This window comes from Hylemonella sp. GW821-FHT12C09, from assembly GCF_058807395.1.
This window is the reverse complement of record NZ_JBXAQQ010000011.1, coordinates 108713-155257: the sequence shown is the minus strand read 5'-3', so window position 1 is coordinate 155257 and position 46545 is coordinate 108713. Positions and strand designations below refer to the sequence as shown.

Sequence of the window (46545 nt, the reverse complement as noted above, 5' to 3'; positions counted from 1 at the left end):
AGAAGGCCTGCGCTTCGCCATCCGCGAAGGCGGCAAGACCGTGGGCGCCGGTGTGGTCGCCAAGATCCTGGCCTAATTGCAAGGAACGAACATGGCTACCAAGCAAAAAATCCGTATCCGCCTCAAGGCGTTCGACTACAAGCTGATCGACCAGTCGGCTGCCGAGATCGTGGACACTGCCAAGCGCACCGGCGCCATCGTCAAGGGCCCCGTGCCCCTGCCGACGCGCATGAAGCGTTTCGACATTCTGCGTTCGCCGCACGTCAACAAGACCAGCCGCGACCAGTTTGAAATCCGCACCCACCAGCGCCTGATGGACATCGTGGACCCGACTGACAAGACGGTCGACGCCCTGATGAAGCTCGACCTGCCGGCTGGTGTGGACGTCGAGATCAAGCTGCAGTAAGGAAAGTTCGGGGTTCCAGGCCGAAAGGCGGGCGCCCCAAAATCGACGGAAATGGCCTGATTTGCCAGAAATGGCAGATCAGGCTATACTGTCAGGCTCTGTCGAATTTCGACCGAGTTTTATTAACCCTCTTTCACATTCCAACGTCCACGACCAATTGAAGTCGTGGCGGTGAAAGCAAAGGAGAAAAAATGAGTCTGAGCAATCGATTGGGGTTGCTGGGGCGCAAGGTGGGCATGATGCGTCTGTTCACTGATGACGGCGATGCAGTGCCCGTCACGGTGGTGGATGTGTCCAACAACCGAGTGACCCAGATCAAAACCCAGGACAACGACGGCTATGTCGCCCTCCAGGTGACCTTTGGCTCGCGCAAAGCGTCGCGCGTGACCAAGCCGGAAGCTGGCCACCTTGCCAAGGCAGGGGTTGAGGCTGGTGAAATCATCCAGGAATTCCGTGTTGAGGCCGATGCCGCCGCCAAGTACCAGGCTGGTGCTGCTGTGGCTGTGACCGATGTGTTCGCCGTGGGCCAGAAGGTCGACGTGCAGGGCACCTCGATCGGCAAGGGCTTTGCCGGCACGATCAAGCGCCACAACTTCAAGTCGCAGCGCGCGTCGCACGGTAACAGCCGTTCGCACAACGTTCCGGGCTCCATCTCCATGGCGCAGGATCCGGGCCGCGTGTTCCCGGGCAAGCGCATGACGGGCCACATGGGCGACCAGACCAAGACGATCCAGAACCTGGACGTCATCCGTATTGATGAAGCACGTCAACTGCTGCTGATCAAGGGCGCGATCCCTGGTTCCGCCGGTGGTTTCGTGACGGTGCGCCACGCCGTGAAGGCCAAGGCCAAGACAGCGAAAGGGGCGAACTGATGCAGATCGAACTCCTGAACGACCAGGGCCAGGCCGCTTCCAAGATGGAAGCCCCGGACACCGTTTTTGGTCGTGAATACAACGAAGCGCTGGTGCACCAGATCGTGGTGGCCTTCCAGGCCAACGCCCGCCAGGGCACCCGTGCCCAGAAGGACCGCGAACAGGTCAAGCACTCGACTAAGAAGCCGTTCAAGCAGAAGGGTACTGGCCGCGCTCGTGCTGGTATGACCTCCTCCCCGCTGTGGCGCGGGGGCGGTCGCATCTTCCCGAACATGCCGGACGAGAACTTCACCCAGAAGATCAACAAGAAGATGTACCGCGCCGGTATGGCTTCGATCTTCTCGCAGCTGGCCCGCGAAGGTCGCCTGGCCGTGGTCGAGTCCCTCAAGGTGGATTCGCCCAAGACCAAGCAGCTCGCTGCCAAGTTCAAGGCCATGAACCTGGACTCCGTGCTGGTGATCGCCGACCAGGTCGACGAAAACCTGTACCTGGCTTCGCGCAACCTGACCAATGTGCTGGTGGTCGAGCCGCGTTACGCTGACCCGCTGTCGCTGGTGCACTACCGCAAGGTGCTGGTCACCAAGGCTGCCATGGACCAACTCAAGGAGATGTTCGCATGAGCACCGCCAAGTTTGAAGAAGGTCGTCTGATGCAGGTGCTCGTCGCTCCCATCGTGTCCGAAAAGGCCACCATGGTTGCCGAGAAGAGCAATGCAGTGACGTTCAAGGTGCTGCAGGACGCGACCAAGCCTGAAATCAAGGCCGCCGTGGAACTGATGTTCAAGGTTGAGGTCAAGGGCGTGTCTGTGGTGAATACCAAGGGCAAGACCAAGCGCTATGGCAAGTCCGTCGGTCGTCGCGACAACGTTCGCAAGGCCTACGTGACGCTGCAGCCGGGTCAAGAGCTGAACCTGTCCGGGGAGGCTGCGTAATCATGGCTGTCATCAAAATGAAACCGACTTCGCCGGGCCGTCGTGGCGTGGTGAAGATCTCGCGTGACCACCTGTACAAGGGTGAGGCCTACGCGCCTCTGCTCGAACCCCAGTTCCAGCAGGCCGGCCGCAACAACAACGGCCACATCACCACCCGTCACAAGGGCGGCGGTCACAAGCACCACTACCGCGTGGTCGACTTCAAGCGCAACAAGGACGGCATTCCGGCCAAGGTCGAGCGCATTGAATACGATCCGAACCGCTCGGCTCACATCGCTCTGGTGTGCTATGCCGACGGTGAGCGTCGCTACATCATCGCGCCGCGCGGCCTGGAAGTGGGCGCCACCATCCTGAACGGTTCTGAAGCGCCGATCCGTGTGGGCAACACCCTGCCGATCCGCAACATCCCGGTGGGCTCCATCATCCACTGCATCGAGCTGCAAGTCGGCAAGGGTGCCCAAGTGGTGCGTTCCGCTGGTGCGTCGGCCACGCTGTTGGCGCGCGAAGGTACCTACGCCCAGGTCCGTATGCGTTCGGGCGAAGTGCGCAAGATTCACATCGAGTGCCGCGCCACCATTGGCCAGGTCGCCAACGAAGAACACAGCCTGCGCCAGCTCGGCAAGGCCGGTGTGAAGCGCTGGATGGGTATTCGCCCGACCGTTCGAGGCGTGGTCATGAACCCGGTCGACCACCCGCATGGTGGTGGTGAAGGCAAGACTGGCGAAGGCCGTCATCCGGTCGATCCGTGGGGCAATCTGACCAAGGGTTACCGTACCCGTAACAACAAGCGCACGCAGGTCATGATCGTGTCGCGTCGCAAGAAGTAAGGGGAACGCACAATGACACGCTCTCTGAAAAAAGGTCCCTTCGTGGACCATCACCTGGTGGCCAAGGTCGACAAGGCCGTTGCCACCAAGGACAAGAAGCCGATCAAGACCTGGTCGCGTCGCTCCATGATCCTGCCCGAGTTCATCGGTCTGACGATCGCCGTGCACAACGGCAAGCAGCACGTACCTGTCTATATCACTGACCAAATGGTGGGCCACAAGCTGGGTGAGTTCGCACTGACCCGCACCTTCAAGGGCCACCCTGCGGACAAAAAAGTCCAGAAGAAATAAGGGAATTGAACATGGAAACACGTGCAACCCTTCGTGGTGTCCGCCTGTCGGTGGACAAGGGCCGTCTGGTCGCGGATCTGATCCGTGGCAAGAAGGTCGACCAAGCCCTGAACATCCTGCAGTTCACGCAGAAAAAAGCTGCCGTGATCATCAAGAAGGTTCTGGAGTCCGCCATTGCCAACGCCGAGCACAACGATGGCGCCGATATCGATGAACTGAAGGTCAAGACCATCTACGTCGAACAAGGCACCACGCTCAAGCGTTTTACCGCCCGCGCCAAGGGCCGTGGCAACCGTATCAGCAAGCCCACGTGCCATGTGTACGTGACGGTCGGCAACTAAAGAGGTCAGAAGGATATGGGACAAAAAATCAACCCGACCGGCTTCCGCCTCGCCGTCAGCCGTAACTGGGCCTCGCGCTGGTACGCCAGCAACCGTGACTTCGCCGGCATGCTGGCTGAAGACATCAAGGTGCGCGAGTACCTGAAGGCCAAGCTGAAGAACGCCTCCGTTTCGCGCGTGCTGATCGAGCGCCCCGCCAAGAACGCCCGCATCACGATCTTCTCGGCTCGTCCGGGCGTCGTGATCGGCAAGAAGGGCGAGGACATCGAGAACCTCAAGCGCGATCTGGGCAAGCAGCTGGGCGTGCCGGTGGCCGTGAACATCGAGGAAGTGCGCAAGCCCGAAATCGATGCCAAGCTGATCGCCGACAGCATCACCCAGCAGCTCGAAAAGCGGATCATGTTCCGCCGCGCCATGAAGCGCGCCATGCAGAACGCCATGCGTCTGGGTGCCCTGGGCATCAAGATCATGTCGGCTGGCCGTCTGAACGGCATCGAGATCGCCCGTACCGAGTGGTATCGCGAAGGCCGTGTGCCGCTGCACACCCTGCGCGCCGACATCGACTACGGTACCTCGGAAGCCAAGACCACCTACGGCGTCATCGGCGTCAAGGTCTGGGTCTACAAGGGCGACACCCTGGGCCGCAACGATCTGCCCGCAGCCGTCGAGCCGCGTGCCGAAGAAGAGCGTCGTCCGCGTGGCCCCCGTCGCGATGGCCGTCCTGCCGGTGACCGTCCCGCGGCCCCCCGCGGTGCCCGTCGCCCGGCTGGTTCAGCCGCCGCGCCTGCCGATGGCAGCGACAAACCCGCAGAGGCCACCGCTGGTGCCGATGCCCCGAAAACCGCCGTTAAGCGCGTCCGCAAAGTCGCCGCGCCAGCTGCAGCAGCTGACGGCGCCAAAGGAGAATAAACATGCTGCAACCTGCACGTAGAAAATACCGCAAGGAGCAAAAAGGCCGTAACACCGGTATTGCCACCCGTGGCAGTTCGGTTGCCTTTGGCGACTTCGGTCTGAAATGTACCGACCGCGGCCGCCTGACGGCTCGCCAGATCGAGGCGGCACGTCGTGCCATCTCCCGTCACGTCAAGCGTGGCGGCCGCATCTGGATCCGCGTGTTCCCCGACAAGCCGATTTCCCAGAAGCCCGCTGAAGTGCGTATGGGTAACGGCAAGGGCAACCCGGAGTACTACGTGGCTGAAATCCAGCCCGGCAAGATCGTGTTCGAGATCGTCGGTGTGCCCGAAGAGCTGGCCCGTGAAGCGTTCAAGCTGGCTGCCGCCAAGCTGCCGCTGCGCACCACCTTCGTCAGCCGCATGATCGGCCAGTAATCAGGAGAATGAAGAAATGAAAGCTGCTGAACTGCGCCAGAAAGACGTTGCCGGCCTGCAAGCTGAGGTCAAGGAGCTGCAAAAGGCTCACTTTGGCCTGCGCATGCAAAAAGCCACGCAACAATTGAACAACACGGCCACGCTGGGCAACACCCGCCGTGACATCGCCCGTGCCAAGACCATTCTTGCTGAAAAGCAAGCCGCCAAATAAGGAGCACTGAATGACGGAAGCTAAAAAATCCCTCAAGCGCACCTTGGTTGGCAAGGTGGTCAGCGACAAGCGAACCAAGACCGTGACCGTGCTGGTCGAGCGTCGTGTGATGCACGAGCTCTACGGCAAGATCGTCGCCAAGTCGAGCAAGTACCACGCCCATGACGAAAAGGGCGAGTACAAGCTGGGCGACGTGATCGAAATCACCGAGAGCAAGCCGATTTCCAAGACCAAGAACTGGGTTGCCACCCGTCTGGTCGAAAAGGCTGCTGCGGTCTAAGTTCATTGCAGCACAGGCTGCAGGACAGACAAAAACGGCTCACAATGCGTGAGCCGTTTTTTTTGGCCAACCCCAACTGCAAATTCGAGGAGCACAACATGATCAAAGTCGGTGATACCCTGCCTGGCGCCACGCTGATGGAATATTCCGAAGTCGAAGGCAATGGCTGCAGCATCGGCCCCAATGCGGTGGATGTGAACAAGGCTGTGGCGGGCAAGACGATCGCCATCTTCGGTCTGCCGGGTGCCTACACCCCGACCTGCTCGGCCAAGCACGTGCCGGGTTATGTCGAGAAGTTCAACGAATTCAAGGCGGCCGGCGTCGACGAAATCTGGTGCGTGAGTGTGAACGATGCTTTTGTCATGGGCGCCTGGGCGCGTGACCAGAAGACGGGCAGCAAGGTCCGCATGCTGGCTGACGGCAGCGCCGACTTCGCCAAGGCGACCGGGCTCACGCTCGATCTGACGGCCCGTGGCATGGGTCTGCGCAGCAACCGTTATTCGATGCTGGTCAAGGACGGCAAGGTCAAGACCCTGAACATCGAGGCGCCGGGCAAGTTCGAAGTCAGTGACGCCGGCACCCTGCTGGGCCAAGCCAAGGCCTGAGTCGCTTCGAAGCTACAGAAAAAGCCACCGCCGCAGCGGTGGCTTTTTCTTGGACGAGCTACAGGCGGGTGTCCCCAAGCGTGGCCATCAGGTAGTGGGCGCCGGCGATGGGATTGTGGTAGTAAGGGGGCACTTCCACAAATCCCAAGTCCTCGTAGAGTGTGCGGGCGGCCTCCATCTCGTTGAGGGTGTCGAGCAGAACGTGGTCGTAGGCGTAGAGATGGGCTGCGTCCAGGATGGCCTGGGCAAGCCGGCGGCCCAGGCCGAGCCCGCGAAAGGCAGGGCGCACATACAGGCGTTTCATCTCGCAGGCGTTGGGATAGTCCGCGCTGTCCAGGGGGCGCAGGGCACAGCAGCCGGCGCTCTGGCCATCTATGCGGGCCAATAGCAGGGCGCCGCGTGGGGTGGCATAGTCGCCGGGCAGGGTGGTGAGCTCCTGCTCAAAACCCTGGAAACACAGGTCGATGTTGAGACTGGCGGCGTACTCGCGGAAAATCTCGCGTACGGCGTCAAACTCGGCAGGCGATTGTGGCGTCAGGATTTCAACGACAGGCTGGTTCACGGCAAGGATGCATCAGAAAATGAGAATCGAGTTTAGCGTGAGGCAAAGACGGAATTCATGGGTGGGCGCCGGCCTGTGGCTGGGGGCGCTTCTGGCCGCAGGGCTGCTTGCTGGTTGCCAGACGGTGCAGACCACCGGGGCGGGGCAGGTCGGTGTCACGCGCAACCAGTACATGGGGGTCAGTGCCGCGGAGGTGGATGCGGCTTCGGCGCAGTCCTATCGCAAGATGCTGCAGGAGGCCGAGCGCAAGAAGGAACTCAACGTCGATGCGGCCATGCTGGCGCGGGTGCAGGGTATTGCCAAGAGGCTGGTTGCCCAGACCGGGCATTTCCGCCCCGACGCGCAGGGCTGGCGCTGGGAAACGAATGTCTTCCACAGCGACCAGGTCAATGCGTTCTGCATGGCGGGCGGCAAGATCGGCATCTACAGCGGCCTGATCGAGAAACTCAAGATCACTGACGACGAACTGGCTGCCGTGATGGGCCATGAAATCGCGCACGCCCTGCGCGAGCATGTACGCGAACAGGTTTCGATGCAGCAGGCCGCCCGCGTGCCGGGGCTGGTGCTGGCCATCGTGACGGGCAGCCAGGTGCTGGCCGATCTGGGCAATATGGTGACCGATGTCAGTCTGACCCTGCCTCGCAGTCGCGAGGCCGAGACCGAGGCGGATCAGATCGGTGTCGAGCTGGCGGCGCGCGCAGGTTACGACCCGCGTGCGGCGATCAGCCTGTGGCAGAAGATGAACCAGCTGGGCGGTGGGCGCCCCCCCGAGTTTCTCAGCACGCACCCGTCACCGGACTCGCGTCAGCAGGACCTCGCACGACTCAGTGTCGTCGTGATGCCCCTGTACGAGCAAAGCAGGAAACGCTGAGACAGGCTCAGGGCGCTGCGAGCCACAAGAGCAGCGTGACGCCGGCGGCGCTCAGCAGCAGCAGCCCCGCGGCCAGGAGGCGACTGCGCGCGTCATCGCGGGAGGCAGGGGCTGGTTGCGCCAACTCCTTGTCACCGGTGAGCATGGGTCGCACCAGGTTCTGCCGCTTGCGCCAGAGGTAATAGAGGATGGCCAGGATGTGCAGTATCACGAGCACGATCAGCACGCGCTTGCCGACCTCGCGGTGGTACCAGGAGGCCAGGCTCACGAAGTCGCTGGAGGCCAGACGGGTCAACGGTCCGCTGGCGGCAATCTCATCATCACTGAACAGGCCGCTGCCGATCTGTGCCAGCAGAAAAAACAGCAAGGCGAATACTGAGAGCGCCCCGGCAGGGCTGTGCCCAACGGCATGCGAAGGGTCACCCTGGCCGCGCAGGTAACGCCACAGGCTTGCCGGAGAATAGATAAAAGCCGTGAAGCGTGACCAGCGTCCGCCGAACAGACCCCAGGCCAGGCGGAAAAGCAACAAGGTCAACACGGCATATCCCAGGCGGAAATGCCATTCCATGCAGCCGAGCTGGGCCGTGGTCACGAGGGCAACGACGCCGAGCGCCAGCAGCCAGTGGAAGAGGCGGGTGGGAAGGTCCCAGATTCTGACGAGATGCGGCATGGCGAGCCCTAGGATAGGATGCGTGAGGGAAAGGCGTTGCTCAGTATTTTCCCTGAGTTAAGGGAAATCGTGCGAACTTTGATTCCGGCAGCGGCTCCCAACAGCGGGAACCTTCCCGTTTACCAGCAAAGGAAGAACATGAAAACAGTGAGTATCCTTGTCGCCGCAGCCGCGGCCATCGGCTTCAGTGGTGTGGCATCGGCCCAATTCGCCAAGCCGGAAGATGCCATCAAATATCGCAAGAACGCCCTGTTTGTGATGCAGCAGCACTACGCGCGCGTGGGTGCCATGGCCAGCGGACGCGTGCCTTTCGACGCCAAGGCTGCGGCCGACAACGCGGCCATCGCCGACAGCATGGCCAAGCTGCCCTGGGCAGCCTTTGGTGACGGCACGGACAAGGGCGACACCAAGGCCTTGCCGGAGATCTGGACGGAGCAGGCCAAGTTCAAGGCGGCTGCCGACAAGATGCAGAGCGAAATGAGCAAGCTCGCAGCCGCTGCCAAGACCGGCAACCTGGACAGCATCAAGACGGCTTTCCAGGCAACGTCGGGCACCTGCAAGGCATGCCACGACGATTTCCGGGGCAAGTGAACTGAGGTCTGGCCCTTCGCCGCTGGAGGGCTGGTCATGAAATGGAAAGGGGCAGCCTGCGCTGCCCCTTGTCCTTGGAGGGAACGCTCAGGCCTGAACCAGCAGTTCCTCGATGAGTCGGTGCAACTCGGCGAAATCGGGCTCGCCAACATAACGCTTGACGATCTGGCCGCGCTTGTCGACCAGGTAGGTGGTCGGGGTCAGACGCACCTCACCCCAGGCCGTGGCCACGCTGCCCGTGTTGTCGATGGCCACCTTGAACGGCAGCTTGCGGGTCTGGCTGAAATTGACGACATAGCTGGGCGGGTCATAACTCATGGCCACCGCCACGGTATCGAAGCCGCGCTCGCGGTACTTGTCGTAGGTCGCCATCAGTCTGGGCATCTCTGCCACACAGGTGGTGCAGCTGGTTGCCCAGAAGTTCACCAGGACGACGCGGCCGCGAAAATCGGCGGTGGTCTGTTTCGAGCCGTCCAGCAGCACGAAGGTGGATTCCGGAGCCGGGCCGAAGCCGTGCGCACGCAACAGCAGCCAGCCGGCGATGGCAACGGCGGCAACTGCGGCAAGATAGAGGGCGCGTTTCATAGACGGGGAATAGGACATGGACAGGCGGAAGTTTAATTCGATTGGATGGCCAGTGCTGCTGGGAGTTCCCTTGCTGCATGTGGGGCCGGCCCGGGCGCTCACCCTGGATGAGTTGAGCCAGGGGGAGGCGGTGCGTGCCCTCAAGGCCGCTCTGGAGCGCGGCGCACGCAGTGCCATCGGCCAGCTGGGGCAGCTCAATGGCTTTCTTGGCAACGAGAAAGTCAGGATCCCCCTGCCCCGCCAGCTGCAGGATGCCGAGCAGATGCTGCGCACCTTCGGTCAAGGCGGCCGTCTGGACGAGCTGGTGACGACAATGAACCGCGCAGCAGAGGCGGCGGTGCCCATGGCGCAGGAGCTGATGCTGGGTGCCGTGCGCGGCATGACGGTCGCCGATGGCAAGAAGATCCTGGGTGGGCACGAGACCTCGGTGACCACCTTCTTTGCCGACAAGACCCGGCTGCCGCTAGGACAGAAATTTCTGCCCATGGTGACGCGCAGCACCGAAAAAGTCGGCCTGGCCGGCCAGTACAACCACATCGCCGGCAAGGCGGCCGATTTCGGCCTGCTGCGCCGGGAGGATGCGAGCATCGAACAATATGTGACCACCAAGGCCCTGGACGGTCTGTACTACGTGATCGGTGAGGAGGAGCGCAAGATCCGCAGAGATCCGGTGGCGACGGGCAGCGCACTGCTCGGCAAGGTCTTTGGCGCACTCAAGTAGTGCGCCGGGGATGTCCAAGCCGCCACGGCGGGGATAATTTGCGGATGTATCGTCAATACCTGCTTCTGGGCCTGGCCCTTGTACTGGCTGCCTGCAGCCCTTCCCTCAATTGGCGCGAAGTCCGGCCCGGTGGCGAGCTCAAGGCCTTGCTGCCTTGCAAGCCGGACCAGGGCAGCCGGCGGCAGAGTCTGGCGGGTCGGGAGATCGAGGTGCAGATGTTGGGTTGCGAAGCCGCCGGAACCCTGTACGCCGTATCCGTGGCCGAACTCGGGGATGCCAGGCATGCGCTGGCCGTGCAGGTCCAATGGCAGGCCAGTCTGCTGGGGAATATGCAGGCCACCGCTTCGACCAGCAGTGCCTGGAGCCTCAAGGGGGCGAATGCCATGCTGGAGCCCGTACGCCTGAAGGCCCGGGGTCTGCGACCCGACGGCCAGCCGGTGGCGGCCGATGCGGTGTGGTTTGCCCACGGCACACGCCTGTACCACGCGGTCATCTATGCCGAGCGCATCGCCACCGAGATGAGCGAACCCTTCTTCAGCGGCCTGGAGCTGCCATGAGCGCCGCCCGGCTGCCCGAAGGCGCTCGCACCGCAATGCGCAGCATGGAGGTAAACCTGTGAGTACCTTGAACCGCCGTGGGGCGGTACTGGTTTTCCTGGCTTTTGCCTTTGCCTATTTTTTCTCGGCCTTGATCCGCGCGATCACCGCCACGCTCTCCCCGCAACTGACCCAGGAATTCAGTCTGCATGCGCGCGATCTGGGCCTGCTGGCGGGAGGTTACTTTCTCGGTTTTGCTGCCATGCAGTTGCCACTGGGGCGCTGGCTGGACCGACAGGGGCCGAAGACCGTCATCCTCGGCTTTCTGGCCGTGGCCGTCATGGGCTGTCTGGCCTTCTCGCAGGCGACGAGCTTCTCGGGCCTCCTGGTTGCGCGCGTACTGTGCGGCGTCGGTCTGGCTGCCTGCCTGATGGCGCCGTTGACGGGTTTTCGGCGCTGGCTGGACCCGGCCAGCCAGCTGCGTGCCAATTCCTGGATGCTGATGACAGGCTCCATGGGCATGGTGGCATCCACGCTGCCGGTGCAATGGTTGCTGCCGAGCTACGGCTGGCGTCCCCTGTTCTGGGGTCTGGCGGGTTTGTTGTTGTTGTCCATGGCCTTGATTGCCTGGCAGGTACCGCGCTGGCAAAAGACGGCGCCTCCCTCCGTGGCAGATGCAGCGGCGGGCAGCTATGCAGAAGTCTGGCGGCATGCCTATTTCCGTCGCCTGACACCGCTGGGCTTCTTCAACTACGGTGGGATGGTGGCCATCCAGACCTTGTGGGCCGTACCTTGGATGACCCGTGTCGCTGGCTACACGCCGGTGCAGGCGGCCACCGGCCTGTTCTGGATCAATGTGGCCATGCTGACCACCTTCTGGTCCTGGGGCCTGTTGATTCCGCGACTGACGCGGCGTGGTGTGCGCACCAACCAGCTGATCGCCTGGGGCACCCCGCTGAGTCTGTTGCTGCTGGCGGCCATCGTGCTGGCTGGCGAATCCGGGGCGCCTCATGCCGGTTTGTTGTGGGCGCTGTTCTGCGTCAGTTCCACCTTCCTCTCGCTGGCGCAGCCGGCCGTGGGCATGGCCTTCCCCTCAGAACTCGCAGGACGGGCTCTTTCGGCCTACAACCTGGTCATTTTTGCCGGGGTGTTCGTGGTGCAGTGGGGCATCGGCCTGCTGATCGATGCCTTTGTCGCGGGGGGCTGGGCCCAGGCGCAGGCCTTCCAGGGTGCGTTGGGTGTGTTTCTGCTGTTGAACCTGCTGTCCTATCTCTATTTCCTGGCGGCGAAAAAGACATAATCAGGTCAGCATGAACAACGGCATCGTCATCATCGCCCATGCGCCGCTGGCCAGTGCACTGCGCCAGTGCGTGGCCCATGTCTTTCCTGAGCGCCTGGGCGGCGTGGTCGCTGTGGACGTGCAGCCTGATGCGCCGATCGCGCAGAGCGTGGCGCAGGCACGGCAGGCCCTTGGCCCGCTGGGGCAGGCTCCGCTGTTGCTGCTGACCGACGTGCTGGGCGCCACGCCCTGCAATGTGGCAGGGCAGCTGCAGGAAGGACGTCAGGCGCGCCTGCTGGCAGGGGTGAACCTGCCCATGCTGTTGCGCGCCGTGACTTACCAGCACGAGCCGCTGGACGAGCTGCTGGCCCGTGCCCTGCAAGGTGGCACGCAGGGTGTGCTGCAGGTGACGGCGGTGTGACGATTTGAACGGACAAAAGATAGGGACCAAGGAATGATCAAGGCCAGTGTCACCATCAGCAACAAGCTCGGGCTGCATGCCCGGGCCTCGGCCAAGCTCACCAAGATGGCGGGCAGCTTCCCTTGCGAAGTCTGGCTGTCCCGCGGTGAGCGGCGCGTGAACGCCAAGAGCATCATGGGTGTGATGATGCTCGCCGCCGGCCTGGGCAGCGCGGTCGAGATCGAGGCCCAGGGCGATCGCGCCCAGGAGGCCGTGGATGCGTTGCTGCTGCTGATCAACGACAAGTTCGGCGAGGGCGAATGATCATGCGCCGCCGTCAGGCCGATGTACCAGGAGACGAGGCATGACCTTCTCCATCCACGGCTTGGCGGTCGCGCGCGGCATTGCCATCGGGCGTGCCGTGCTGGTCGCCAGCAGCCGAGTCGACGTGGCGCACTACTTCATCGAGCCCGCGCAGGTGGAGCGCGAGATCGAGCGTGTGAAGCGTGGGCGCGATGCGGTGGTGGACGAGCTCCATCGCCTGCAGCACACCATCACACAGCTCGGACCCAAGGATGCGCCGCACGAGTTGCGAGCCCTGCTCGACGTGCACCTCATGCTGCTACAGGACGAGGAGATGGTGGGCGGCGTCAAGCACTGGATCCGCGATCGGCTCTACAACGCCGAGTGGGCGCTGACCACCCAGCTGGAGATGGTGGCGCGTCAGTTCGACGAAATGGAGGACGAGTACCTGCGCGAGCGCAAGGCCGACCTGGAGCAGATCACCGAAAAGGTCTTGCGTGCCATGCAGGGCCAGACCACCTCCGGCCTGCCTGCCGGCATCGCCGCGGCCCGCAAGGCGCCATCGGCTGAATTGCAGCTGGAAGATACGGACACGCCGCTGGTGCTGATCGCGCACGAGATTTCGCCATCGGACATGTTGCAGTTCAAGCAAGGCCTGTTCGCGGGTTTTGTCACCGACGTCGGGGGCAAGACCTCGCACACCGCCATCGTGGCGCGCAGCATGGACATCCCGGCCGTGGTGGGCGCACGCACCGCCAGCCAGCTGGTGCGCCAGGACGACTGGGTCATCATCGACGGCGATGCCGGCGTGGTGATCGTCGACCCTTCTCCCATCATCCTGGCCGAGTACCAGTACAAGCAGCGCCAACGCGAGCTGGAGCGCAGCCGGCTGGGACGCCTGCTGAACACGCCCGCCGTCACGCTGGATGGCGAGAAGGTCGAACTGCTGGCCAATATCGAGATGCCGGAGGATGCGCCGGTGGCCATGAAGGCTGGCGCCGTGGGCGTGGGCCTGTTCCGCAGCGAATTTCTCTTCATGGGGCGGCTCGGTCACCTGCCGGACGAGGAGGAGCAGTACCAGGCCTACCGTCGGGCGGTCGAGGGCATGCAGGGGCTGCCGGTCACGATCCGGACCGTGGACATCGGCGCTGACAAGCCGATGGACAGCAATGTCGTCGAAGGCAGCCACCTCAACCCCGCCCTGGGCCTGCGTGCCATACGCTGGAGCCTGGCCGATCCATCCATGTTCCTGACCCAGCTGCGCGCCATCCTGCGAGCCGCTGCACACGGGCCGGTCAAGATGCTGATCCCCATGCTGGCGCATCTGAGCGAGATCCGTCAGACCGTGGCCCTGGTCGAGCAGGCGCGCGCCGAGCTGCAGCGCGAAGGGCGGGGGTTCGGGGTGGTGTCGCTGGGCGCCATGATCGAGATCCCGGCGGCGGCGTTGATGCTCAAGACCTTTCTCAAGCACTTCGACTACCTGTCACTGGGCACCAATGACCTGATCCAGTACACCCTGGCGATCGACCGCGCTGACGAGTCCGTGGCCCATCTGTATGACCCGCTGCACCCGGCCGTGCTGCGTCTGGTGGCGGACACGATTTCCGAATGCCGCGCGCAGGGCAAGGGGGTCAGTGTCTGCGGCGAGATGGCCGGCGACATCGCCATGACCCGGTTGTTGCTGGGCCTGGGCCTGCGCAGTTTTTCCATGCACCCGGCCCAGATCCTGGCGGTCAAGCAGGAGGTGCTGAGGGCCGATACGACGCGCCTGCAGCCCTGGGCGCAGACAGTGCTGAACGCCGACGAACCGTCGGCGGCCATGGGCAACTGATCGAGCGGGCGGCCGCCTCAGCGCGCCAGGCTGGCAGCGTGGGCCTGCTGGTCCGCGTGATAGCTGGAGCGCACCATGGCGCCCACCGCGGCGTGCGTGAATCCCATCTTGTAGGCTTCTTCCTCGAACATCTTGAAGGTATCGGGGTGCACGTAGCGCTTGACCGGCAGATGCGAGGTGGACGGGGCCAGGTACTGGCCGATGGTCAGCATCTCGATGTCGTGGGCGCGCATGTCGCGCATGACCTCGAGGATTTCCTCGTCGGTCTCGCCCAGGCCCACCATCAGGCCGCTCTTGGTCGGCACATCGGGGAACAGGGCCTTGAACTTCTTGAGCAGGTTCAGCGAGAACTGGTAGTCGCTGCCGGGGCGGGCCTGCTTGTAGAGGCGCGGCACGGTTTCCATGTTGTGGTTCATCACGTCAGGCGGGGCAGCCTTGAGGATGTCCAGTGCACGGTCGTCGCGCCCGCGGAAGTCGGGCACCAGCACCTCGATCTGCGTGTGGGGTGACAGCTCCCGGGTCTTGCGGATGCAGTCGACGAAGTGGCCGGCGCCACCATCGCGCAGGTCGTCGCGGTCCACGCTGGTGATCACCACGTACTTCAGCTTGAGCGCGGCGATGGTCTTGGCCAGGTTTTCGGGCTCATGCACGTCCAGCGGATCGGGGCGGCCGTGGCCGACGTCGCAGAAGGGGCAGCGGCGTGTGCACTTGTCGCCCATGATCATGAAGGTCGCCGTGCCCTTGCCGAAGCATTCCCCGATATTGGGGCAGCTGGCCTCCTCGCAGACCGTCACCAGCTTGTTGGCGCGCAGGATGTCCTTGATCTCGTAGAAGCGTGTGCTTGGCGAACCGGCCTTGACGCGGATCCAGTCGGGCTTCTTGAGCATTTCACCGGCTTCCACCTTGACCGGGATGCGCGAGAGCTTGGCGGCGGCCTTCTGCTTGGCGGCGGGGTCGTAGGTTTCGACGCTTTGTGCTTCACGCACAGTGTTGGATTCGCGAGTGCTCATGCAGGGGGGCCTTCAGGGCTTCAGGTGGGTCAGGAGCTTGTGGCTCAGTACGCTGGCAACGTCCGCCCAGTCGGCGGATACCCCGATTGTAGAAAGATCGATGCTTTGCAGCCCGGCATAGCCACAGGGATTGATACGTGAGTAGGGTTCGAGGTCCATGGCCACATTCAGCGCCAGGCCGTGGTAGGTGCAGTTGCGGCTGACCTTGATGCCCAGCGCGGCGATCTTGCCCAGCCCCGTGAAGTCGGGCGCACCCGAGGCGGCGCCCTTCTGAGGGCGTTGTTTCAGCAGGGTGTGCGAGCTCGGGTTGTCCAGCCGCACGTAGATGCCGGGCGCCCCGGCCACGCGATGGCCCGTCACGCCGTAATGTGCCAGGGTGCGGATCACGGCCTCTTCGAGCCGGTAGACGTATTCCTTGACAAAATACCCGGCCCGCTTGAGGTCGATGAGCGGATAGGCCACGACCTGACCGGGGCCATGGTAGGTCACCTGGCCGCCGCGATTGGTGGCGACCACCGGGGTGTTGCCCGGCACCAGCACATGACCGGCCTGGCCGGCCAGGCCCTGCGTGAAGACCGGCGGGTGTTCGCAGATCCACAGCGCGTCGGGCGTGTCGGCCGCGCGGACGGCAGTGAAATCCTGCATGGCAGCATAGGTCGGCGCATAGTCCACCCAGCCCAGCAGGCGCAGATCCATCAGAGGACCACTTTCACCATGGGGTGTGTGGACAGCGTGCGATAGAGCTCGTCGAGCTGTTCGCGGCTGGTGGCCGTGATGGTGATGGTCACGCCCAGGTAGTTGCCGCCCTTGCTTTCGCGCAGCTCCACGGTGGCGGCGTCGAAGCCGGGGTCAAACTCGCGGGCCACCATGGTCACGGCGTGCACAAAACCCTCGGCCTTGGCCCCCATCACCTTGATGGGAAAACGGCAGGGGTATTCGATCAGGCTGTCGGTGCGCGAGGGGCTGGAGGGGGGTGTGCTCATGCGGGGCGGCGCAGGCGAGCCTGCAGTTTGGCGGCCTGGTAGCCGGCGTAGAGTTGGGCGTAGACGGGGCCGGGGAGGCCGTCACCCACGGGCTGGCCGTCGATGCGGGTCACGGGCAGCACTTCCTTGGTGGCCGAGCTCAGCAGGACTTCGTCGGCCGCCAACACGTCCTCGCGGGAGATGCCGCGGAGTTCGAAGGAAATGCCATGGGTGCTGCAGATTTCTTCCAGCAGGCCGTAGCGTATGCCTTCGAGCACCAGGTTGTCGCGGGGCGGGCCCATCAGTACGCCATCCTTGACGATCCAGACATTGCTGGACGCGCCCTCGCTGAGCTGGCCTTCGCGAAACATGATGGTCTCGGTGGTGCCGGCGTCCACGCTGATCTGGCGCGCCAGCACCGCGCCCAGCAGGCTGGTGCTCTTGATATGCGCCTTCTCCCAGCGGAAATCCTTGGCTGTCACGCAACTCACGCCAGCCTGGCGCAGGCTCTCGGCGGGGCGTTTCATGGTGTTGGTCATGACAAACACCGTGGGGGTGAGACCCGGCAGCATGGCGTGGTCGCGCATGGCCACCCCGCGCGTGACTTGCATATAGACCATCTGTTCGATCTTTTCCGGGTCCTCGCCCGTGCTGCGCGCGAAGTCGGCGACCAGTCGCTCGGCGATCGCCCGCCATTGGCTGGGTGTGTGCGGGTTGGGGATGCGCAGTTCGGCCAGGCTGCGGTCCAGGCGGGCCATGTGCTGCTCGAATCGGAACAGGCAGCGGCCATAAACCGGGACCACCTCATAGACGCCATCGCCAAAAATGAAGCCGCGGTCCATGACGCTGACTTTTGCGTCCGGTAGCAGTGTGTACTCACCATTGAGATAGCAGGGCAGGGCGGGCAGAGCGGCAGATGACATGGTCAAATTATGGCAGCAAGGGGGGTGGCAATGAGGTGGCTGCGCTGGCGCGGGCCGAGCGGTGAAGCCATATGGGGACGCTTTTTTAATGTTCTAGTCAGGTACTGGTCAAATGGCTCGGGTTTCTACGTATAATCTAAGGCTTTGTGGCGTTGCCAAAGCTGGATCCGGGTGTGATTTGACATGTCTAAATTGGCATCAGGACCGCGGGGTGGCGCACAAGACGAGGCTACGGAGTCGGATTTCACGCCGCTGAGCGCCCAAGAGGCGCAGGCGCTGCGGGAGCGCAACCCATCGGTTTCTCCCTGGTGGGTGGTGATGGCTCAGGTGGTGGTCGGGGCGGTGGCGGCTTTGCTGGCCTGGCTCCTGACCGGTTCGCCTTCGGTGGCCTGGTCTCTTGCATATGGTGCGTTGGCGGTGGCCCTGCCGGCCGCCTTGTTCGCGCGGGGCCTGGGTGGTCGCCTGGCGTCGGTGAATCCGATGACGGCGGCCGTCGGCTTCCTGGTATGGCAGATGGTTAAGTTGGCCTTGACGATGGCAATGTTGTTTGCCGCGCCCAGGCTGGTGGTGGCGCTGAGTTGGCCGGCCCTGCTGGTGGGCCTGGTGCTGGCGTTGAAGGTGTATTGGGTGGCGTTGAGATTCGCGCCACGGAACATGAAACTTTGAGACGAGTAAACAGATGAGTGCTGAAACCGGACTGACCGCAGGCGAGTACATCGTTCACCACCTGCATCATCTGCAAAACCAGGCGCCCAAGTCGGTTGCCGACTTCTCGGTTTTCAACTTCGATTCCCTGTTCTTCTCGATTTCCCTCGGGGTGTTGGGCTGCTGGCTGCTCTGGCTGGCTGCGCGCAAGGCCACGTCGGGTGTGCCGGGTCGTTTCCAGGCCGCGGTGGAGATCCTGGTCGAGATGGTCGATGCGCAGGCCAAGGGCATCGTGCACAACGCCGAAAGCCGCAAGTTCGTGGCTCCTCTGGCGCTGACCGTGTTCGTCTGGATCTTCCTGATGAATGCGATGGACCTGCTGCCGGTCGACCTGATCCCGGCCCTGTGGCACAGTGCTGGCCCGGCGGTGGGCATGAAGGATTACATGCGTGTGGTGCCTACAGCCGATCTGTCGGTCACCATGGGCCTCTCCCTGGCCGTGCTGCTGATCTGCATTTACTACAACATCAAGATCAAGGGCGCAGGCGGCTGGATCCATGAGCTGTTCACCGCCCCCTTTGGTGCCCACCCGCTGCTGTGGCCCTTCAACTTCATGATGCAGATCATCGAGTTCATCGCCAAGACCGTTTCACACGGCATGCGACTGTTCGGCAATATGTATGCCGGCGAACTGATCTTCATGCTGATCGCCCTGATGGGCGGTGCCTGGTCGATGTCGGCCACCGGCATCGGCCTGGCCATCGGTCACGTCATCGCGGGCACAGCCTGGGCGATCTTCCACATCCTGATCATCACGTTGCAGGCCTTTGTGTTCATGATGCTGACCTTGGTCTACCTCGGTCAGGCGCATGACGCGCATTGAGTCCCGCTATTCCCTTTTTCCTTTCTCTTTTTAACCAAGTCCTTTAGGAGTCATCATGGAAGTTATCAGCTTTGTCGCTCTGGCCGCTGGCCTGATCATCGGTCTGGGTGCTGTCGGCGCTTGTATCGGCATCGGCATCATGGGCAGCAAGTATCTTGAGTCCGCTGCACGTCAGCCCGAACTGATGGGCGAACTGCAGACCAAGATGTTCCTGCTGGCCGGTCTGATCGACGCCGCTTTCATTATCGGTACCGGTATTGCGCTGTGGTTTGCCACTGCCAACCCCTTCCTGGCCCAAATCGCCAACCTGCCGAAGTAAGCTCCGCCGGACACAAAACATTCCCCGGCGTGCGTGGGCACGTCAGGGTGAAGGATGAAACATGAGCATTACCGGTACCCTCATCATTCAGATGATCGTGTTCCTGATCCTGGTCGGGTTCACGATGAAGTTTGTGTGGCCTCCGATTGCCAAGGCGCTGGATGAGCGCGCGCTGAAGATCGCCGACGGCCTCGCTGCTGCCGACAAGGCCAAGTCCGAACTTTCCGCCGCCAACAAGCGCGTGGAAGACGAGCTGGCGAAGTCGCGCAATGAGACGGCCGCCCGCCTGGCTGATGCCGAGCGTCGCGCGCAGACCATCATCGAGGAAGCCAAGGCCAGGGCGACGGAAGAGGGCAACAAGATTGTTGCCGCTGCCAAGTCCGACGCCGAGCAGCAGACGGTCAAGGCACGTGAGGCCCTGCGTGAGCAGGTGGCCGCACTGGCCGTCAAGGGCGCCGAGCAGATTCTGCGCAAGGAAGTCAACGCCAGCGTCCATGCGGACCTGCTGGGTCGTTTGAAGACTGAGCTGTAAGAGGATCCCATGGCTGAACTCGCCACCATTGCCCGTCCCTACGCTGAAGCGCTTTTCAAGGCGACCGCGGCCGATCTGGCCGGTGCGGCCGTCTGGGTCGAGGAGCTGGCTGTGATTGCGGGCAATCCGCAGCTGCAGCAGTTTGCCGAAAACCCGAATGCGACGGCACAGCAGGTATTCGACGTGATCGCCGGGGTGGCCAAGGCTCCCCTGAACGATGCCGCCAAGAACTTCCTGCGCACCGTCATCGACAACGGTCGTCTGAGCGTGCTGCCGGAAATCGCGGCCCAGTTTCGCACCCTGAAGAACGCCCAGAGCGGCTCTTCTGATGCCGTCGTGTACAGCGCCTTTGCCATCGATGGCGCGGCGCTGGCCGACGTCAAGGCGACGCTGGAAAAGCGCTTCGGTCGCAAGTTGAATGTGTCCGTCGAATTGCAGCCCGAGCTGATCGGTGGCATCCGCGTGGTGGTCGGTGACGAGGTGCTCGACACCTCCGTCAAGGCCCGTCTGGAACAAATGAAAGTGGCTCTCACTGCCTGAGGCGTCCCGCCCGAGCTGTCAGCCCAACCCAAGGAAAGAAGGAAAGAGTCATGCAACTCAATCCCGCAGAAATCTCTGAACTGATCAAGAGCCGGATTCAAGGCCTGTCCGCCAGCGCCGACATCCGTAACCAGGGTACCGTGGTGTCCGTGACCGACGGCATCTGCCGTATCCACGGCCTGTCGGATGTGATGCAGGGCGAAATGCTCGAATTCCCGGCTGGCAAGGATGGCCAGCCCACCTACGGCCTGGCCCTGAACCTCGAGCGCGACTCCGTCGGCTCCGTGATTCTGGGCGAGTACGAGCACATCTCCGAAGGCGACACCGTCAAGTGCACGGGCCGTATTCTGGAAGTGCCGGTCGGTCCCGAGCTGATCGGTCGCGTGGTCAACGCGCTGGGTCAGCCGATCGACGGCAAGGGTCCGATCAACGCCAAGATGACCGACGTGATCGAGAAGGTCGCCCCGGGCGTGATCGCGCGCCAGTCGGTAGACCAGCCCATGCAGTCCGGCCTGAAGTCGATCGACGCGATGGTGCCGGTCGGCCGCGGCCAGCGCGAGCTGATCATCGGCGACCGCCAGACCGGCAAGACCGCCGTGGCCATCGACGCCATCATCAACCAGAAGGGTCAGAACATGACCTGCGTTTATGTCGCGATTGGCCAGAAGGCCTCCAGCGTCAAGAACGTGGTGCGTGCCCTGGAGCAGGCCGGCGCGATGGAATACACCATCGTCGTGGCTGCCACCGCTTCCGAATCCGCTGCCATGCAGTATGTGTCGGCCTACTCGGGCTGCACCATGGGCGAGTATTTCCGCGACCGCGGCGAGGACGCCCTGATCGTCTATGACGACCTGTCCAAGCAGGCCGTGGCCTACCGCCAGGTTTCGCTGCTGCTGCGTCGTCCCCCGGGCCGCGAAGCCTACCCCGGCGACGTGTTCTATCTGCACAGCCGTCTGCTGGAGCGTGCCGCTCGCGTGAACGCCGACTACGTCGAAGCCTTCACCAAGGGCGCCGTCAAGGGCAAGACCGGTTCGCTGACCGCACTGCCGATCATCGAAACGCAAGCCGGTGACGTGTCCGCCTTCGTGCCGACCAACGTGATCTCGATCACCGATGGCCAGATCTTCCTGGAAACCAGCCTGTTCAACGCCGGCATCCGCCCTGCCATCAACGCCGGTATCTCGGTGTCGCGCGTCGGTGGCGCTGCCCAGACCAAGCTGATCAAGAACCTGTCCGGTGGTATCCGTACCGACCTGGCCCAGTACCGTGAGCTGGCTGCCTTCGCGCAGTTTGCTTCCGATCTGGACGAGGCCACCCGCAAGCAGCTGGACCGCGGTGCCCGCGTGACCGAGCTGCTCAAGCAGGCGCAGTACAGCCCGCTGTCCATCAGCCTGATGGCCGCTTCGCTGTTCGCGGTGAACAAGGGTTTCCTGGACGACATCGACGTCAAGAAGGTGCTGCCCTTCGAGCACGGCCTGCACGCCTACCTCAAGGACAAGCATGCTGCGCTGCTGGCCAAGCTGGAAGCTGCCAAGGCCATGGACAAGGATGCCGAAGCCGAGTTGAGCGCTGCAATTGCCGCGTTCAAGAAGACCTTCGCCTGATTCCGACCTGACGATCCAAGGAGCCACTCATGGCAGCAGGTAAGGAAATACGCGGCAAGATCAAATCGGTGGAAAACACCAAGAAGATCACCAAGGCCATGGAAATGGTGGCCGCATCCAAAATGCGCAAGGCGCAGCAGCGGATGCGCGCGGCCCGTCCCTACAGCGAAAAGGTGCGCAACATTGCCGCCAACCTCGGCAAGGCCAACCCGGAGTACACGCATCCGTTCATGCGAGTGAACGATGCCAAGACGGCCGGCATGATCGTCGTGACCACGGACAAGGGTCTGTGCGGCGGCCTCAACACCAACGTGCTGCGTGGCGTGACCAACAAGTTGCGCGAGTTGCAGGGCGAAGGTGTCGGCATGCAGGCGGTGGCCATTGGCAACAAGGGCCTGGGTTTCCTCAACCGCATCGGGGCCAAGGTGGTCTCGCAGTCGACCCAGCTCGGCGATACGCCGCATCTGGAAAAGCTGATCGGCCCAGTCAAGGTGCTGCTCGACGCCTACGCGCGTGGCGAACTGAATTCGGTGTACCTGTGCTACACCAAGTTCATCAACACCATGAAGCAGGAGCCGGTGGTCACGCAGTTGCTGCCCTTGTCGGCGGCCAAGATGGAAGCCGAGGCGCAAGCCAGCGGCCCCCAGCATGGCTGGGACTACATCTACGAGCCCGATGCCCAGGCCGTCATCGACGAACTGCTGTTGCGCTACGTCGAGGCGCTGGTTTACCAGGCCGTGGCCGAGAACATGGCTTCGGAGCAGTCGGCCCGGATGGTGGCCATGAAGGCTGCCACTGACAACGCAGGCAGCGTGATCGGTGAACTCAAGCTGGTCTACAACAAGACGCGTCAGGCAGCGATCACGAAAGAGCTGTCGGAAATCGTGGCGGGTGCGGCTGCTGTTTAAAACAGCACTCCGGTCTGACCTTTGGTACGTTAAAGATTCAAATTTTTGGAGCGAAAAATGGCTCAAGCAAACTCGCAAGTGCAGGGAAAAATTGTTCAGTGTATTGGCGCCGTGGTGGACGTCGAGTTCCCGCGCGACAAGATGCCTGGCATCTATGACGCCCTGAAAATGGACGGCTCGTCCCTGACGCTCGAAGTGCAGCAGCAGCTTGGCGACGGCATCGTGCGTACCATTGCCCTGGGTTCGTCCGACGGCCTTCGCCGCGGCATGATCGTGCAGAACACCGAGCAGCCCATCATGGTGCCGGTGGGCAAGGCCACGCTGGGCCGCATCATGGACGTGCTGGGCGCGCCGATCGACGAGCGTGGTCCGGTGAATGCCGAGAAGACCATGTCGATCCACCGCAAGGCTCCCGCTTACGACGAGCTGAGCCCCTCGCAGGAATTGCTGGAAACCGGCATCAAGGTGATTGACCTGGTGTGCCCCTTCGCCAAGGGCGGCAAGGTGGGCCTGTTCGGCGGCGCCGGCGTGGGCAAGACCGTGAACATGATGGAGCTGATCAACAACATCGCCAAGGCGCACTCGGGCCTGTCCGTGTTTGCCGGCGTGGGCGAGCGTACCCGTGAGGGCAACGACTTCTATCACGAGATGGCCGACTCCGGCGTCGTGAAGCTCGACAACCTGGCCGAATCCAAAGTGGCCATGGTCTATGGCCAGATGAACGAGCCCCCGGGCAACCGTCTGCGCGTGGCCCTGACCGGCCTGACCATCGCCGAGTCCTTCCGGGACGAAGGCCGCGACGTGCTGTTCTTCGTGGACAACATCTACCGCTACACCCTGGCCGGTACCGAAGTGTCCGCGCTGCTGGGCCGCATGCCTTCCGCCGTGGGCTACCAGCCGACGCTGGCCGAGGAAATGGGCCGCCTGCAAGAGCGGATCACGTCGACCAAGGTCGGCTCGATCACCTCGATCCAGGCCGTGTACGTGCCGGCCGACGACTTGACCGACCCGTCCCCCGCCACCACCTTCGCCCACCTGGACTCCACCGTGGTGCTGAGCCGTGACATCGCGTCGCTGGGTATCTATCCCGCCGTGGACCCGCTGGACTCCACCAGCCGCCAGCTGTCGCCCGACGTCGTGGGTGAAGACCACTACAACACGGCTCGCGCCGTGCAGGGCACGCTGCAGCGCTACAAGGAACTGCGCGACATCATCGCGATTCTGGGTATGGACGAGTTGGCGCCGGAAGACAAGCTGACCGTGGCCCGCGCCCGCAAGATCCAGCGTTTCCTGTCGCAGCCTTTCCACGTGGCCGAGGTGTTCACGGGTTCCCCGGGCAAGTACGTGCCCCTGGCCGAGACCATCCGCGGCTTCAAGATGATCGTCAATGGCGAGTGCGACCACCTGCCCGAGCAGGCCTTTTACATGGTCGGCACCATCGACGACGCCTTCGAAAAAGCCAAGAAGATCTAATCCCGCGGGCCCACCGGAGTCACCATGAACACGATCCACGTCGATGTGGTCAGTGCCGAAGATGCCATCTTCTCGGGCGAGGCGCGTTTTGTCGCGCTGCCTGGCGAAGCCGGCGAACTCGGCATCTACCCGCGTCACACCCCGCTGATCACCCGCATCAAGCCGGGCTCGGTGCGCATCGAAATGGCTGACGGCAAGGAAGAGTTCGTCTTCGTCGCCGGCGGCATCCTCGAGGTGCAGCCTGACTGCGTCACCGTCCTGTCCGACACCGCCGTACGTGGCAAGGACCTGGACGAAGAGAAGGCCAACGAAGCCAAGCTGGCTGCCGAAGAAGCGATCAAGAACGCCAAGAGCGAGATCGATATCGCGCGTGCCACCTCCGAGCTGGCCATTGCCGTGGCCGAGATGGCGGCGGCTCGCAAGTTCCTGCAGAAGAAGTAAATCCAGTTCAGCTGCGGTCCACGTGACCGCACTGCACCAAAGGCCCTGACTTGTGAACGCAGGGCCTTTGTCTTTGGGGCGGGCGCCAGCGATAAATGCACCGACGGCGGGCGGGATGGGCGCACTGGAGGAAAATCAGGCGATCGGACATATCTGGCATGAACTACACCTCACCTCGCTGGCTGCCCGGCGGGCATCTGCAGACCATCTGGGCCGCGCTGTATGCACGCCGTGTGCAGGGACCGCAACCGCAGTTCCGGCGCGAGCGCTGGGACACCCCGGATGGCGATTTCATCGATGTCGACTGGCTGCAGGGCCCGGCAGGGAATACCTTGCTCGTGCTCTTCCATGGGCTGGAGGGCTCTTCGCAAAGCCAGTACGCACAGGCTTTCGCCGGCTTTGCGCGAGCGCGTGGCCTGTCCTATGCCGTGCCGCATTTCCGGGGTTGCAGCGGGGAACTCAACCGCGCGCCGCGCGCCTACCACTCGGGCGATTGGCAGGAGATCGACTGGATCCTGAGGCAACTGCGCAGCTGCCATGCCGGCCCCATCGTCGCCCTGGGCATCTCGCTGGGTGGCAATGCCCTGATGCGTTGGGCCGGCGAACTGGGCGAGGCAGCTGCTACGGTTGTCAGCGCCGTGGCCAGTGTGTGCTCGCCGCTGGACCTGGCTGCTGGCGGCCATGCGATCGGGCGCGGTTTCAACCGGCAGGTTTACACGCGCATGTTCCTGCGCACCATGAAACCCAAGGCCCTGGCCAAGTGGCATCAACACCCGGGCCTGTTCGATCGCGACGCCTTGCTGCGCGCGCGTGATCTCTACACCTTCGACAACCTCTTCACCGCGCCATTGCACGGCTTCAAGGGCACCGAGGACTACTGGGCAAGGGCCTCGGCCAAACCGCATCTGCATCGCATCCGCATTCCGGCGTTGGCCCTCAATGCGCGCAACGACCCCTTTGTGCCGGCCCGCAGCTTGCCGCATTCCGGCGAAGTGGGGAACTGGGTGACGCTGTGGCAGCCCGAGCACGGCGGGCACGTGGGGTTCCCCGACGGGCGCTGGCCGGGCCATGTGCACACCATGCCGGAAGCCGTGGGCGCGTGGTTGTTGCAGGTCGCAGGCGTGCAGGAGCCGCAACGTGGATGACATCGTAAGGCTGGCCATGGCCAAGTGGCCCAACGTGCCCGACTGCTATGGCTGGCTCGGGCTGGATGCGCGCGGCAACTGGTACATGCGCGACGACCGCGCCCAGGCGGCGGGTGCCTTCGACAGCGGCGTACCGGGGTCCAAGGGCTCCTTGTTAAAACACGAGAAGCTGATCGATTTCATCCAGCGCAACTATGCCGCCGATGCCCAGGGCCGCTGGTTCTTCCAGAACGGGCCGCAGCGTGTCTACGTGGAGCTGGACGTTACACCCTGGATCTGGCGTATCGACGACGATGGCACGGTGCGCGCGCACAGTGGTGAGCTGGTCACCGTGCAGCGCTGCCTGCTGGACGAGCTGGGACGCGTCTATCTGCAGGCCGAACGCGGCCTGGGCCTGGTGCACACGCAGGATGTCGCACGCGTGGCAGAGCGGGTGGAAGCCGGGTACTGGGCACCCGAACAGGAGCCCGCGGCCAGCCTGCCCGGACGGTATGGCTATGTGCGCAGTCCACAGCGCGACAGGCCGGCACAGGGTGAAAGCCCATAATTCCTCCGACAGGGGTGCGCGGACGCATGCCGACGCAGACGAGGAGACAGCATGGGTGTGAAGGACTTGTTCCGGCTCGATGGCCGCGTGGCGCTGATCACCGGCGGTTCGCGCGGCCTGGGCCTGCAGATGGCCGAGGCACTGGGCGAGATGGGCTGCCGCCTGGCGCTGACGGCGCGCAAGGCCGATGAGCTGGAGGCCGCACGACTGCATTTGCAGGCCCAGGGCCTGGAGGTGCTGTGTATTGCTGGCGACCTGCAGCAGACGGAAGGCATCCCGGCCATGGTGCAGCAGGTGATGGCCCGCTACGGCCAGATCGACATCCTGGTCAACAATGCGGGCGCCACCTGGGGTGCCCCGGCCGAGGATTATCCGGATGCCGCCTGGCACAAGGTGATGAACCTCAACATCAATGCGCCATTCTTTCTGTCGCGTGAGGTGGGCCGGTGCAGCATGATCCCGCGCCAGCAAGGCAAGATCATCAACATTGCTTCGGTGGCGGGTCTCAAAGGCACGGCCCCGGGCGTGCACACCATCGCCTACAACACCTCGAAGGCCGCGTTGATCAACTTCACGCGCACCCTGGCGGCCGAATGGGGGCGTTACAACATCAACGTCAACGCCCTTTGCCCGGGTTTTTTCCCCTCGAAGTTGTCCGCCGGCCTGCTGGAGCAGGTGCAGGACGCCGTGATCGCGCGCGCACCGCTGCACCGCATCGGTGGCGAGGAAGACCTCAAGGGCTCGGTGGTGTTCCTGGCCAGCGCAGCCTCACGCCATATCACCGGCCAGTACCTGGCGGTGGATGGCGGCAGCAGCATCGTCTGAAAGGCAGGTCCCATGTCCTCTGGCCACAACATCCGCCATTTCCCGCATTGGCCGCCAGGGCTGCCGCGCCAGCTGACGCTGCCGCAGACCAGCCTCTGGTACAACGTCGAGGTCGCGGCGACACGTTATCCCGATAAGCCGTTCATCGTCTATTACGACACGCCGCTGAGCTACGCCAGGTTCCGCGACGAGTGTGAACGCGTTGCCGGCTGGCTCCAGCAGGCGTGTGGCGTCAAGGCCGGTGACCGTGTGCTGCTCTACATGCAGAACAGCCCGCAGTGGGTGGTCGCCTACTACGGCATCCTGCGCGCCAACGCGGTGGTGGTCCCGATCAACCCCATGAACCGCACCGAAGAGCTTCGCCATTACGTGAGCGACAGTGGCGCGAGCACGGCCCTGGTGGCGCAGGACTTGTACCCCCAGATCGCACCGCTGCAGGGCGGAGCCGCCGGGTCGGGCCTGCAGCACCTGGGGGTGGCGGCCTACAGCGACTACCTGCGCGAGCCCACAGATCTGGCTGTGCCGCCTTTCGTGGCCGCACCGCGAGAGCAGATCACCGCGCCGGGGGTCACGCTCTGGGCCGATCTGCTGCGACAAGACCATCGGCCCGGCCCGCACACCGCCGGTCCGGACGACCTGTGCGTGATGCCCTACACCTCGGGTACCACGGGCCAGCCCAAGGGCTGCATGCACACCCATCGCAGCACCATGAGCACACTGGTGGGGGGCGTGCAGTGGTTCAACCGGACGCAGGACGCGGTGTATCTGTCCGTGCTGCCTTTTTTCCACGTGACGGGCATGTCGGGCAGCATGAACGGGCCGATCTTTGCAGGCGCGACCATCGTGCTGCTCACGCGCTGGGACCGTGACGTTGCAGCACAGTGCATCCAGCGCCATCGCATCGGCATTTGGCAGGCCATCTCGACCATGGTGGTGGATTTCCTCTCGAACCCGCGACTGGGTGACTACGACCTCTCCAGCTTGCAGGGTGTGCGCGGCGGCGGCGCGGCCATGCCGGAGGCGATCGCCAAGAAGCTCAAGGACCTGACGGGGCTGGACTACGTGGAGGGCTACGGCATGTCCGAGACGCTGGCCGCCACGCACATCAACCCGCCGCACCGCCCCAAGCCCCAATGTCTGGGTATCCCGGTCTTCGATGTCGACGCGCGCGTGCTGGATCCGCAGACGCTGCAGGAAGTGGCAGCGGGTGAGACCGGCGAGATCGTGGTGCATGCGCCCCAGGTCATGCAGGGTTACTGGCGCCAGCCTGAAGCGACGGCGCAGGCTTTCCTGGAGATCGAGGGCAAGCGTTTCCTGCGCACGGGCGACCTGGCCTATGTGGACCAGGATGGCTATTTCTTCATGGTGGATCGGCTCAAGCGCATGATCAATGCCTCGGGCTACAAGGTCTGGCCGGCCGAGGTCGAGGCCCTCATGTACAAGCACCCGGCCATCCACGAGGCGTGTGTGATCGGCGCCCACGACGCCAAGCGGGGCGAGACCGTCAAGGCCCTGGTGGTGCTCAAGGAAGAGACACGTGGCAAGGTGAGCGAGCAGGACATCATCCACTGGTCGCACGAGCACATGGCAGCCTACAAGAGTCCGCGCATCGTGGAGTTCGTGAGCACCTTGCCCAAGTCGGGGACCGGCAAGATCCTGTGGCGCGAGCTGCAGGAGCAGGAGCTGGCTCGCAAATGAACGTCGATCTGGAACAGGCGCTGGCCGCCCCCTTCGGCACGATTACCGGGTTGATCCACCTCCATGCGCAACAGGCGCCGCTGCGCCGTGCGCTGGCGCAAGACGGTCAGGTCCTGACCTATGCCGAACTCGACGCGCACATGGACCGCGTTGCCGCGGCGCTGCAGCGCGATGGCGTCCTGCCCGGCGAGGCCATCGCCATCTGTGCCGCTACCTCCATCGCTTATGCGGTGTCCTACCTGGGCGCATTGCGTGCCGGTGTGGTCGTGGCACCGCTGGCGCCGGGCGCCACCGCTGAAAGCCTGGCCGACATGCTGCACGACGCCGGGGCACGGCTGCTGTTCACCGACTGCAGCGTGGCCGAGGTCCTGGGCAGCCGGGCTGCCACCGTGCCGCGCATCGCGCTGGACGAGTCGGCGGCGGGCCGACCCTGGACGCAGTGGTTGGCCCCGCAGGAGACCAAGCCTCAGCATGCGCAGGTCGATGCCCAGTGGCCTTTCAACATCATCTATTCCTCGGGTACCACGGGTCAGCCCAAGGGCATCGTGCAGCCGCATGGCATGCGCTGGGCGCATGTGCAGCGAGGGGCCACGTATGGTTATGGCGCCGACACGGTGACCCTGCTGTCCACCCCCTTGTATTCCAACACCACACTGGTGGTGTTCTTCCCCACGCTGGCCTACGGTGGCACCGTGCTGCTGATGGGCAAGTTCGATGCGCTCGCGTACCTCGCCCTGGCGTCGAAAGAGCGCGTCACGCACACCATGCTGGTGCCGGTGCAGTACCAGCGCCTGATGGCGCGAGCGGATTTCGGGGACTACGACCTTTCCAGTTTCCGCATTAAGTTCTCCACCAGTGCACCGTTTTCAGCGGTGCTCAAGGCCGATGTGCTCCAGCGCTGGCCCGGTGGGCTGGTGGAGTTCTACGGCATGACCGAAGGGGGCGGCACTTGCATCCTGGAGGCGCATCTGCATCCGGACAAGCTGCATACGGTGGGTCGGCCGGCGCAGGGGCACGACATCCGCCTGATCGACGAAGACGGCCGCGAAGTCCCCCCAGGAGCGGCGGGTGAAGTGGTGGGCCACTCGCCCGGCATGATGAAAGGCTATCACCAGCGCCCCGAGCAGACGCGCGAGGCCGAGTGGTTCGATCCGCAGGGCAAACGGTTCATCCGTACGGGTGACATCGGCCGATTTGACGCCGACGGTTTCCTGACCCTGTTCGATCGACGCAAGGACATGATCATTTCGGGCGGCTTCAATATCTACCCCAGCGACCTGGAGGCTGTGCTGCGTGGCCATCCGGCCGTGCACGATGTCGCTGTGGTGGGTGTGCCCTCAGAGCAATGGGGCGAGACACCGGTGGCCTTCGTCGTGCGCCAGCCGGGTCAGGAGCCGGCGGCCGATGCCCTGCGGCTGTGGGCCAACGAACGCGTGGGCAAGACCCAGCGCCTGGCCGACCTGCGTTACCTTGACGAACTGCCTCGCAGCGCCATCGGCAAGGTGCTCAAGCGCGAGCTTCGTGATCTGTACCGCGCCTGAAGTGGTCGCACGCCATGAAAAAAGCCGGTCATGGACCGGCTCTTTTTTTCATGGCTCGGGAAAGCCTTACTTGGCGGCTTCCGGTGCCTTCGGTTCGGCGAACTTGGCGCCACCCGCATTGGCCATGTAAGCCACCGCACGGGCGATCTCGACGTCGGAGTGGTCGCCACCACCTTGCGGTGCCATGGCACCCTTGCCCTTGAGCGCGGAGTTCACCAGGCTGTCCAGGCCGGTCTTGATGCGTGCGCCCCAGGCGCCCTTGTCGCCAAACTTGGGCGCACCCGCCGCGCCGGTGCCGTGGCAGGCCACGCACTGGGCCTGGTAGACGGCTTCGCCGCCCTTGAGCTGGCGGTTGGCATCGCGAATCTCGACGGTGCCGACTTTCTGCACGCGCTCGGACACTGACTTTTCCATATTGCTCGCACCGGCGGCGGGCTTCTTGTCGGAGGTGACGAAGAACACCAGGCCGATGATGATGAACACGGGCAACACGAAAGAGAAAATGGAAACCCACATCATCTGCTGGGGCGTCTTGATCGGGCCGGTATGGTCTTCGTGCTGCTGCTCGCTCATGGTGTCCTCGGTAATTCTGATGGTTTGATCTAAATCAGCCATTGATTATAACGGTCGCCCGGACCGAAACCGCCTACAATCCCAGGCTCCAGCGTACGCGGCTGTAGCTCAGTGGATAGAGTATTGGCCTCCGAAGCCAAGGGTCGTGGGTTCGATCCCCGCCAGCCGCACCAATCATCTGAAAAACTCGCGTATCTCCTTGATCCGTAAGAGTTTTCTGTCAAGCCAAGCACGGGCATGCTCCTGTCCCGAGCGCATTCCTCGACACCGGGTCAGATCGCCTGCCTTCTGAAGCCGGACTCAGTCCAATTGCCGCTGCACATGCAGCAGCAGGCCCGCGCAGGCGTCCTCCACCAGGTCCAGCACCTGCTCAAAGCCCTGTTCGCCACCGTAGTAGGGGTCGGGCACGCCTTCTGCCGTGCGCTGCAGGCAGAAGTCCGTGAAGCGGCGGAGCTTGTGCCATTGGCCGGGTGGGCAGAGTTCGCGCGCGTGTTCGTGGTTGTCCTGGTCCATGACCAGCACGAGGTCGTAGCGTTCGAAATCCCGTGGCAGCAGCTGGCGCGCGCGCAGATCTGAAAGGTCGTAGCCGCGTTGGGCGGCATGCTGCTGCGAGCGTTCGTCGGGCGGGCGACCGGCATGGTAGCCGTGCGTGCCGGCCGAATCGACCTGCACCCGGGGTGCGAGGCCGTGTTCGAGCAGTTGGTGGCGGAACACGCCATGCGCGGTCGGGCTGCGGCAGATATTGCCCATGCAGACGAAGAGGACGGCGTAGTCCTTCACGTGCCCTCGTCCTTTTTCAGCTGCAGTGCCGCCTCGTAAAGGGCGTTGCGTGACGTGCCCGTGATCTCGGCTGCCAGGCGAACGGCCGTCTTGAGCGGCAGTTCGGCCAGCAGCAGGGTGAGCACGCGCAGGTCGGGGCCGCTCTCGCTGGTCTGCGCCTGCAAGGGGTGCAGCACGAGCACGAATTCACCGCGTTCACGCTTTTCGTCCGCGGCCAGCCAGGCGCCCAGTTCCGCCGCCGGCAGGGTGACCAGCTGCTCGAATTGCTTGGTCAGTTCCCGTGCAACGGTCAGGGGGCGGGAGCCCAGCAGGGCCAGCGCGGTTGCCAGCGCCCCGACGCGATGCGGCGCTTCCAGCAGCACGATCGCCCGCGCTTCACTGGCCAGGGCCTGCAAGGCGGCCGTGCGCTCGCCGGCCTTGGGGGGCAGGAACCCGGCGAACACGAAGGCACCGGCCTCGTCAACCACGCCCGCCACACTGAGCGCGGCGGTGATGCTGCTGGCACCGGGCAGGGGGACGATGGGCAGGCCTGCGGCGCGCACCGCGGCCACCAGGCGCGCGCCGGGGTCGCTGATGGCGGGGGTGCCGGCATCGCTGACATAGGCCAGGCGCTGGCCAGCCTGCAGACGCGCGACGACCTGCTGCGCGGCCTCGGCCTCGTTGTGCTGGTGCAGGGCGATCAGGGCGGCCGAGGGGCGGTCGATGCCATAGGCGCGCAGCAGGCTCTGGGTATGGCGCGTGTCCTCGCAGGCCAGGGCGTCGACCAGCTGCAACACGTGCAGGGCGCGTAGCGAGATGTCGGCCAGGTTGCCGATCGGGGTGGCCACCACATACAGCGCTCCCTGCGGATAATGCTGGGCAGCGGCCGCGTCATGCGCGGCGGACAGGGCGGAGGCGTAAGTAGCGTTCAATGGTGTTCCCCAAGTGGCCGGCGGCAGCTGGCAAACCCAGCACCCGGCAGGCCGGTGAGGCTGCCGAGGCGCAGGCCCTGCAGCATCTGCAGGCGGCCGGTCTGCGGCTGCTTGAGCGCAATTATCGGACGCCCGGGCGCGGTGGCGGCGAGATCGACCTGATCATGCGTGCGGCCGATGGCACCCTGGTCTTCGTGGAGGTGCGCCAGCGCGCCGGTGCCGGGCATGGCGGGGCGGCGGCCAGCGTGGGTGCCACCAAGCAGCGGCGCATCGTGCTAGCCGCGCGCCATTACCTGCTGCGCTGGCAGGTGCCGCCACCTTGCCGCTTCGATGTGGTCGCGCTCGACGGCGCCGGCCTGCAGTGGCTCCAGGCCGCCTTCGACGCGGCCTGAACGGTCAGCGCCATCCCGGGCGCCCCAGAGGGACAAAGGCGGCGGCTGGCGGTTATCATAGGGCCATGCTTGAGCAACGCATTGAACAACACTTCATCGACAGCGCCGACCTGAAGTACCAGGCGGCCCAGGTCCTGAGCAAACCCATCGCGGCCGCGGTGCAGGCCATCCTGGCCTGCGTCACCAATGGCGGCAAGGTGCTGGTTTGCGGCAACGGCGGCTCCGCTGCCGACGCCCAGCATTTCGCCGCCGAATTCATCGGCCGTTTCGAGCGCGAGCGCCCCGAACTCGCCGCCATTGCGCTGACCACCGACAGCTCCATCCTGACGGCCATTGCCAACGATTACGACTTCAATGTGATCTTCTCGCGCCAGGTGCGCGCCCTGGGCCAGCCCGGCGACGTGCTGCTGGCGATTTCGACCAGCGGCAACTCGGCCAATGTGCTGGCCGCCATTGATGCCGCGCACGAGCGCGAGATGGTGGTGGTGGGCCTGAGCGGACGCAACGGCGGCAAGATGACCGGTGCCCTGCGCGAAACCGATGTCCACATCTGCGTGCCGCACGAGCGTACCGCACGCATCCAGGAAGTGCATCTTCTGACGCTGCATTGCATCTGCGATGCGGTCGATCACCAACTGCTCGGGGAACAGGAAAACAATCCATGACAAAGCTGCCAGTCCGACGACTCTGCGTGATCCTGCTGATGTCCGTGCTGGCAGGGGCCGGCCTGAGCGCCTGTGCGCCCCTGCTGGTGGGCGGCGCCGTCGTCACGGGCATGTCGGCCTCTGACCGCCGTACCGCTGGAGCACAGCTCGAGGACGAGCGCATCGAGTCACGTGGTGCAGCCCGCCTGCGCGAACACCTGGGCGAGCGCGTGCACATCAACATCACCAGCTACAACCGCCAGGTGTTGCTCAGCGGCGAAGTGCCCAACGAGCAGGACAAGCAGCTTGCCGAGCAGGTGGTCTCCCGCATCGAGAACGTGCGCGCCATCGTCAACGAGCTGACCGTGCTGGGCCACTCCACGCTGACGCAGCGCTCTTCGGATGCGCTGGTCACGGGGCGGGTCAAGTCCAACCTGATCGACGCCAGGGACATCAGCGCCAGCGCCTTCAAGGTGGTGACCGAGCGCGGCGTGGTCTTTCTGATGGGACGCGTGACCGCACGCGAGGCCGATCGGGCCACCGATCTGGCGCGTCGCAGCAGTGGCGTGCAGAAGGTTGTGCGCCTGTTCGAGATCATCACCGAGGAAGACCTGCTGGAGATGCAGTCCCAGCCCGGCAGTTCTTCGGGCGGCCCATCACCCTCATCGGCCAGCGGCCGGGCCATGTAGTTCCGGCTGGCTGGCCTGCTCAGGGCTGGCGGTCTTTATTTGCGCAGGCGGCGAACCAGGCTGGAGGTGTCCCAGCGGCCCCCGCCCATTTCCTGCACATCACCATAGAACTGGTCCACCAGCGCGGTCACCGGCATGCGCGCGCCATTGCGCCGCGCTTCGTCGAGCACCAGTCCCAGGTCCTTGCGCATCCAGTCCACGGCAAAACCGAAGTCGAACTGGTCGGCCACCATGGTCTTGCCGCGATTGTCCATCTGCCAGCTCTGGGCTGCGCCCTTGCCGATCACCTCCAGCACCAGGTTCATGTCCAGCCCGGCCTGCTGGCCGAAGGCCACGGCTTCGGCCAGGCCCTGGATCACGCCGACGCAGCAGACCTGGTTGGCCATCTTGGCCAGTTGGCCGGCTCCGCTGTCGCCGATGCGTGTGAAAGCACGCGAGTAGGCCATGGCGGGCGGCTTCACGGTGTCGAAAGCGGCCGGATCACCCCCGCACATGACCGTGAGCATGCCGTTCTGGGCGCCAGCCTGCCCCCCGGATACCGGCGCGTCGACGAATTGCAGCTTGCGCTCACGCGCGGCTGCATACAGCTCGCGCGCCACTTCGGCCGAGGCCGTGGTGTGGTCGGCAAACACAGCGCCGGTCTTCATGCCGGCGAAGGCGCCATCCGGCCCCAGCACCACGCTGCGCAGGTCTTCGTCGTTGCCGACGCAGGCATAAACGATGTCAGCCCCGGTCGCCGCTTCACGTGGCGTGGCTACCGCTGCACCCCCGAACTCCTGCGCCCAGGCCTGGGCCTTGGCGGCGGTGCGGTTGTAGACCGTGACCGCATGTCCGGCGCGCGCCAGATGTCCGGCCATGGGGTAGCCCATCACGCCCAGGCCGAGGAAGGCGACCTTGCGGGAGGGGGTGGGGTCGTAGGTTTTGGGGTTGAGGCTGGGCATGGCTGGCTCCTGAAACAGGGCGTGGTCTGACGCTTGAGGCATCAGACCACGCGGCGGGCTGACGCAGCCCTTAAACGATGGCGAAGTTTTCCGTACCTGCTGCCAGATCCTGCGACTTGCCCCGCTGGCTGTTGAGCTTGATCTGCAGGCGCAGGTCATTGAGCGAGTCGGCGTTGCGCAGCGCGTCTTCGTAGGTGATCTGATTGCTTTCGTAGAGGTCGAACAGGGCCTGGTCGAAAGTCTGCATGCCGATGTTACGGCTCTTCTTCATGATCTCCTTGACCTCGGAGACCTCGCCCTTGAAGATCAGATCGGAGATCAGCGGCGAGTTGAGCATGACCTCTACGGCCGCGATACGCCCCTTGCTGTCCTGCTTGGGGATCAGGCGCTGCGAGACCAGGGCGCGCAGGTTGAGCGACAGGTCCATCAGCAGCTGGGGGCGGCGCTCTTCGGGGAAGAAGTTGATGATGCGGTCCAGGGCCTGGTTGGCGCTGTTGGCGTGCAAGGTGGCCAGGCAGAGGTGACCGGTTTCGGCGAAGGCCACGGCGTGTTCCATGGTCTCGCGGTCACGGATCTCGCCCATCAGGATCACGTCGGGCGCCTGGCGCAGCGTGTTCTTGAGCGCGATTTCCCAGCTGTCGGTGTCCAGGCCCACTTCACGCTGTGTGACCACGCAGTTCTTGTGCGGGTGCACGAACTCCACCGGGTCCTCCACGGTGATGATGTGACCTTGCGAGTTTTCATTGCGCCAGTCCACCATGGCTGCCAGCGTGGTGGACTTGCCCGAGCCGGTGGCGCCCACCATGATGCACAGGCCGCGCTTGGCCATGGTCACTTCCTTGAGGATTTGCGGCACACCCAGGGTGTCGATGGTGGGCAGCACGGCGGGGATGACCCGCAGCACCAGGCCGACCTTGCCCTGCTGGATGAAGGCATTGGCGCGGAAGCGTCCGACGTTGGGCGGCGAGATCGCGAAATTGCATTCCTTGGTGCGCTCGAACTCCGCGACCTGCTTGTCATTCATGACAGAACGCGCCAGGGCCATGGTGTGGGCCGCGCTCAGGGGCTGGGGCGAGACCTTGGTGATCTTTCCGTCCACCTTGATGGCGGGCGGAAAGTCGGCGGTGATGAACAGGTCGCTGCCGTTGCGGCTGATCATCAGCCGCAGCAGGTCGTTGATGAATTTGGTTGCCTGGTCGCGCTCCATGAGAGCACCTCCTTCCTGGTGCGTCCTGCCTCAGCGGCGGGACGCGTGGTTTGCTCGTCCTCCCTCGGCTTCAGCCGGGGAAGTTTTCCGGGATCTTGGCCTTGCCGCGGGCTTCGGCGGCGCTGATGACGTTGCGCTTGACCAGCTCGGTCAGGTTCTGGTCGAGCGTCTGCATGCCCACGCTGTTGCCGGTCTGGATGCTGGAGTACATCTGGGCCACCTTGGCTTCGCGGATCAGGTTGCGGATGGCCGGCGTGCCCAGCATGATCTCGTGCGCCGCCACGCGGCCCTGGCCGTCCTTGGTCTTGCACAGGGTCTGCGAGATCACGGCCTGCAGCGATTCGGACAGCATGGCGCGGATCATCTCCTTTTCCTCGGCCGGGAACACGTCGATGATCCGGTCGATGGTCTTGGCCGCGCTGGACGTGTGCAGGGTGCCGAAGACCAGGTGGCCCGTTTCGGCCGCCGTCATGGCCAGGCGGATGGTTTCCAGGTCACGCATTTCGCCCACCAGGATGGCGTCCGGGTCTTCGCGCAGCGCGGACTTGAGGGCCGCGGCAAAACTCAGGGTGTGCGGACCCACCTCGCGCTGGTTGATCAGGCACTTCTTGGACTCGTGCACGAATTCGATCGGGTCTTCCACCGTCAGGATGTGGCCGAACTCGGTCTCGTTCAGGTAGTTGACCATGGCGGCCAGGGTGGTGGACTTGCCCGAGCCCGTGGGGCCGGTCACCAGTACCATGCCGCGCGGCTTGAGCGCCAGGTCGCCGAAGATCTTGGGCGCGTTGAGCTGCTCCAGCGTCAGGATCTTGCTCGGGATGGTCCGGAACACGGCGCCGGCGCCGCGGTTGTGGTTGAAGGCATTGACACGAAAGCGCGCCAGGCCATCGATCTCGAAGGAGAAGTCGATTTCCAGGAACTCTTCGTAGTTCTTGCGCTGGGTGTCGTTCATGATGTCGTACACCATGGCGTGCACTTCCTTGTGCGACAGGGCATCGACGTTGATGCGTCGCACATCGCCGTGCACGCGGATCATCGGCGGCAGGCCGGCGGAGAGGTGCAGGTCGGAAGCCTTGTTCTTGACGCTGAATGCCAGCAGTTGAGTAATGTCCACGTGTCCCTCGATCGATGTATGCGTACTTTGCTAAGCTTGCCGGTCAATTATGACCGTGATTGCCACCCAGCTCCAAGCCGTTCATGCCCGCATGGCCGCCGCATGTCATGCGGCCGGACGTGACCCGGCCAGCGTGCTGTTGCTGGCGGTTTCAAAAACCTTCGGCCCCGATGTGGTGCGCGCAGCACACGCGGCCGGGCAGACGGCCTTTGGGGAGAACTACATCCAGGAGGCCGTGGACAAGATGGCCGTGCTGGAGGGGCTGCCCCTGCAGTGGCACTGCATCGGCCCGATCCAGAGCAACAAGACGCGCCTGGTGGCCGAGCACTTTGCCTGGGCGCAGACCGTGGATCGTCTCAAGATCGCGCAGCGACTCAGCGAACAGCGTCCGGCCCACCTGCCTCCCCTGCAGATCTGCCTCCAGGTCAATGTGGACGGCGGGGCGACCAAGTCGGGTGTGGCACCTGCGGACCTGCCGCTGCTGGCCCATGCGGTGGCGGCGCTGCCCCGGCTGCACTTGCGCGGCCTGATGTGCATCCCCGATCCCCAGCCGGACTTCGAAGGCATGAAGACCGTGTTCCTGCGGGCCAGGGAGCTGTATGAGCAGTTGCGTGCCCAAGGGCTGGCGCTGGACACCCTGTCCATGGGCATGAGTGCCGACCTCGAGGCGGCCATCCATGCCGGCAGCACGCTGGTACGCGTGGGCACGGCCATCTTTGGTGGCCGCAGCTACGTCGCCCAGGCCTAGTACTGCGCCCCAGAAGTATCGAAACATGAAAGCGCGCCTTCGCGCGCATGGCCGCGTTGCAAATCCTCGCCATAGCGAAGGCTAGGGCTGTGGTTTGCGCCTTGCCCTGCGCACGAATTCATCGCTTTCATCATGTTCCTCTACCTCTGGGGTGCAGTACTAGTCGATGGTCGCGTTCAGGCGCGGCATCAGCTCTTCAGCCATGAACTGCATCGAACGCTGGGCCAGGGCCGCGTCCTCGAGGTGCTCGCACACATAGGCTTCGCTCTGACCCAGAGCGGTCGGCCAGCGGCATGGCCTCGCGGTCCTCGCGCAGGGTCGCGCGGATGGCGCGCCCCGGGGGGCGGGCATCATGAACATGCCGAGTTTCAAGGGGTTCCTCTCGATGGGGATCGGTAGACGGCATCGGCCGGCGCAGGGCTTAGCCCCACGCCCTGCTGGAATTGGCCGTTGCAGAACAGCAGCGGTGCGGTGGCGCTGTGGGCGTAATGCTCCACCTCCCCCAGGAAGAGGACGTGGTCGCCCACCGGCTGGTCGCCGACGATGCGGCACTCGATGCTGGCCGCGCAGCCCACCAGCACCGGCTGCTCGTGCCGGCCCGCGCTACAGTCCACGCCGGCAAACTTGTCGGGGGCCGGGCGTGCGAAGCGCTGCGCCAGCTCCAGCTGTTCCAGCGCCAGCACATTGACCACGAAGCGCCCGGCGGCGCGAAACCCGGCCAGGCTGGGCGAGTGCAGGGCCAGGCTCCAGAGCACGATGGGGGGAGCCAGGGAGACCGTGTTGAAGGAATTGGCCGTCACGCCCAGGCGCTGCCCTTCGGGGGTGCGCGCGGTGATCACGGTCACGCCGGTGCCAAAGCGCCCGAAGGCGCGGCGCAGGTCCAGGGTGTCGGGGGCGGGAGAGGCCGGGGGCTGGTAACTTGCCATGCCCTATTTTTGGTGATCAATTGATCAACATCAATCCCGGGTTTACCCGTGGCCGGGACCTGAGCCTGGGTTCAGGGCTGGGCGAGGAAGTCGAGCACGTGGCGGCTGAAGCCGTCGGGATTTTCAAGGTGCAGGATGTGCGGCCCGGCCAGCGCGGCATAACGTGCCCCGGGCGTGAGCCGGGCGTAGCCCTCGATCTGGGATGCGGCCACGGCTTGGTCGTCCCGGCCTGCGATGAAGAGCGTGGGCACCTGCAACTGGCCCAGGCGGTCCTGCAGGTGCAGGCCGGCCAGCGCCCGGGCGCTGGCGGCGTAGCCGAGCGGCGGGCAGGCCAGCAACTGCTGGCGCACCTCCTCGACGACGGCCGGTTGTCGGGCCAGGAAGGCGGGGGTGAACCAGCGCTCCAGGGTGGGCGCGACCACCGGTGCCATGCCCTGCTGCTCGACCAGGGTGGCGCGTTGTTGCCACATGCCGGTCGCAGCGGCATCCATCTCCAGGCGGGAGCAGGCCACGACCAGCGATTCCACGCGCTTGGGCGCGCGCAAAGCGAGCGCCACGCCGATGCAGCCACCCAGCGAGAGGCCTAGAACATGGCTGCGCGCGATGCCCAGCGCCTCCCAGAGCTGCTGCACCTGGGCGGCGAGATCGTCCATCGTGTCGTGTGCGCCGGCTGCGCCGCCGTGGGCATGGGTATTGACGGCCAGCACGCGGAAGTCGCGGGACAGGGCCGGCAGCAGCGCATCCCAGATCCGCAGGTTGGCGCCGATGGGATGGCTCAGGGTCAGCCAGGGGGCATCGGCCGGGCCGTGCAGGGTGTGTTCGAGGACGGTGCTCATGGCGGCGCACTGCTGAGTTGGTTGCGGGGGTGAGCATTAGATCATTAAGATCGGGACCATGACAAGACGAACTTCGACACCCGTTCAGCTGGCAACGGCCGGCCCGCGCCGGCGCCCGGCGGGCGAGGCGCGCGAAAAGGCCATCGTCGAGGCCGCGGTGCAGTTCTTCGCCGAGGTCGGCTTCGACGGCGACACGCGTGAGCTGGCGCGGCGCGTGGGGGTGACGCAGTCGCTGATCTTCAAGTACTTCCCCAGCAAGGCAGCACTGATCGAGCGGGTCTACCAGGAGGTCTATGTGGGGCGCTGGAACCCCTACTGGGAGGTCATCATCGCCGACCGGCGCGTGCCGCTGGAAGAGCGCCTGACGCGCCTGTACAGCGACTACGCGAAAACCGCCCTGACCTGGGACTGGGTCCGCCTGTTCATGTTCTCCGGACTCAAGGGCGAGGCCATCAACCAGCGCTACCTCCAGTTCCTGCGCAGCCGCGTGCTCGAGCCGGTGGCGCTGGAGCTGCGTGCCGAGCTGGGCCTGCCGGGGCCACAAGACGTGCCGCTGAGTGAACTGGAGATCGAGCTGGTCTGGGGCATCAACGCGCGCATCTTCTACTTCGGCCAGCGGCGCTGGATCTTCGATGTGCCACTGGAGGCCGACCTGGACGCCCTGATCCGGCTCACCATCCACCACTTCATGGCCGGTGCGCGGGAGCTGCTGCCGGGGCTGGTCGGGCCGCAGACGGACAAGGCCTCGGTGACCCGGTACACGGGGGCACAAAGCGTGGAATAAGTCACGGATTGATTACCCCGGGGGTTGGTGGACGGGCTTACCCGCTGGTGCCAGCGGGTCCGTTACATAAAATTACAATCCAGGTCTGACCATGTACCCCACGTCTGTCAATACGACGCCCCGCCGACCCATCGGACTGACCGTCATCGAACTCCTGCTCGTGGTGGCCATGATCGGCGTGCTGGTGGCGCTGGCCCTGCCCAAGTACCAGAGCTACCAGGAGCGGGTCAAGCAGACCCATGCCATCCAGGACATCACGGTTCTGCAGGCTCTGATCCGGGACTATCAGCTCAACAACGGCGGCTATCCCGCGTCGCTGGACGAGGTCGGCAACAGCGGCCGGCTCGACCCCTGGGGTCACCCCTATGTTTACCAGGAGTTGGCCAGTGTCAAGGGCCATGGCAAGGCACGCAAGGACCGCAAGCTCAACCCCCTGAACTCCGATTTCGATCTCTACAGCGTGGGCAAGGACGGCGACTCGAAGACCCAGCTGACGAACAAGGTCAGCCTGGACGATGTCGTGCGGGCCAATGACGGCGCGTTTGTCGGCCTGGCTGCCGACTACACCCACTGAGTCTGGCATCGCCACGGCCATGTTCCCGCTGCTCAAGCTCCCCATCCAAGGGTTGTTCCTGCGCAGCCAGGTGGCGCGGCGCGTGTTCCTGCTGTTCCTGACGTCGGCGCTGATCCCGGCCCTGCTGCTGGGGGTGCTGGCTTACTGGCACATGCGGACCGTGGACGAGCAGCACGTGAACCGCCAGCTGGCCCTCGAGGCGGGCAATTACACCAGCGGCCTGTACGAGCGGCTGCTGGGCGCCCATTTCATGCTCAGCGTGCAGGCCGCCGGATTGCGACAGGGGCTGACGGTGGCAGACACCAGCCCGGACCAGGCCCACCGTGTCTTCAAGCGCATCAACGTGCATGAACAGGCGCTGTCGGGCGGTCCGCAGGATGCGGCCTTGAGCGAGCGCCTGCAGCAGCCCCAGGTGCTCGCCCATCTGATGCGCGGCGACAGCGTGTTGCTGACGCGGCCCGACGCCGCGGGGACCCACATCGAGCTTGCGACGGCCATCGACCCTGCGCAAGCCGCCCGTGGCGTGCTGCTGGCCGAACTGGAGCCGGAGCATGTCTGGGGTGATGCCGATGATCTGGCGCACCAGACGCAGGCCTGCGTGCTGGACGCCACTGCCCAGGTGCTGTATTGCTCCGACATGCAGCTCACGGCCGTTGCCGCCGACATCGCGGCGCAGGGCCTGGACCAGCCCACGGGCACCAGCGGGGTTTGGCAGTTCAACACCCGCCGCCTGTTCCTGCGCGCCCGCTTCGCGGTCGACGACTGGACGGTCATCACGCTGCGCCCGCAAGGCGCGAGCGATGCCGGCTGGAGCCGGCTGGCCTATTACTTTCTCGGCATCATCCTGTTGACCCTGCTGCTGGTGGCCCTGCTCAGCGGCGTGCAGCTGAGGCGCATCCTGGTGCCGCTGGAGCGACTGATCGATGGCACACGGCGCATCGCGCGGGAGGAATTCGCACACCCGGTCATGGTGCGGCGGGACGACGAGTTCGGCCAGCTGGCGCAGGCCCTCAACAAGATGGCGGCCCGCTTGGGCCGGCAGATGGGCACGCTGCGCGCCCTGGCGGAGATCGACCACGAGATCCTGTCGCGCGTGGACATGGAGCAGATCATCTCCCGCGTCCAGGAGCGCCTGCACGAACTCTGGCCGAAGGCCGTGACCAGCATGGTGGTGTTCGACCAGCAGGCTGCCGACTTTGGCATCGTGCATCTCTACTCGGGCGTAAATGACGTCACGTCCAAGATGCCCAGCCGGCTGGAGCCCTGGCTGCTGGAGCAACTGGCACGCGATTACGACGGCTTGTGGTTCGACGTCGGTGGCGGGGAACTGCCGGACTTCCTGTCCATGGTGGCCGAAGCCGGCGCGCGGCGCATCCTGGTGCTGCCCATCTTCTGGAACGAAAAGGTCAGCGGCCTGCTGGCCGTCGGGCTGCTGGAGCCGCGCGAGTTCAGCAACGAACTGGTGCAGCAGGCGCGCGACCTGGTCAACCGCATCGGCGTGGCCCTGGCGGCCCACGCACGTGACGAGCAGCTCAAGTTCCGCGCTTATCACGATGCCCTGACCGGCCTGCCCAACCGGCCGCTGCTGGTCGAGCGCCTGAATCAGGAGATGTCCCACACGCGTCGCAACGGCAAACAGCTGGCCGTGCTGTTCATCGACCTCGACCGTTTCAAGAAGATCAATGACAGCCTCGGGCATGAAGGGGGCGACCGCCTGCTGTGCCAGGTGGCCGAGCGTCTGACCTCGTGCACCCGAGAGGGGGACACCGTGGCCCGCATGGGCGGCGACGAGTTTGTCGTGCTGCTGCCTGAGCTGGGCAACGCACAGCTGGCGGCGCGCCTGGCCAGCGAGATGCTGGGGCTGCTGGCCGAGCCCTTCATCATCGAGGGCAGCAGCAACTATGTGGGTGCGAGCATCGGCGTGGCCATCTTCCCGGACGACGGCAGCATTGCGCCGGAACTGCTCAAGAAGGCCGACATGGCCATGTACCGGGCCAAGGCCACGGGGCGCGGGCGCATCATCTTCTTCGAGGAAAGCATGAACCTTGTCCAGCAGGAGCAGTCCGTGCTGGAGCGCGAGCTGCGACTGGCTATCGCGCGCGGGCAGCTCTCGCTGCGTTACCAGCCGCGCATACGGCTGAGTGACGGCAAGCTCGCGGGCGCCGAGGCGCTGCTGCGCTGGCAGCACCCGGAGCTGGGCTGGGTCAGTCCCGAAAAGTTCATCCCGCTGGCCGAGGAGGTCGGGCTGATCGACGACATCGGGGGCTGGGTGCTGCGCCAGGTCTGCGCACAGCTGGGGCACTGGCAGACGGCGGGTTACCGCATCACCCTCTCCGTCAACGTCTCGGGTCGCCAGCTCAAGTCGGGACGTCTGGGCCAGCAGGTGCAGCAGGCGCTGCATGAGAGTGGCGTGGTACCCGCCGCACTGGAGCTCGAGGTCACGGAGGGCACGCTGATCGACAACATCGAGGAGGTGGGTGAGCAGCTCGGCCAGATCAAGCAGGCCGGCGTCGGCATCGCGCTGGATGATTTCGGCACCGGCTACTCTTCGCTGAGCTATCTGCAGCGCCTGCCGATCGATATCCTGAAGATCGACCGCGCTTTCATCCGGGAACTGGGTCGCAGCGACGGCGCCGGCAGCATCGTCCACTCCATCATCGCGCTGGCGCATGCCCTGGGCAAGACGGTCGTGGCCGAAGGCGTGGAGCGCGAAGACCAGGTCGAGCTGCTGCGCATCTGGCAGTGCGAGCAGGCCCAGGGCAACTACCACAGCCTGCCGATCACGGCCGACGAACTCGAGGCGCTCATGACACGCTCAGGCCCCTCCGAGATCGCCTGAAGCGCGGCGCGCCGGGCCCGCACCCAGCAGCGCACCGATCAGGTCGACCGCATGGCGGGTCGTCCGCTGGTCCCGATCCAGTGTCGGGTTGAGTTCCACCACATCCACCGAGCCCAGCCGGCCGCAGCGCGCGATCCGCTGCAGGCACTGCAGTGCCTGCGTCAGGCTGGCGCCACCGGCCACCACCGTCCCCGTGCCGGGCGCGACCTCGGGATCCAGAAAGTCCAGGTCCAGGCTGACATGCAGATGCGCGTCCGCCGGCAGATCCTTCAGTGCGCGCGCCATCACGGCGTCCGCGCCTTCTGTGCGCAAGACCTCCATGCCGCTCACCGCCAGCTCCAGGCGGTGCACCAGCTGTGCCTCGCCGGGGTCCACGCTGCGCACGCCGATCAGGCGCAGTTCGGACGTCGCGAGCGCCGGGACGCGGCCACCCAGCCCAGTCAGCTCCGCGGGGCCCACCCCGCACAGGCAGGCCACCGGCATGCCGTGCAGATTGGCGCTGGGACTGGTGCGGCGGCTGTTGCAGTCGGCGTGGGCGTCGAACCAGAGCACGCGCAGCGGCTGGCCGCGGGCGCGGCAGTGGCGCGCCACGGCGCTGATGGAGCCGATGGCCAGGCTGTGGTCGCCGCCCAGCAGCAGGGGCAGACGGCCCCGGTCCAGCGCCAGGGTCACCGCATCGTGCACCGCTTGGTTCCAGAGGGCGACCTGCGCCAGATTGCGGTAGCCGCCCGCCAGGGTCGGTACCGGGGGAGAGGGGCCGTCCAGGTCGCCGGCGTCGTGCACGGCGCAGCCCTGCGCCTGCAAGCGGGAGACCAGCCCCGCCGCGCGCAGTGCGCGCGGCCCCAGGCGGGCGCCCGGCCTCCCGGCGCCGGCATCACACGGGGCCCCGATGAGTTCGATCTCGTGCTTCAATGGCGAAGACATAGCGCCATTTTGCGGGAGACCGCCATGTTCCGTGACCGACTTGACGCCGCCGAGCGGCTGAGCAAAGCACTCGTGGCCTACCGGGGGCAGCAACCGCTGGTGCTGGCCATCCCGCGCGGCGCCGTGCCCATGGCCAAGGTGGTGGCCGAGCGCCTGATGGGCGATTTCGACGTGGTGCTGGTGCGCAAGCTGCGTGCGCCCTGGCAGCCCGAGCTGGCCATCGGTTCGGTGGACGAAGGCGGCTGGACCTACATCGCGCCTTTTGCGGCCAGCGCGGGAGCCGATGCCCGGCACATCGAAACGGAAAAGCACCAGCAGCTGGCGACGATACGCCAGCGTCGCGCCCAGTACACCCCGCTGCGCGCACCCATCAACCCGGCCGGACGCACCGTCATCGTGGTCGACGACGGCCTGGCCACCGGGGCCACCATGATCGCGGCCTTGCACGGGCTGCGCCAGCAAAAACCGGCCAGGCTGGTGTGTGCCGTGCCGGTAGCGCCGTCTGACACGCTGGACAAAGTGCGACCCCTGGCCGATGACGTGGTGTGCCTGGAAACGCCCGAAGGCTTCCAGGCCGTGGGCCAGTTCTACCGTGACTTTGCGCAGGTGGAAGACGAGGAAGTGATCGCGCTGCTGAAAGCGTGAGCCGCCGCCGGGCCTTCAAACGGCGTGGGCGAGCGTGGGGCCGCCCCTATTCCCAGTGTCGGCTGAACCAGTCCGCCGCCTGGCGCGCCACCTCGTCCAGGGCCCCGGGCTCCTCGAACAGGTGGCCTGCATCGGGAATCACCGACAGCACCTTCTCGCATTGCAGTTTCCCGTAGGCCACACGGTTGAGCTGCAGCACCTCGCCGTCGGCTTCGCCCACCAGCAGCAGGGTGGGGGCACGGACCTTGGCCAGCTCGTGCGCGCCGGCCAGGTCGGCACGGCCGCCGCGCGAGACCACGGCCTGCACGCCCTTGCCCAGGGCGGCTGCCGCCTGCAGGGCCGCCGCCGCTCCGGTGCTGGCGCCGAAATAGGCTATGGGCAGGCGGCGGCTGGCCGGGGTGTGCAGCATGACGTAGGCGCTGGCCACCAGCAGCCTGTGCGTCAGCAGGCTGATGTCGAAGCGCGTGTGGTAGTCCAGGTCCTCGCCCAGGGTCAGCAGATCCAGCAGCAGGGTGCCGCTGCCTCGGGTATGCAGCACACGCGCCACATGGTTGTTGCGCGGGCTGTGGCGGCTGCTGCCG

Annotated in this window: 60 protein-coding genes and 1 tRNA gene (1 of these 61 running past the window's edge); 44 read left to right on the top strand and 17 right to left on the bottom strand. The window is 64.8% G+C overall.

The window, feature by feature from the left end:
- From AC1RRP_RS17145 to AC1RRP_RS17085, 13 genes are all read left to right on the top strand, one after another.
- Positions 1 to 76, top strand: a 76-nt coding sequence (locus AC1RRP_RS17145; protein WP_493035514.1) for an EF-Tu C-terminal domain-related protein, incomplete at its 5' end; no start/stop codon positions are given.
- A gap of 15 nt (positions 77 to 91) precedes the next feature.
- Positions 92 to 406, top strand: coding sequence for a 30S ribosomal protein S10 (rpsJ, locus tag AC1RRP_RS17140; protein ID WP_028250951.1), 315 nt, complete (start codon positions 92 to 94; stop codon positions 404 to 406).
- Between the two features lie 191 nt (positions 407 to 597).
- Entirely contained in the window at positions 598 to 1278 is a 681-nt protein-coding gene (rplC, locus tag AC1RRP_RS17135; protein ID WP_493038299.1) for a 50S ribosomal protein L3, read from the top strand.
- Positions 1278 to 1898 carry a 50S ribosomal protein L4 gene (rplD, locus tag AC1RRP_RS17130; RefSeq protein WP_493038297.1) on the top strand — a complete coding sequence of 207 codons (621 nt, stop codon included), beginning with the start codon at positions 1278 to 1280 and terminating at the stop codon, positions 1896 to 1898. Before rplC ends, rplD begins: the two co-directional genes overlap by 1 nt.
- On the top strand, positions 1895 to 2209 hold the full coding sequence (gene rplW / locus AC1RRP_RS17125) for a 50S ribosomal protein L23 (RefSeq protein ID WP_057674142.1): 315 nt from the start codon (positions 1895 to 1897) through the stop codon (positions 2207 to 2209). The genes rplD and rplW overlap by 4 nt, the downstream gene beginning before the upstream one ends.
- Positions 2210 to 2211: 2 nt before the next feature.
- On the top strand, positions 2212 to 3036 hold the full coding sequence (gene rplB / locus AC1RRP_RS17120) for a 50S ribosomal protein L2 (protein WP_057674141.1): 825 nt from the start codon (positions 2212 to 2214) through the stop codon (positions 3034 to 3036).
- A gap of 12 nt (positions 3037 to 3048) precedes the next feature.
- On the top strand, positions 3049 to 3327 hold the full coding sequence (rpsS, locus tag AC1RRP_RS17115; protein ID WP_057674140.1) for a 30S ribosomal protein S19: 279 nt from the start codon (positions 3049 to 3051) through the stop codon (positions 3325 to 3327).
- Between the two features lie 11 nt (positions 3328 to 3338).
- Complete coding sequence (gene rplV / locus AC1RRP_RS17110) at positions 3339 to 3668, top strand: 50S ribosomal protein L22 (protein WP_057674139.1); 330 nt, start codon at positions 3339 to 3341, stop codon at positions 3666 to 3668.
- A 15-nt stretch (positions 3669 to 3683) separates the two neighbouring features.
- Positions 3684 to 4577 carry a 30S ribosomal protein S3 gene (rpsC, locus tag AC1RRP_RS17105; protein WP_493038293.1) on the top strand — a complete coding sequence of 298 codons (894 nt, stop codon included), beginning with the start codon at positions 3684 to 3686 and terminating at the stop codon, positions 4575 to 4577.
- 2 nt (positions 4578 to 4579) lie between these two features.
- Positions 4580 to 4996 (top strand): 50S ribosomal protein L16, encoded by a 417-nt coding sequence (gene rplP / locus AC1RRP_RS17100; protein WP_057674137.1) that lies wholly within the window; start codon positions 4580 to 4582, stop codon positions 4994 to 4996.
- Between the two features lie 16 nt (positions 4997 to 5012).
- Positions 5013 to 5207, top strand: coding sequence for a 50S ribosomal protein L29 (gene rpmC, locus AC1RRP_RS17095; protein WP_174253572.1), 195 nt, complete (start codon positions 5013 to 5015; stop codon positions 5205 to 5207).
- Between the two features lie 10 nt (positions 5208 to 5217).
- Positions 5218 to 5487, top strand: coding sequence for a 30S ribosomal protein S17 (gene rpsQ, locus AC1RRP_RS17090; protein ID WP_057674135.1), 270 nt, complete (start codon positions 5218 to 5220; stop codon positions 5485 to 5487).
- A gap of 98 nt (positions 5488 to 5585) precedes the next feature.
- Positions 5586 to 6092: a peroxiredoxin gene (locus AC1RRP_RS17085; RefSeq protein WP_493038290.1), complete on the top strand. Its 507-nt coding sequence runs from the start codon at positions 5586 to 5588 to the stop codon at positions 6090 to 6092.
- A gap of 58 nt (positions 6093 to 6150) precedes the next feature.
- On the opposite strand, the gene AC1RRP_RS17080 is transcribed toward AC1RRP_RS17085, so the two are convergent.
- Positions 6151 to 6654, bottom strand: a complete 504-nt coding sequence (locus AC1RRP_RS17080) for a GNAT family N-acetyltransferase (RefSeq protein WP_493038288.1) — start codon at positions 6652 to 6654, stop codon at positions 6151 to 6153.
- Positions 6655 to 6715: 61 nt separating this feature from the next.
- On the opposite strand from AC1RRP_RS17080, the gene AC1RRP_RS17075 reads away from it, so the two are divergent.
- Positions 6716 to 7525 (top strand): M48 family metallopeptidase, encoded by an 810-nt coding sequence (locus tag AC1RRP_RS17075; protein WP_493038286.1) that lies wholly within the window; start codon positions 6716 to 6718, stop codon positions 7523 to 7525.
- Positions 7526 to 7532: 7 nt separating this feature from the next.
- On the opposite strand, the gene AC1RRP_RS17070 is transcribed toward AC1RRP_RS17075, so the two are convergent.
- Positions 7533 to 8195, bottom strand: coding sequence for a cytochrome b/b6 domain-containing protein (locus AC1RRP_RS17070; RefSeq protein WP_493038284.1), 663 nt, complete (start codon positions 8193 to 8195; stop codon positions 7533 to 7535).
- A 138-nt stretch (positions 8196 to 8333) separates the two neighbouring features.
- Between AC1RRP_RS17070 and AC1RRP_RS17065 the strand changes: the two genes are divergently transcribed.
- Complete coding sequence (locus tag AC1RRP_RS17065; RefSeq protein WP_493038282.1) at positions 8334 to 8786, top strand: c-type cytochrome; 453 nt, start codon at positions 8334 to 8336, stop codon at positions 8784 to 8786.
- Positions 8787 to 8873: 87 nt separating this feature from the next.
- On the opposite strand, the gene AC1RRP_RS17060 is transcribed toward AC1RRP_RS17065, so the two are convergent.
- The gene (locus AC1RRP_RS17060) at positions 8874 to 9371 is read right to left on the bottom strand and encodes a TlpA disulfide reductase family protein (protein WP_493038280.1); all 498 of its coding nucleotides are present in this window, start codon (positions 9369 to 9371) and stop codon (positions 8874 to 8876) included.
- A 16-nt stretch (positions 9372 to 9387) separates the two neighbouring features.
- Here AC1RRP_RS17060 and AC1RRP_RS17055 point away from each other — a divergent pair, with 16 nt between their 5' ends.
- The 6 genes from AC1RRP_RS17055 to ptsP are packed head-to-tail and all read left to right on the top strand — an operon-like array spanning position 9388 to position 14441.
- Positions 9388 to 10092, top strand: a complete 705-nt coding sequence (locus AC1RRP_RS17055) for a DUF4197 domain-containing protein (protein ID WP_493038278.1) — start codon at positions 9388 to 9390, stop codon at positions 10090 to 10092.
- Between the two features lie 44 nt (positions 10093 to 10136).
- Complete coding sequence (locus tag AC1RRP_RS17050) at positions 10137 to 10649, top strand: hypothetical protein (RefSeq protein WP_493038277.1); 513 nt, start codon at positions 10137 to 10139, stop codon at positions 10647 to 10649.
- 58 nt (positions 10650 to 10707) lie between these two features.
- The gene (locus AC1RRP_RS17045) at positions 10708 to 11928 is read left to right on the top strand and encodes an MFS transporter (protein WP_493038275.1); all 1221 of its coding nucleotides are present in this window, start codon (positions 10708 to 10710) and stop codon (positions 11926 to 11928) included.
- A gap of 10 nt (positions 11929 to 11938) precedes the next feature.
- Positions 11939 to 12328 carry a PTS sugar transporter subunit IIA gene (locus AC1RRP_RS17040; RefSeq protein ID WP_493038273.1) on the top strand — a complete coding sequence of 130 codons (390 nt, stop codon included), beginning with the start codon at positions 11939 to 11941 and terminating at the stop codon, positions 12326 to 12328.
- Between the two features lie 33 nt (positions 12329 to 12361).
- Positions 12362 to 12631, top strand: coding sequence for an HPr family phosphocarrier protein (locus AC1RRP_RS17035; protein ID WP_493038271.1), 270 nt, complete (start codon positions 12362 to 12364; stop codon positions 12629 to 12631).
- Between the two features lie 40 nt (positions 12632 to 12671).
- On the top strand, positions 12672 to 14441 hold the full coding sequence (gene ptsP, locus AC1RRP_RS17030) for a phosphoenolpyruvate--protein phosphotransferase (protein ID WP_493038269.1): 1770 nt from the start codon (positions 12672 to 12674) through the stop codon (positions 14439 to 14441).
- Between the two features lie 17 nt (positions 14442 to 14458).
- Here the strand turns inward: ptsP and lipA are convergent, their stop codons facing one another.
- From lipA to AC1RRP_RS17010, 4 genes are read right to left on the bottom strand one after another with little or no spacing between them, the layout of a single operon-like run.
- A complete protein-coding gene (gene lipA / locus AC1RRP_RS17025) occupies positions 14459 to 15451 on the bottom strand; it encodes a lipoyl synthase (RefSeq protein WP_493038267.1) in 993 nt (330 codons plus the stop codon).
- Between the two features lie 12 nt (positions 15452 to 15463).
- A complete protein-coding gene (gene lipB / locus AC1RRP_RS17020) occupies positions 15464 to 16147 on the bottom strand; it encodes a lipoyl(octanoyl) transferase LipB (protein WP_493038265.1) in 684 nt (227 codons plus the stop codon).
- Positions 16147 to 16434 carry a YbeD family protein gene (locus tag AC1RRP_RS17015; protein ID WP_493038263.1) on the bottom strand — a complete coding sequence of 96 codons (288 nt, stop codon included), beginning with the start codon at positions 16432 to 16434 and terminating at the stop codon, positions 16147 to 16149. Before AC1RRP_RS17015 ends, lipB begins: the two co-directional genes overlap by 1 nt.
- On the bottom strand, positions 16431 to 17336 hold the full coding sequence (locus tag AC1RRP_RS17010) for a D-amino acid aminotransferase (protein ID WP_493038261.1): 906 nt from the start codon (positions 17334 to 17336) through the stop codon (positions 16431 to 16433). Before AC1RRP_RS17010 ends, AC1RRP_RS17015 begins: the two co-directional genes overlap by 4 nt.
- Positions 17337 to 17519: 183 nt before the next feature.
- Between AC1RRP_RS17010 and AC1RRP_RS17005 the strand changes: the two genes are divergently transcribed.
- The 14 genes from AC1RRP_RS17005 to AC1RRP_RS16940 all read left to right on the top strand — a co-directional run bounded on the left by AC1RRP_RS17005 (position 17520) and on the right by AC1RRP_RS16940 (position 30437).
- Positions 17520 to 18002 carry an ATP synthase subunit I gene (locus AC1RRP_RS17005; RefSeq protein ID WP_493038259.1) on the top strand — a complete coding sequence of 161 codons (483 nt, stop codon included), beginning with the start codon at positions 17520 to 17522 and terminating at the stop codon, positions 18000 to 18002.
- 13 nt (positions 18003 to 18015) lie between these two features.
- Complete coding sequence (atpB, locus tag AC1RRP_RS17000) at positions 18016 to 18864, top strand: F0F1 ATP synthase subunit A (RefSeq protein WP_493038257.1); 849 nt, start codon at positions 18016 to 18018, stop codon at positions 18862 to 18864.
- Positions 18865 to 18919: 55 nt separating this feature from the next.
- Entirely contained in the window at positions 18920 to 19183 is a 264-nt protein-coding gene (gene atpE, locus AC1RRP_RS16995; protein ID WP_007830191.1) for a F0F1 ATP synthase subunit C, read from the top strand.
- Between the two features lie 61 nt (positions 19184 to 19244).
- Positions 19245 to 19715: a F0F1 ATP synthase subunit B gene (locus AC1RRP_RS16990; protein ID WP_057674117.1), complete on the top strand. Its 471-nt coding sequence runs from the start codon at positions 19245 to 19247 to the stop codon at positions 19713 to 19715.
- A gap of 9 nt (positions 19716 to 19724) precedes the next feature.
- A complete protein-coding gene (locus tag AC1RRP_RS16985) occupies positions 19725 to 20255 on the top strand; it encodes a F0F1 ATP synthase subunit delta (protein ID WP_493038253.1) in 531 nt (176 codons plus the stop codon).
- Positions 20256 to 20305: 50 nt separating this feature from the next.
- The gene (atpA, locus tag AC1RRP_RS16980) at positions 20306 to 21859 is read left to right on the top strand and encodes a F0F1 ATP synthase subunit alpha (RefSeq protein WP_493038252.1); all 1554 of its coding nucleotides are present in this window, start codon (positions 20306 to 20308) and stop codon (positions 21857 to 21859) included.
- A gap of 29 nt (positions 21860 to 21888) precedes the next feature.
- A complete protein-coding gene (gene atpG, locus AC1RRP_RS16975) occupies positions 21889 to 22767 on the top strand; it encodes a F0F1 ATP synthase subunit gamma (RefSeq protein ID WP_493038250.1) in 879 nt (292 codons plus the stop codon).
- Between the two features lie 57 nt (positions 22768 to 22824).
- Positions 22825 to 24240, top strand: coding sequence for a F0F1 ATP synthase subunit beta (atpD, locus tag AC1RRP_RS16970; RefSeq protein WP_493038248.1), 1416 nt, complete (start codon positions 22825 to 22827; stop codon positions 24238 to 24240).
- Positions 24241 to 24264: 24 nt separating this feature from the next.
- Positions 24265 to 24681, top strand: a complete 417-nt coding sequence (locus AC1RRP_RS16965; protein WP_493038246.1) for a F0F1 ATP synthase subunit epsilon — start codon at positions 24265 to 24267, stop codon at positions 24679 to 24681.
- Positions 24682 to 24839: 158 nt separating this feature from the next.
- Complete coding sequence (locus tag AC1RRP_RS16960) at positions 24840 to 25826, top strand: YheT family hydrolase (protein ID WP_493038244.1); 987 nt, start codon at positions 24840 to 24842, stop codon at positions 25824 to 25826.
- Positions 25819 to 26373, top strand: a complete 555-nt coding sequence (locus tag AC1RRP_RS16955) for a DUF2946 family protein (protein WP_493038242.1) — start codon at positions 25819 to 25821, stop codon at positions 26371 to 26373. Before AC1RRP_RS16960 ends, AC1RRP_RS16955 begins: the two co-directional genes overlap by 8 nt.
- A 51-nt stretch (positions 26374 to 26424) precedes the next feature.
- Complete coding sequence (locus AC1RRP_RS16950) at positions 26425 to 27198, top strand: SDR family oxidoreductase (RefSeq protein ID WP_493038240.1); 774 nt, start codon at positions 26425 to 26427, stop codon at positions 27196 to 27198.
- 12 nt (positions 27199 to 27210) lie between these two features.
- Positions 27211 to 28896, top strand: coding sequence for a long-chain fatty acid--CoA ligase (locus AC1RRP_RS16945; protein ID WP_493038238.1), 1686 nt, complete (start codon positions 27211 to 27213; stop codon positions 28894 to 28896).
- Positions 28893 to 30437: a class I adenylate-forming enzyme family protein gene (locus AC1RRP_RS16940; protein ID WP_493038236.1), complete on the top strand. Its 1545-nt coding sequence runs from the start codon at positions 28893 to 28895 to the stop codon at positions 30435 to 30437. The genes AC1RRP_RS16945 and AC1RRP_RS16940 overlap by 4 nt, the downstream gene beginning before the upstream one ends.
- Positions 30438 to 30503: 66 nt before the next feature.
- Here AC1RRP_RS16940 and AC1RRP_RS16935 read toward each other — a convergent pair whose 3' ends face one another.
- Positions 30504 to 31010 (bottom strand): c-type cytochrome, encoded by a 507-nt coding sequence (locus tag AC1RRP_RS16935; RefSeq protein WP_493038234.1) that lies wholly within the window; start codon positions 31008 to 31010, stop codon positions 30504 to 30506.
- A gap of 97 nt (positions 31011 to 31107) precedes the next feature.
- Between AC1RRP_RS16935 and AC1RRP_RS16930 the strand changes: the two genes are divergently transcribed.
- Positions 31108 to 31183 (top strand) — tRNA-Arg (locus AC1RRP_RS16930).
- Positions 31184 to 31310: 127 nt separating this feature from the next.
- Here AC1RRP_RS16930 and AC1RRP_RS16925 read toward each other — a convergent pair.
- Together AC1RRP_RS16925 and rsmI are read right to left on the bottom strand one after the other, a co-directional pair.
- Positions 31311 to 31790, bottom strand: coding sequence for a low molecular weight protein-tyrosine-phosphatase (locus AC1RRP_RS16925; protein WP_493038232.1), 480 nt, complete (start codon positions 31788 to 31790; stop codon positions 31311 to 31313).
- Positions 31787 to 32701 (bottom strand): 16S rRNA (cytidine(1402)-2'-O)-methyltransferase, encoded by a 915-nt coding sequence (gene rsmI / locus AC1RRP_RS16920; protein WP_493038230.1) that lies wholly within the window; start codon positions 32699 to 32701, stop codon positions 31787 to 31789. Before rsmI ends, AC1RRP_RS16925 begins: the two co-directional genes overlap by 4 nt.
- Between rsmI and AC1RRP_RS16915 the strand changes: the two genes are divergently transcribed.
- The 3 genes from AC1RRP_RS16915 (at position 32701) to AC1RRP_RS16905 (ending at position 34426) form a co-directional block, all read left to right on the top strand.
- Positions 32701 to 33093, top strand: a complete 393-nt coding sequence (locus AC1RRP_RS16915) for a YraN family protein (protein WP_493038228.1) — start codon at positions 32701 to 32703, stop codon at positions 33091 to 33093. The two genes, rsmI and AC1RRP_RS16915, sit on opposite strands and share 1 nt — an antisense overlap.
- Before the next feature lie 65 nt (positions 33094 to 33158).
- Positions 33159 to 33758 carry a phosphoheptose isomerase gene (locus AC1RRP_RS16910; protein WP_493038226.1) on the top strand — a complete coding sequence of 200 codons (600 nt, stop codon included), beginning with the start codon at positions 33159 to 33161 and terminating at the stop codon, positions 33756 to 33758.
- A complete protein-coding gene (locus AC1RRP_RS16905) occupies positions 33755 to 34426 on the top strand; it encodes a BON domain-containing protein (protein ID WP_493038224.1) in 672 nt (223 codons plus the stop codon). Before AC1RRP_RS16910 ends, AC1RRP_RS16905 begins: the two co-directional genes overlap by 4 nt.
- 35 nt (positions 34427 to 34461) lie before the next feature.
- Here AC1RRP_RS16905 and AC1RRP_RS16900 read toward each other — a convergent pair whose 3' ends face one another.
- From AC1RRP_RS16900 to AC1RRP_RS16890, 3 genes are all read right to left on the bottom strand, one after another.
- Positions 34462 to 35367 (bottom strand): NAD(P)-dependent oxidoreductase, encoded by a 906-nt coding sequence (locus tag AC1RRP_RS16900; protein ID WP_493038222.1) that lies wholly within the window; start codon positions 35365 to 35367, stop codon positions 34462 to 34464.
- Positions 35368 to 35437: 70 nt separating this feature from the next.
- The gene (locus AC1RRP_RS16895; RefSeq protein ID WP_493038220.1) at positions 35438 to 36574 is read right to left on the bottom strand and encodes a PilT/PilU family type 4a pilus ATPase; all 1137 of its coding nucleotides are present in this window, start codon (positions 36572 to 36574) and stop codon (positions 35438 to 35440) included.
- Positions 36575 to 36644: 70 nt separating this feature from the next.
- Positions 36645 to 37688, bottom strand: a complete 1044-nt coding sequence (locus tag AC1RRP_RS16890) for a type IV pilus twitching motility protein PilT (RefSeq protein WP_493038218.1) — start codon at positions 37686 to 37688, stop codon at positions 36645 to 36647.
- A gap of 49 nt (positions 37689 to 37737) precedes the next feature.
- Here AC1RRP_RS16890 and AC1RRP_RS16885 point away from each other — a divergent pair, with 49 nt between their 5' ends.
- Positions 37738 to 38436, top strand: coding sequence for a YggS family pyridoxal phosphate-dependent enzyme (locus tag AC1RRP_RS16885; protein ID WP_493038216.1), 699 nt, complete (start codon positions 37738 to 37740; stop codon positions 38434 to 38436).
- A gap of 368 nt (positions 38437 to 38804) precedes the next feature.
- Here the strand turns inward: AC1RRP_RS16885 and AC1RRP_RS16880 are convergent, their stop codons facing one another.
- Entirely contained in the window at positions 38805 to 39362 is a 558-nt protein-coding gene (locus tag AC1RRP_RS16880; protein WP_493038214.1) for a flavin reductase family protein, read from the bottom strand.
- 71 nt (positions 39363 to 39433) lie between these two features.
- Complete coding sequence (locus AC1RRP_RS16875) at positions 39434 to 40198, bottom strand: alpha/beta fold hydrolase (protein WP_493038212.1); 765 nt, start codon at positions 40196 to 40198, stop codon at positions 39434 to 39436.
- A gap of 58 nt (positions 40199 to 40256) precedes the next feature.
- Between AC1RRP_RS16875 and AC1RRP_RS16870 the strand changes: the two genes are divergently transcribed.
- From AC1RRP_RS16870 to AC1RRP_RS16860, 3 genes are all read left to right on the top strand, one after another.
- Entirely contained in the window at positions 40257 to 40982 is a 726-nt protein-coding gene (locus AC1RRP_RS16870) for a TetR/AcrR family transcriptional regulator (RefSeq protein ID WP_493038210.1), read from the top strand.
- A gap of 91 nt (positions 40983 to 41073) precedes the next feature.
- Complete coding sequence (locus tag AC1RRP_RS16865; RefSeq protein ID WP_493038208.1) at positions 41074 to 41556, top strand: prepilin-type cleavage/methylation domain-containing protein; 483 nt, start codon at positions 41074 to 41076, stop codon at positions 41554 to 41556.
- Positions 41513 to 44395: an EAL domain-containing protein gene (locus AC1RRP_RS16860; protein WP_493038206.1), complete on the top strand. Its 2883-nt coding sequence runs from the start codon at positions 41513 to 41515 to the stop codon at positions 44393 to 44395. Before AC1RRP_RS16865 ends, AC1RRP_RS16860 begins: the two co-directional genes overlap by 44 nt.
- Here AC1RRP_RS16860 and rocF read toward each other — a convergent pair.
- On the bottom strand, positions 44372 to 45319 hold the full coding sequence (rocF, locus tag AC1RRP_RS16855) for an arginase (RefSeq protein ID WP_493038204.1): 948 nt from the start codon (positions 45317 to 45319) through the stop codon (positions 44372 to 44374). The genes AC1RRP_RS16860 and rocF overlap by 24 nt on opposite strands.
- Positions 45320 to 45343: 24 nt before the next feature.
- Between rocF and AC1RRP_RS16850 the strand changes: the two genes are divergently transcribed.
- The gene (locus tag AC1RRP_RS16850; protein ID WP_493038202.1) at positions 45344 to 45964 is read left to right on the top strand and encodes a phosphoribosyltransferase; all 621 of its coding nucleotides are present in this window, start codon (positions 45344 to 45346) and stop codon (positions 45962 to 45964) included.
- Positions 45965 to 46010: 46 nt separating this feature from the next.
- On the opposite strand, the gene AC1RRP_RS16845 is transcribed toward AC1RRP_RS16850, so the two are convergent.
- Positions 46011 to 46545: the 3' portion of a dienelactone hydrolase family protein gene (locus tag AC1RRP_RS16845; RefSeq protein WP_493038200.1), read on the bottom strand. Its footprint extends 119 nt past the window's final position; 535 of the gene's 654 nt are visible here — the last part of the coding sequence; the start codon falls outside the window, past its right edge; it ends in the stop codon at positions 46011 to 46013.

Excerpts from the sequence above, each read along its gene's own strand:
- AC1RRP_RS17060 (WP_493038280.1), bottom strand. The coding sequence starts at position 9,371 with ATGAAACGCGCCCTCTATCTTGCCGCAGTTGCCGCCGTTGCCATCGCC.
- rplV (WP_057674139.1), top strand. The coding sequence starts at position 3,339 with ATGGAAACACGTGCAACCCTTCGTGGTGTCCGCCTGTCGGTGGACAAG.
- rplW (WP_057674142.1), top strand. The coding sequence starts at position 1,895 with ATGAGCACCGCCAAGTTTGAAGAAGGTCGTCTGATGCAGGTGCTCGTC.
- AC1RRP_RS16875 (WP_493038212.1), bottom strand. The coding sequence starts at position 40,198 with ATGAGCACCGTCCTCGAACACACCCTGCACGGCCCGGCCGATGCCCCC.
- atpE (WP_007830191.1), top strand. The coding sequence starts at position 18,920 with ATGGAAGTTATCAGCTTTGTCGCTCTGGCCGCTGGCCTGATCATCGGT.
- AC1RRP_RS17035 (WP_493038271.1), top strand. The coding sequence starts at position 12,362 with ATGATCAAGGCCAGTGTCACCATCAGCAACAAGCTCGGGCTGCATGCC.
- AC1RRP_RS16910 (WP_493038226.1), top strand. The coding sequence starts at position 33,159 with ATGCTTGAGCAACGCATTGAACAACACTTCATCGACAGCGCCGACCTG.
- atpD (WP_493038248.1), top strand. The coding sequence starts at position 22,825 with ATGGCTCAAGCAAACTCGCAAGTGCAGGGAAAAATTGTTCAGTGTATT.
- ptsP (WP_493038269.1), top strand. The coding sequence starts at position 12,672 with ATGACCTTCTCCATCCACGGCTTGGCGGTCGCGCGCGGCATTGCCATC.
- AC1RRP_RS16865 (WP_493038208.1), top strand. The coding sequence starts at position 41,074 with ATGTACCCCACGTCTGTCAATACGACGCCCCGCCGACCCATCGGACTG.
- AC1RRP_RS16985 (WP_493038253.1), top strand. The coding sequence starts at position 19,725 with ATGGCTGAACTCGCCACCATTGCCCGTCCCTACGCTGAAGCGCTTTTC.
- AC1RRP_RS16870 (WP_493038210.1), top strand. The coding sequence starts at position 40,257 with ATGACAAGACGAACTTCGACACCCGTTCAGCTGGCAACGGCCGGCCCG.
- AC1RRP_RS17015 (WP_493038263.1), bottom strand. The coding sequence starts at position 16,434 with ATGAGCACACCCCCCTCCAGCCCCTCGCGCACCGACAGCCTGATCGAA.
- AC1RRP_RS16900 (WP_493038222.1), bottom strand. The coding sequence starts at position 35,367 with ATGCCCAGCCTCAACCCCAAAACCTACGACCCCACCCCCTCCCGCAAG.
- AC1RRP_RS17040 (WP_493038273.1), top strand. The coding sequence starts at position 11,939 with ATGAACAACGGCATCGTCATCATCGCCCATGCGCCGCTGGCCAGTGCA.
- rplP (WP_057674137.1), top strand. The coding sequence starts at position 4,580 with ATGCTGCAACCTGCACGTAGAAAATACCGCAAGGAGCAAAAAGGCCGT.
- rpmC (WP_174253572.1), top strand. The coding sequence starts at position 5,013 with ATGAAAGCTGCTGAACTGCGCCAGAAAGACGTTGCCGGCCTGCAAGCT.
- lipB (WP_493038265.1), bottom strand. The coding sequence starts at position 16,147 with ATGGATCTGCGCCTGCTGGGCTGGGTGGACTATGCGCCGACCTATGCT.
- atpB (WP_493038257.1), top strand. The coding sequence starts at position 18,016 with ATGAGTGCTGAAACCGGACTGACCGCAGGCGAGTACATCGTTCACCAC.
- AC1RRP_RS16860 (WP_493038206.1), top strand. The coding sequence starts at position 41,513 with ATGACGGCGCGTTTGTCGGCCTGGCTGCCGACTACACCCACTGAGTCT.
- atpA (WP_493038252.1), top strand. The coding sequence starts at position 20,306 with ATGCAACTCAATCCCGCAGAAATCTCTGAACTGATCAAGAGCCGGATT.
- rocF (WP_493038204.1), bottom strand. The coding sequence starts at position 45,319 with ATGTCTTCGCCATTGAAGCACGAGATCGAACTCATCGGGGCCCCGTGT.
- AC1RRP_RS16940 (WP_493038236.1), top strand. The coding sequence starts at position 28,893 with ATGAACGTCGATCTGGAACAGGCGCTGGCCGCCCCCTTCGGCACGATT.
- AC1RRP_RS16965 (WP_493038246.1), top strand. The coding sequence starts at position 24,265 with ATGAACACGATCCACGTCGATGTGGTCAGTGCCGAAGATGCCATCTTC.
- AC1RRP_RS17010 (WP_493038261.1), bottom strand. The coding sequence starts at position 17,336 with ATGTCATCTGCCGCTCTGCCCGCCCTGCCCTGCTATCTCAATGGTGAG.
- AC1RRP_RS17085 (WP_493038290.1), top strand. The coding sequence starts at position 5,586 with ATGATCAAAGTCGGTGATACCCTGCCTGGCGCCACGCTGATGGAATAT.
- lipA (WP_493038267.1), bottom strand. The coding sequence starts at position 15,451 with ATGAGCACTCGCGAATCCAACACTGTGCGTGAAGCACAAAGCGTCGAA.
- AC1RRP_RS17050 (WP_493038277.1), top strand. The coding sequence starts at position 10,137 with ATGTATCGTCAATACCTGCTTCTGGGCCTGGCCCTTGTACTGGCTGCC.
- AC1RRP_RS17055 (WP_493038278.1), top strand. The coding sequence starts at position 9,388 with ATGGACAGGCGGAAGTTTAATTCGATTGGATGGCCAGTGCTGCTGGGA.
- AC1RRP_RS16850 (WP_493038202.1), top strand. The coding sequence starts at position 45,344 with ATGTTCCGTGACCGACTTGACGCCGCCGAGCGGCTGAGCAAAGCACTC.
- rplD (WP_493038297.1), top strand. The coding sequence starts at position 1,278 with ATGCAGATCGAACTCCTGAACGACCAGGGCCAGGCCGCTTCCAAGATG.
- AC1RRP_RS16935 (WP_493038234.1), bottom strand. The coding sequence starts at position 31,010 with ATGAGCGAGCAGCAGCACGAAGACCATACCGGCCCGATCAAGACGCCC.
- AC1RRP_RS16945 (WP_493038238.1), top strand. The coding sequence starts at position 27,211 with ATGTCCTCTGGCCACAACATCCGCCATTTCCCGCATTGGCCGCCAGGG.
- AC1RRP_RS16885 (WP_493038216.1), top strand. The coding sequence starts at position 37,738 with ATGACCGTGATTGCCACCCAGCTCCAAGCCGTTCATGCCCGCATGGCC.
- AC1RRP_RS16915 (WP_493038228.1), top strand. The coding sequence starts at position 32,701 with ATGGTGTTCCCCAAGTGGCCGGCGGCAGCTGGCAAACCCAGCACCCGG.
- AC1RRP_RS16880 (WP_493038214.1), bottom strand. The coding sequence starts at position 39,362 with ATGGCAAGTTACCAGCCCCCGGCCTCTCCCGCCCCCGACACCCTGGAC.
- rpsC (WP_493038293.1), top strand. The coding sequence starts at position 3,684 with ATGGGACAAAAAATCAACCCGACCGGCTTCCGCCTCGCCGTCAGCCGT.
- rplB (WP_057674141.1), top strand. The coding sequence starts at position 2,212 with ATGGCTGTCATCAAAATGAAACCGACTTCGCCGGGCCGTCGTGGCGTG.
- rplC (WP_493038299.1), top strand. The coding sequence starts at position 598 with ATGAGTCTGAGCAATCGATTGGGGTTGCTGGGGCGCAAGGTGGGCATG.
- AC1RRP_RS17005 (WP_493038259.1), top strand. The coding sequence starts at position 17,520 with ATGTCTAAATTGGCATCAGGACCGCGGGGTGGCGCACAAGACGAGGCT.
- rpsQ (WP_057674135.1), top strand. The coding sequence starts at position 5,218 with ATGACGGAAGCTAAAAAATCCCTCAAGCGCACCTTGGTTGGCAAGGTG.
- rpsS (WP_057674140.1), top strand. The coding sequence starts at position 3,049 with ATGACACGCTCTCTGAAAAAAGGTCCCTTCGTGGACCATCACCTGGTG.
- AC1RRP_RS17070 (WP_493038284.1), bottom strand. The coding sequence starts at position 8,195 with ATGCCGCATCTCGTCAGAATCTGGGACCTTCCCACCCGCCTCTTCCAC.
- AC1RRP_RS16905 (WP_493038224.1), top strand. The coding sequence starts at position 33,755 with ATGACAAAGCTGCCAGTCCGACGACTCTGCGTGATCCTGCTGATGTCC.
- atpG (WP_493038250.1), top strand. The coding sequence starts at position 21,889 with ATGGCAGCAGGTAAGGAAATACGCGGCAAGATCAAATCGGTGGAAAAC.
- AC1RRP_RS17065 (WP_493038282.1), top strand. The coding sequence starts at position 8,334 with ATGAAAACAGTGAGTATCCTTGTCGCCGCAGCCGCGGCCATCGGCTTC.
- rpsJ (WP_028250951.1), top strand. The coding sequence starts at position 92 with ATGGCTACCAAGCAAAAAATCCGTATCCGCCTCAAGGCGTTCGACTAC.
- AC1RRP_RS16990 (WP_057674117.1), top strand. The coding sequence starts at position 19,245 with ATGAGCATTACCGGTACCCTCATCATTCAGATGATCGTGTTCCTGATC.
- AC1RRP_RS16950 (WP_493038240.1), top strand. The coding sequence starts at position 26,425 with ATGGGTGTGAAGGACTTGTTCCGGCTCGATGGCCGCGTGGCGCTGATC.
- AC1RRP_RS16960 (WP_493038244.1), top strand. The coding sequence starts at position 24,840 with ATGAACTACACCTCACCTCGCTGGCTGCCCGGCGGGCATCTGCAGACC.
- AC1RRP_RS16895 (WP_493038220.1), bottom strand. The coding sequence starts at position 36,574 with ATGGAGCGCGACCAGGCAACCAAATTCATCAACGACCTGCTGCGGCTG.